Below are 46,488 nucleotides of genomic sequence, written 5' to 3' on the forward strand. Positions count from 1 at the left end.
GAAGAAATGGGCAGGCCGCTCTCCTGTAAGCTGCCGTTCTCCTCTCCTTGGCGCGTCATTGTGGCGACAGACGATTTGAACGAATTGGTTAATACCACAATAAACTATAATTTGAATCCGCCATCTGTAATGGAAGATACAAGCTGGATCAAGCCGGGTCGTTGCTTGTGGGGCTGGTGGGAATATATGAATAGCGCACAGCTCTACACCGAGCAGAAACGATTTGTGGATTTTGCGGCAGGGGTCGGATTTGAAGGGCTGACCGTGGATGCGGACTGGGATATTACGTGGCTGAAAGAGCTGTGCGATTATGCCCATTCGAAGGGGATTGTCGTATGGCTGTGGAGCGCCATGCAGTATATTGACACCCCTGAGAAAGCACAAGAGAAAATTCCGTTATGGGCAAGCTGCGGGGTAGATGGACTCAAGGTCGATTTCTTCCAGAATGATTCTCAGCACACGATGTGGCAATATGAAATGATTGCAAATTTAATGACGGAACATCGGTTGATGATTAATTTCCATGGCGCGACCAAATGCATGGGCGAAGGACGCACTTGGCCGAATTTCATGACGGCAGAAGGGATTCTGGGACTTGAACATTATATGTGGAGCGGCTTGCCGGACGCAGCGCATAATTGTACCGTTCCGTTTACACGCAATGTGATCGGTCCGATGGATTATACGCCGACCGGGTTTTCGAACAAAAACCGAAACACGACGCTAGGGCATCAAATGGCGCTTTCAGTCGTTTATGAATCAGGCGCAGCGCATATTGCAGCATCCATTTATTATTTGGAGGCATGGAAAGGGACCGATTTTTTACGCCGCATGAAGCCTGTGTACGATGAGGTAAAGGTGCTGTCTGGTTTTCCAGGTCATCATGCAGCCATTATGCGCCGTTCACAAGGGGATTGGCTGATTGGCTGCATTACAGACGAAGCAATGATTTTGCGTCTGAAAATGGACTTCCTGCCTGAAGGTGAGTTTGAGGCTGATATTTATGAGGATGATTCCAGCGGCGAATTGATGAAAGTTAAGCGCATCAAAGTGACTTCTGCTGATGTCATAGAGCTTCCGCTTCTGAAAAGCGGCGGTGCCGGAATGTATATCACAAAAGAAATCTCGGAGCTGCCAAAAGGGATTTGTTCCGGTTACATGAGTGAAGCAAGAACAGAGTACTTAGCAGTAGCGGGACAAACGCTGCAAGGCAGCGAGCCTGTTGTTTATGAAAATGAACAGGAAGCCGTTTTACTGAATGGCAGTATTGTGTTTTCAGTGAAAACGGCGGACACGCCTCAGACAATAAGACTGTTCTATGCAGCACAAGAGCCTTGGACACTGCGTGTAAGCGACGGAATCAATAAAGTGGAAATGGAAATGCCGCAAAGCGGCTCTAATAAAATATTCCTTACTAAAGATGTGGTATTTCCTTTCGCTGGCGGCGAGAGCGCGTTGTTCTTCGAGCGTATTGCAGGAGCTGTGCCTGCTTTGGAAAGATTCCATATTATTGATAACAAACCGCAGAAGGAATTGTATGTTTCGGTTGGAAAAGGCAGCCTGAGTGGTGGCGCAGAGTTTGTTCTGGATGCAGCAGGCGCGGAGAAGGCTACTGGTCTTGGTAATGGCGGCGAGCTTAAGTTTGACCGTATTAGGGTGCCTAAGGATGGCTACTATTTAATGCGCTTTGACTACTGTGCAGGGGAAAGCAGAGACCTTAGCATAGAGCTTAACGGGGGAGCGCACACGTACAGAACAAATTTACACAACACAGCCGGTTGGGGATTCCCACGCTGGGATATAAAAGATCAGCGTGAAATTCGCATCTGGATGCAGGCGGGCAACAATACATTCCGTTTATACAATGATGAAGGCCGGGCAGCTCATATTTATGGTTTTGCCATTATTGCAGATGAGTAAGAAGGGATGCAGATGCTGACCAAGGGGAAGAACTTGGCGCAGTATTGGCATTGCTGAACACAATAGTGTTAGTGTTTCATAGAAACCATAGTCCTCAAGAAAAGAAGTGCGAAGTCTGTAGAGACTTCGTACTTCTTTTCTGAGATAGAATGATTTTGAATTGAAATTTTATTTGGAAAACTGAATGGATCCGATCAATTCATTCAATTCCGACTCTAATTGCAGATGGAGTTTCTCAACAACCGAAAAATCTGTCGCCGCAACATAATAGGCCTTGATCTGAGAATCGATAGCTTCGGCTTCCGCCAAATGGGAGGTGGCCTCCTTCATCTTTGCCGAATAGCGTGCTTTGATACCAGCTATTTCGGCAGCATAAGCTTCATCTGTTCCAGGAGCTATAGCCCGTTCATACATATCTAGTATCTCATCCCCGTCCCGGTCTGGAAAGTATTCATGCGGGGCGGTACTGTCGAAGATAGCTGTCCCTAGCTTCGGGAATATTAGCATATCAAGACTGTTCGGATCAAAGCCGCAATGAAACACTTGAACTTCGATACCGTTCTGTTCAGCAGCCGAGGCAAGCTTTTTCAGTAGAGTCGATTTGCCAGATCCCGCCCTCCCTTTGATGAAAATCCGTCTTTCCAGCTCAGCGGTCAAGCTTTGAATAAAATCATATGCCCCCCTCGGAGTTGCAGCTCCGAAAAACAGGTGACGGGGAGTTGCTGGGGTATCGCTTTCGTGACCAGCGTATACTTCTTCAATTAAATCCTGTGCAATCTGGTCGGCCTTTGAGAAATCCATGTTCTCGATATAGTATTTTTCCCACTCGTCATGAATTTGCAATGCAGTTGCGAACGTCTCGTACGTTTTGGAATAGGCGCTCTCGAGCTTACCTTTAAGATCTTCTATTGTGATGATATGTTCCGGTCGAAGATGACTGTTATTCAACGCTCCCTTGAAATCGATATAGACGATTTCCCCGGCTCCGCTATCCGAAATCCCCGTACAGACCCGCCCGTCGACAATACCAACCTTCAATTCTGTTAAAATGATCCCATCCAGTTCGTCGGAACGGAGAGGGGAGTGGAAGTGTTGTACATGCAAGCCTTTATCCAGCAGGCTATCGGCCAAGCTTTGAATGACCGTCGATTTCCCCGTACCTTGGGGCCCCGTAAGGACAAATATCTTGTTCAATCCGTCAAATGCGGAACCATACAAGAAATGGGCTCCACGCGCAGTGTTGCCCTGAGCAAAATAGTGAGATGATTTTGCTGCCAATCCGATACACTCCTTTGTGCTTATTCTTCTGAATATCAACAGAACAAGCATGATTGGGATAGATGCCTATTTATTTGTATATTCCGCATTGTAACAAGTGGTGTTCGTCCTCTCCCATGTTTTTTGCGTAGTTCATCCGCCGACCTCTCCCGTCATTGCTGCATGTAACACCGTTCCTTTTATGTCACATGACATTATGACACTGGCGGATTTGACATCAAGCTCAGTAGAATACGTCTACTACTTGAAAAGGATGTGGGCTCTTTGATGGTCAGAACCGTCGTCAGTTTTGTTCAAAACGGCTATTTCCTGCTGCTTACTTTCGTCACCGGATTGTTCTACTTCAGCTTTTATCTGGTCGCTCTTACATTGGGCTTGAGCCTGTCGTTTACCGTAGCGGGCGTTCCTCTGCTGACTCACGTATTGCGGACGACGACAGCCTTCCTGCAATTTGAACGCGTACAGACCAAGATCTATACGGACATTACGACCGAGCCTTGCGTAAAGCCCGTCAACTCCGATGTATCCAACTGGCTGCAGGCGAAAAAGGAGCTGATGAACCTGCGCCGCTGGATCGCAATTGGCTGGCTGCTGTTGAAGTTTCCGGTAGGGATTTTAAGTCTGATGATTGCGGTCTTGCTCTACGCAGTGCCGCTTGTATTGATTGCGGTTCCGTTCCTCTATCCGTTCCTCAACCTTTCCTTTATGGGGGCATCGGTAGATACAGTTGCCCAAGCCATGACACTTTCGGCCACAGGGGTCGTATTGCTGATGGTGAGCTGCAGGCTGGCGGACCGCTTGGCTCGCTTAATGGGCGGCTACACGCGCCTGATGATCAAGCATGTGAACCGGTAGACGTCATGCCGGCTTCACCTCGCAGCTATTAGCGGATGCGGTTTACACTGTAGTTGTTTACTCGATAGCCGTTTACTCTATACTAGTTACGTAATGTCATACTGAAGGTTTTTTAGGAGTTGATGGTTTTGTTCGATATGGTCAAGCGATGGTACTGGTACGACTGGTTCATGTTCATAATCCGTTTGGTCTGCAGCATTTCTCTCGTGTTTACGACGATAGAGCTGCAGCAATATTTCACGCTGCCGATTGCGGTTCTTGTATTGTGGCAGCTGATTGCTTTTTCCGTTCCATGGCTGTGCTTGCAGCTCGATTATAAATATTACCTGATTACTGAAATCGTAATCTCGGGCGGGTTGTGCTTGTATTTGGCTTCATTTTTCCCGCAAGCCTACTTCTCATTCCTGTTGTATGCTTTTTTAATTGCGGCCCACAGTGCAAAGAGGACCTATCTCTGGTCAGGGCCTGTATCCATATTGCTCCTGCCTGCCATCATCAAGCTAATTGCAGAGCAAAGTGAATACTGGGTTATGGCCGTTCACATCGGACTGGCATATGTTTTCGGCTTCTCGTTTCATTTACTCGCGCTCAATCATCGTCAAGGCGAAACGATCCGCGAGCAGAATGCGGTGTTGGAGCAGTACCTGTCCCAAATCGAGCGCATCACGCTTGCCGAAGAGCGGAACCGGCTGTCCAAAGAGCTTCATGACACGGTCGGCAATGCCTATACTTCACTCATTATGGGATTGGAAACGCTGCGTCCTGAACTGTCAACGAATACAGGAGTGGAAAGACTCGATTCCCTATTGGACCTGGCCCGCCAAAATATGGAGGAGGTCAGAGGCTACGTCCATCAAATCGAATCACCGCATGAAGCACTCCCGCTGCTTCAGTCTTTGAGGAAGCTGGCGGAGGAATTTCAGGAGCATGCCAAGGTGACGGTTCGTTTCCATGCCTACGGGGTAGAATACCCTTTAACAAAGCAGGCGAAGACAGCGCTCTACCGCTGCCTGCAAGAGTCTTTGACGAATGCCGTGCGTCATGGACACTCGACAGAGATTAAGGTGTCCGTGCAATTCGAGCCCCAGCAGACGAGACTGGAAGTTCAAGATAATGGCCGCGGGATAGAGCATGGCAGGGAGGGCTTCGGCTTAAGCGCCATGAAGGAGCGGGCAATGAATTTGCAAGGCCATGTGGCCGTCTATACGGAGCCAGGAGAAGGAACTCTCGTTACTTGTACGCTGCCCAGACAAACAGAGCTCAAGGATGAAGCCATTCGCCTGTTGGTCGTTGATGACCAGCCCTTTTTCCGTGAAAGCCTGCGGACTCTGCTGGAGGAGCAGCAGGATTTGCAGGTTGTCGGGATGGCAGAGGATGGCGAGCAAGCGATCGAGCTGTGCGGGCAGCTTCAGCCGCAGCTGGTGCTTATGGATTTGGAAATGCCGAATGTGGATGGGATCTCCGCATCCCGTACGATAAAAGAGACGTGGCCCCACATCCGCATTCTGATTCTCACCACCTTCGAGGATACCAAGCAGGCTCTGGAGGCGATGCGAAGCGGGGTGGATGGATACTTGTTGAAGTCGATGCAGCCGTTAGAGCTGGCCGAAACGATACGCACCGTCTACCGTGGCGGCACGCTGATTGATCAGGGCATGTCGCATAAAATGTTTGCCCAACTGGAAGCAGAAAATAGCGGGGATGATTCTTCGCTAAACAAAGCGCTATCGGCTTATGAATTAACACCAAGGGAGCTTGAAATTTTACAGTTCGTGTCGAAAGGGCTGCGATATAAAAGCATCGCTTCCAAATTGTATTTATCCGATGGCACAGTTCGAAATTATGCGTCATCGGCTTATATGAAGCTGGGGGTCCGCAACCGGGAGGAAGCGGTGCAAAAAGCCAGGGAAGCTGGGCTTCTGGAATAACCACAAGTTATTTATCATAGTGGCGGATGTCGACCTGCGAAGTGATTCTGCTTCGTAGGATCGAACATCCGCCTTTTGGATTTATTTGCCGATTGGCAAGGTGTAGTAATCAAATGCGAGGTCCAGTAGGGCGCTCGCTTCCTGCCGCTTCAGCGGCTGCTTGGAACGGAAGTTGATGGAGCCGTCGGAATTGATCTCAGTTCCCGGGTCCATGATGCCTTGAGATACAAGGGTTGTAATGGCTTCAACTGCCCAGGCATCCGTTTCGCCACTCAATGTAACCTTGGCTCCAGGCTCAGCTTGCCTCAGATTTTGGATCATAACGGCCGCCATCTGTCTGGTGACAGGAGAATGAGGCTGATAATCAGGCAATCCGGACATCATCTGCTTTTTGTTGGGTTCAACCGTATAAGGCATGGTATCCCAGCCATGGGCACGCAGCAGCAGCTCTGCGAACTCACCCTGCGTCATCATTCCATCCGGATCGAAGAGGGTGGCCGACTTTCCGTCCATGACCTGCAAAGCATGAAGATTTTGAATATAAGGTGCATACTTGCTGTCCGCCGGTACATCAGTGAATGGCGCATCCCTATTTACTTTTTGTGCATAACCCACGTAGTGCGGAAGTGTCATGTAATAGAAATAGGTGATTTGGCCGTCCCCATTTTTTTGAAATGCCACTTTATTGCCGGATTCATCCTCGAAGAGTAAAGGGTGAATCATTCGCAGCGTACTCTTGCCCAGATATCCTGTCTCCATAACTAATTTTCCGTCTGAATAGGAAACGTTGGTTCTAATGGATCCAAGACGCGTATTTTTGTACAATCCCGTGTAATCCTTAGCCTGCTTCTCACTGATTGCCGAGTAGGATGGCTGTGGAGCCTCACCTTTTCTCGGATAATAATGATTCATAAATGCCTCATACACGTCGAGACTCATCATGGAATCGTTATTGTAGGACATGTAGAACGCTGTGTTTTCCTCCGGCAAAATAACAATCAAGGAAGAATGACCGGTTACATTTCCCCCTTTAATAACGACATGATGACCATTCATCTTCTCTTTGAAGTAGCCTTCGAATCCGATGGTTGTGACAGGGAACTCTTTGTCAGGGAACACCTGATAGGTGTGCATTTGCTCGATGCTTTTGGAGCTTAAGATTTGTTTGCCTTCATACGTTCCTTTGTTCAGATGCATCAAGAGATACTTCACCATGTCATCTGCGTTGGATACCATGCCGCCGCTAGGCCGGTCGGTTGGCTTGAATCCCTCCAAGGGGATCAGCTCGCCTTTGGGTCCATAATGGGCAGCCATTCTGCTCAGCAGCTCGGGCGTAAACCGCACATTTGTCGAGCTCATGCCCAGCGGCTTGAAAATATTTTCCTCCATATACTGCGCGAATGACAGGCCCGATACTTCCCCTACCGCGTACCCCGCCAGTGTGAATCCAAAATTATCGTAGGTATACGCTTCCCCTGGCGGTCTTACGACAGTCGGCATATTCGCTTCGAGAGACTCCTTCATCGGGAAAAATTGATTCACATACTCCGGTTCCGATCCCGAGAGGACATCCGGTTTGTCAAAGCCGCTGGTATACGTAAGCAGATCGTACATCGTCAGTTTTTTCCCTGTTGTATTGGGTACCTTCATTCCTCCCAGATATTCCTGGATATCGTGATGCAAATCAATCTTTCCTTTATCGACCAGCTGCATAGCTGCCAATGCTGTGAACTGCTTCGTCACAGAACCAATTTGGAATACGGTGCTGCTGTCTACCGGAATTTTATTTTCCCTGTCGGCATAACCGTAGCCTTTGCTTAGCAGCACTTTCCCATTTGATACGACTGCAAAATTAGAACCAACCGTATTATACTTCTTCATCGCGTCCGCAAAAGTGCCGTCTGCAAAGTCCTCCAGTTCCTTGGCATCCCGCGGCCCCTCCAGGCTGGCCTTCTCAGATGCAGCTGTCTGTGGAGCCCGCGGGGTATCTGGTGCGTTGGCTGATCCCATACATGCGGTAATGATCGTTGTAGTTAATAGCAGAACAGTTAGTAGCAGCACTGCGCGATTCATTTTCGTGCGAATCCATTTCTTCATATTGATGTCTCCTTGTCCATTCGATTTGCCTCTTAACAATCGGCTGAGCCCAGTATGGCAAAGGAGTTGTCACACCAACAAGTTGCATTTCGTCATTCATGATATCCAGCCGCTTTGAAAGCGTCATGTGACAATTCGGCACTAGGTTTATTGACAAGGGGAGCAGTAAGATTCCTGAAAGGGCGGTGAATCATTGAAGCAGCCCAAAGCTATTAGAACGGGAGTGTGGACATCATCGCTTTCCTACAAGATATCGTGATCCAATACGGTTATATGGCTATATTCCTATGTCTTACGCTCGGCATTATTGGTTTGCCTGTGCCTGACGAGGTGCTGATGATGATTGTTGGCTATCTTTCTTCGATTGGGCTGCTGTATTTCCCAGTATCCCTTGTAATCAGCGTCCTTGGAGCTATGAGCGGCATGCTGTGCAGTTACGCGCTTGGGCGGAAGTTTGGCAAGCCGCTGCTGTGGAAGTATGGGAAATGGGTTAGGCTCACGACCAAAAGGATAGAGAAAACAGAGAACTGGTTCGAGCGTTATGGCCCCTGGGCGATATGCATTGGCTACTATATTCCAGGGTTTCGCCATCTGACCTGCTATCTGGCAGGGATGAGCGCGATGAATCCGCGGAAATATATTTTCTTCTCAGGCCTGGGAGCCCTATGCTGGTGTTTGATTTTTATTTCAATTGGGTATTTTCTAGGCGGACATATTGATTTTTCGGATTATCATGGTTCTATTTGGGGTTTGTTTTCCTCTTGAGAATAGAAGGTTGCTTTTGCGTGCGGGAATCATTTTATAATAATGAATAAAAGAAAAGAGGGAGCGTGTCTGCCATGTTGACGGAATCAAGCAAAGAGAGAAAACTTTCGTTCGATATACGAAGAACGATCATCCTGGGTGCTTTTATCAAAGAATGGTCGATGCCAGAATACCGGGTGATCTTGAGCCAACCCGAGAAAGCAATCCACATAGAAATCTATTATTTTCCGGCAGTAAGCGAGGACGATGTGGCTAGATTTGCGACTGTGGGGTTATCCGGTACTCTCCGTTCCAATGGACAACCAATTGATACGGAATGGATGATGGCTCTGTCATCTGATTTAGGCGGAGAGTCCGCCGATCGAGTATTTTCATATGTATGTGATCTCATCGCGCATCATATTGAAACATCCCGTGATTCCCAGATACCAAGAGTGATGGAGGAAAGCGGCCTTGCACCGGCAAACTGGTCGACGAAAGCCTTTCTCCTTGATGAACTGAGGGGAGAAAGCGAAGATCTGGAGGAGATTCAGATAGGCAACGAGGTTGTTGGAGTCATATGGGCGTTGCCTGTCACTGCGCAAGAAGCCAGTCTGATTTTGCGGGAAGGTGTGGAAGCCTTCGATTCCTACATGGCAGATACCGAACATTCCATTATCGATCCCCGTCGGCCGTAGGCAATTGCGTGAAAAAATAAAGCCCACCCGGGTAAAGGAGGAGGATGTAAATGAAAATACGGATACCCCAAAGGGATACCCGTATTTTCGGAATAATTTAATTAAGCTATATTAACAGCAACCTACTTGGTACCAGTACACGCCATTATCGTCGGATCTAAAGTATGCCCTGGATGCGGGGCACGCTCCAAAAGAACATTTAAACATATGCTTCACCTCTTTTTATAAAGTCGATGAATCCCATTAACAGCAACCGACTTGATACCAGTACGCGCCGCCATTATCCGATTTGTACGCTGCTCTCGACAATGGGCAAGAACCGAACGAACATTTATACATATGTTTCACCTCTTTTCATAAGGTCGATGAATCCATTAACAGCAACCGACTTGATACCAGTATGCGCCGCCATTATCCGATTTGAAAAATGCTCTTGACGCTGGACACGCTCCAAAAGAACATTTGTACACTGTGCTTCACCTCCTTTCATAAGGATGATGATTATTGGTACCATTCCGCTTGGGTGCGGAACATGTTTGCATATTCCCCATCTAATTTCATTAATTCCTCATGGCTTCCCTGCTCAGCCAGTTGGCCATCCTTTAAGACGAGAATCCGGTCAGCTGCCCGGCAAATGCCTAATCGATGCGAAATGAAGAAAGTGGTTTTACCCTGGGTTAGCTGAGCAATATGTTCGAACAACTGTGCTTCCGCCATCGGATCCAAAGCCGAGGTGGGCTCGTCCAGCATAATAATCTCAGAATCGCGGAAGAAGGCTCTGCTAATCGCTACCTTCTGCCATTGACCATAGGACAACTCATGCCCGCCATAAAATTTATGTCCTAGCTCGGTATCAAATCCCTCAGACAGCTCATTGAAAAATTCGTCTACACCTGATTTCGCAGCAGCCATCTGCAGCCGGCTCTCCTCTTGCATCCATTCCACATGGCCTAACCCGATATTTTCCCGCAACGTAAGCTGATATTGCGCAAAATCTTGAAAAATAGCGGTAACGTGCTCCCGGAATTCATTCGTATCCATTTGATCCAGCGGAATTCCGTTGTAGGATACCGTGCCTGCGGTTGGCTGGTAGAGTCCGAGCAGACATTTGGCAAGGGTGCTTTTTCCGGCACCATTCTCACCTACGATCGCGATTTTCTCTCCAACACGCACGTCAAACGAAATATCGCTTAAGATTGTCCTTCCATTGTTCGGATAACCAAATCCGAGATTTTTTACCGAAATGCCTTGCTCCAAAGAGGCGGGGAAAGGTAATTTTGGCGTATCGTCGGTTTCTTCCTCTTTCATCGCAAGGAATTGGAACAAATCATTTGTATATAAAGCTTGCTCATAGATTCCAGCGATGTAGCTGGCCATAAATTTTAAATTGGACTGAATGGAGAATATGGTTTGGATCAATGCAACAAAACTGGCAATGGTCATCGTTCCTAAAGCAGCCAATTTGAGCAGGAATCCGCTTATCAGCGTCACCATAACCAATAGGAGCCCATTAATGGCAACTTTGAAAATGGACATTTTCCGCTCCAAATCGATTTGCTCTTGGCCATTCTGCTGGGTATACTTCCGCCACTGCTTAATGAAATAATCGGATAAGCCAAAAATACGAATCTCCTTGGCCCATTGCCGTTCGGTTAGCAGCGTATTGAAATAGATGGATCTTCTTCGGCCTGGCGTTTGTCTCACGAACTGCGATACCTTAAAGCCGCTCTCTTTGATATCGATGTACAAGGATGGAATAATCAACAGCAGAATCCCGAATGCCAACAGCCAGTGAAATCCCAGCAAAACAACGACGAAGCCGATAATGGTAATCAGATTTTTAGCAATTTGCAGAAAGGACTGGAAAAATTGCAGCCCCCGGTGCTCCAAGCCCGTTGAAACTCGCTGCAGCAGATCGAAAAATTCATGGTTTTCGAAGTGAAGCAGGGAGAGCCGGGCAGATTTCTCCGTAACCTCTTGGCCAAAATGCAGCAATACGACCAGTTTGATTTTGCTAACTATAAAATCAACATACACTTCCAGCACTAATTGCAATACAAACAGGAGCAGCTGGTACAGCAAAATGACGAAAGCAGGTACTAATTGCGATGACCCTTCTTGAATCACCCGTTCTGTACGATGCACCAATTCGATCGTTACATAGACTTGCAGCACGGGAATGATGGCGGTACTAATCTGGGCAATGCTTAAACAGGTCATGTTGAATGGAGTCAGTTTGAACATGATACGAATCATACGGACCATCATCTGCAAGGATAGTCGTGTTTGCTGTACAACATTTTTCAAGGATGCAGACATAAGAGGACTTACCATGCTTTTGCTAAGCGGCTTTCCTGTTCCACAATTGCTGAAGCCATAAGGTTAAGATCATCTTCTTGATCCAGATTGCTTTTAGAAGCAACGAGCCCTTCTTGGTCAACTGCGTAACCGAACGGGAAAAAGTGAGTTTGGAAAAATTCAGTATCTTGGGGCGTGCAAGCAATGACAGGCAGCTTAAGCTGATATTTCTCGACCGTTTGCGTAATTTGTTCTTCCTGATCTGCGAACATTAAGATATAGATCGGAATGTGCGGATGTTGTTGACGGAATCGGTGCAATTTCGGATACAGAGCTTCACAGGTCCCGCATAAGGTCATGGAGAGTATAACAAGTGAACTATTAAAATGAGGTACAGCTCCATCTAAGGTTAACCTGCCGTCATTCGGAAAGGGAATTCCCTTTGGCAAGCCCATGCCTTCCAAACCATTCTGTACAGGTGTTTCTTGTTTCGGACTGGCCGGTTTTCTTTTTAAAAGATAAACGCAAGCTGCAGTTAAGAGGATTACCAGCATCCACAATATTACATACGATACATAAAATATAGCTGACAAGATAAAGCCTCCTTTAATCCGTTTGTGGGTTTGAAATAGCACTAACAATGAATTGCGCGACCATATATAGGCCTAATATGCCAGCCCAGGAAAGGATGTACAGAACTAAATCCTCCCCGTGTATAGAAGCAAATGAAGCGGGATGATTGGCAATCGTAATGTAGCTGTTCATGACAAGCAGCATGACAACCCTCAGAATCGTACCCCACCCGAGATACTCGTCCCGCAGCTTCCCGAAGCAGTTGCATTTGATTTGCTCTTTCTTGAATAGGGCTATGAAAATAGCATATATAAAGCCTCCAATTAAGCCGAATGCGAGTATTTCTCCAATCCAAACGGTTGCACTCCATAACAAGCAAATAGCTGTCAGAATTTCGGCCAATGGAACCAGCCAGGCTCCAGCAGAGCTGAGCGGCTTGGGTATACCGATGGCGATAAGTGTGCTTTTCATAGAAGACGGGGAGTACAGCTTCAGTATGCCTGTTAGTCCGAAAATAATAGCCAGTCCCATTTGAATAAAGCTTGGAACGCTCATCTCAACCTCCCTGAGTTGCTGTAATGAATGGCTTTAAGCTTGACGAGAAGGCATGGAGCCTGTCCAACGTTCATCAGCTCCTTAGCTCGCTGGCAGTTGTCTTGTTCATATTGTAATTATTGGAACATAATCCGCACAATGTCATTCGCTACTCTAGTTATGTGCAAAATTACTATAGAATGTATTTTCAAAGTTTTGCTTTCTAATGGCTTATGTGATGTTTGTTTGGGGAGATGAAATAGATATTTTTTGTGTTGAGATTATGCGACAAAATCACCGTAGGTTCGACGAATTTTGCCTTGCCCAACTACCTGTTAGCCATAGCCGCCGTACCCCGTGTCCGACAGATAAACGTACTTTTTTTCTCTTGTCCACATTTATACCTTACCAAAACGAATCTATTGCATTTAATGAACTATATCAGAAATAAGGAGGTTTTGAGGATGGGAAATAGAGGACCTGGCGCATATGACCCCGTTCGAATTACTAACTCTACACCGTATAACGCGTTTGGAAAAGTGGAATATGCATCCATCTTTTGCAGTGACGACAATTATAGTGTTCAGCGTGACGAGACTTGGGTAGCTTCTAGCCGTGGAGTCTGTTTAGTGACTAAAATCACTGCAACGGTTAAAACGCCGAGCGGGAATGTTGAAGCGGAACCGTATACTTCTTCCGGCACTTCCTTCAGCAGATTTGCCATTATACAAGTAGGGGTAAATAAGTTCCAGGTGACGCGCATTGTAAGTGCCAAAAAACGCCGGTAAATCCTAAGCAGCATTAATAGGTACCCACATAAAAAGACGACAGGCGAATAATAGGCCGGTCGTCTTTTTATTGCTTTAATGCTTCTTATACCATAATATTCTGCGATGTATTGAGGAATCCTTTAAGCGCCGAAAGGGGCGCAAGTCCGGCCTATAATTGCCTTCGATAATCCAAACCCGGCGTTTCCTGTCGATACCTATATCGAAGCCCACTTGTCTAAGCTTGGGGTAACGCTCTCCCAGTTGTTTGGCCGCTAATAGAGCGACTCGTTCTGCTTTGACAAGCAAGCTCCGATTGCCGATTTTAGCTAGTTTTAACGCCTTAAGCAATGGAATAGGCCGGCCCGTCACATTCGTGACTAGATAGCCTCGCGCCGCAACTTTAGCATAGGAGCCCGTCACATTCCAAGCGGATGAAGCCCCTTTTTTCCGCTGAGTCATGATCCGCATGTCGAACGGCTTATGCCTAATTTGAGCAAGCTGCAGGCGCCTTTGGACAATATATCTGTGGCCTTTACTTTTTTTGCGGAGCCATTTGAGTACCTTATCGGTACCTCTCATGGTGACCGCGTTATTTTCGTTTTGAACCCGATAGGTATTTGCACCCTTTCGTTTAATGAACACGATGTTCCTTCCGTAGCTCCCGTCACGAGGCTTCAATACGACGCTGTGATACCGGCCCAGCATCTTCGCTAAAGTGTTCTTATTGAGTAACTGTGTTTTCGGCAACCGTCTGGCAAGAGAGGACCTGCTGCGCAGGATGCGATACTGCAACCATTTGTCTCTTTTGATCAACATTGGAATCACAGCCCTTTTCCATATTCTACGGTAATTTTAAGTCATATTAGTGTTCAGCATAAGTGACTATTCGTCTAAATTTAACCCCTCGACAGGGGTCTGCTGCTGGGTCACGAATATGTTTAGTAGTAACACAAAAAAAGGAAATTATTTTCGTAGAAATTATGTAGAATACGGCAAGGAGGGGATACATTCATGCAGCTAGTCGTACATATTGACGAACCGTGGCAAAAAGAGTCTGTGGAACAGATTACGCGCCGTTTCGAAGCATCGAATCCTGGGGTGAAAATATTAGTTAAGGTTGTTCCGAGCGGCGAAATTCGTACAGCCCTTTTCAATGGAGAGTCCGATGCGGATCTTGTACAGCTGTTTAATGGAGACATCGTCGATTGCAGCAGGAATGAACTATTGCTTGATCTGAATATATGGTTGAGGCAGAACCAAGAGTTGAAAAGTTTGTTTCATCCTTCAATCTTCCGCTTAGCAGAAACTGAAGGACGAGTTGCCGTGCTTCCGTTAAGCGCCAGCATGAAAGGTATTTTTTATAACAAGCAATGGTTTGACAAAGCGGGGATTCCTTACCCCTTAGAAGGTTGGACTTGGAATGACTTTGAGGAGATAGCAGTTCGTCTGCAGCGTGTGAATGTGCGTGAAGGAGATGGACGTTTTGCGGCCCGAATCTCGTTTCATCATGAGTATATGGGTCTGCTGCTGCTCACCGCTGGCACAGATTGGCTGTCTCCTGATAGAAAGAGAGCCTCTGGGTATACAAACAGTGTAAAATCTGTGCAAGCTGTGACTTGGGCTGCTGATCTTGTCCGTAAGCACCAAGTTGCAGGGGCAACCCAAGCGTATTTCTTAAACAGCGATTTACTTCGGAACGAATCGGGGATGATTCTTGATTACTATAATATGCTGCATGAATTCCAACCTCATTTGAAGGATGATCTCGGTGTAGCGGGACTGCCGTTTTTTGACGAGGGAAACAGGGTGAACGAGCCGTGGGTTTGCGGTTTCGGCATTTCGTCCAAAACGGGTAACTCCGAACTGGCGTGGTCTCTTCTTTGTGAATTGACCTGTACCAGCAATGAGTTGACCCGGCTTGTGACAGAAGGATCAATCGCACCTCTCCGCTCCGTATATTCGGAGGCAGGGCATGACAGAGACCCGTTGCGCAACACTATACTGGCGGAACTTGCGAATAGTGCACAGCTTCCGGTCTCAGCAGGAAATATTGCCTTGTATGCATTGTTGGATCAATATGTGAATCCTGCGTTGGCCCGTATTGTGTTCGAAGGTGCAGACGTTAAAGAGACGCTAGACGATTTAGCCATCGTGCTGGACGGTAAACTTCAGGATTAATTATCAGCACCTCGACCACTGTGCATCAGTAACGGAGAAGGAGATGCGTATGAATACAAAAGTTAGCGAATTTATTATTTGGGCTGCTGAAAATGGTTGGGATATAACCGGAAAATCTGAGCCTCAATTAACTCTGGATAGCAGCATTACTTCTAGATATAAAACGATTCCAGATGAATATTTAGAGTTTTTAAGCATGGTTAAAAAGTGCATTACACCCAGTGAGATGACTTGGTTTATTTGTGAGGACGAGTTCAATAATAGCTCCGATAGTGAATTTAAATGGAATGAATATGAATTACTTAGCTTAGAAGCAGCAGTAGATGATGATCGTTGGAAGTCGGAAATTACTGCGTGGTGGAGTAACTATTTGCCAATAGTGATGTCCGTTGATGGCGGGTATTCCTTCTTTGCGATTGATTTGAAAAATGATAAAGGAGCTATTGTACACGGATCTGAGCCGGAATTCGAGGAGGCAGAGAAAGCAGCAAATTCTCTTGAACAATTTTTTGAGTTAATTATGTCTAATTCCATCGAGTTATAGAAAAGTTAAATGGACTTGTTATTAACGGCAATTGGAGACCCTCTGCCTTGACTGATAATCGCATATTGAACAGCAACTATTATCAGTAGAATCTGGGACATGGAGTCTTGAATTGAACATCAATATAAATTAACGGGCGCGCCGAAATTTGGCACCCGTTTTTTTTATAAAACTTGCCGTTACATAAAATGGTGATGCGATGCGTATCGCATATACGGGTAAATCGTGGGGATCAAGATGGGATTTCATCATCAGAAGATATAAACAAAGTAGTAAATTTCTTTATTTTTCTAATTAATGAAACACTTTCTTATATTTCACCGTGTTAGGTACGAAGGGGGAGAGGCCATTGGGAAGTAATGATACAGATAACAATGAAAACTTAGCTATGTTGGTAAATAAGTATTCAGATATGGTGTTACGCTTAGCTCTAAGCCACCTTGGAAATCTTGCAGATGCACAAGATGTATGCCAAGAGGTATTTATTAAACTTTTCAAGCATCAGATTCCTTTTAATGACTCCGAACATGAGAAAGCATGGATTATTAGAGTAACAATAAATACATGTATAGATGTCAGCAGAAGTCCATGGAAGAGATGGTTCTCCCCCCTTGAGAAAGTACCTTTGCCTAATACAAATAAAGAGAGCATGGAAGTAGTCACTTTTGTACTTAAACTTCCAAGGAAGTATCGATTGGTTATTCATCTCTATTATTATGAGGGTTACAAAACAGCCGAGATCGCTGAGCTTCTAAAATTAAAAGAGAGCACCGTACGAACACAACTTAAGCGAGCAAAAGGTCTTCTTAAGGAAGAGATAATAGGAGGGTTTGACGATGACCTTTAGAACGAAATATGTTAGTGAAATGAATGAAATAAGGGCAGATCATTCCCTCAAACAAGCAATCATTAACAAATGTGAAACAACAGCCTCTACCTCACAAAACACAAAACAAGTAATCTACAGCAGGTTTATTATGGCTGGAGTTTCCTGCTTGGTTTTATTCCTTCTTTTAATAGGAGGAAGACTTATTTTTCAGAATGGGGATAAAGATAATCCAACTGCTTTATTCAGCGGGTTCATAGTTACTGCTTATGCGGCAGATGGAGCCTCGTTAGTGGTAGAACCTAATATAGACTTCCCGCTTGGTCAATACTCTTTGCTTATGAGCAGTGTACCAGGTTTCCCTATAACAATTGCATCGAAAAATGCAGACAGAATTAAAGTGCAATCCTCAGAAGGCCAACTAATACTGTGGAATCCCGCGGATTCCAAGGTGATACATTTGGGGGAGCAAGCGGCCGTAAAATCCAATGATACGATTTACTGGTCCCCACTCGTAGAAGGTGATCAGTTACGTTCAGTAGCAACCTCGGGTATACTTCAGATTACTGCGTACAAGGGCGATACAAAGCTGGGTAGTAGTACAATAGAGATCACATCGGATAAACAAGGTAAATACACAGGAAAGCTATCCAACTAATGAAACTAGCGGAGCTAATAGTGCAGGGAAAACAAAGGCAAGGCGGCAAATCGTTCAATCGCAACGGTTTGCCGCCATTTAATTTAATGAAGAAATCTCTTTCAATCATTAATTTTTAGAGCTAAGCATTAATCTAAAGAGCTTTTTGCCAATACCTATTCACGGTATAATTAAGCTGGACTGTCATTTTATAGTCTAAAATTGGATCGCGGTCAGGAGATGGAGGGCATTTGACGAGGTTTAGCCAAAATTTCAAAAACTCCCTGTTCGTCAAAATCTTTATAGCTGTGATCGTTATACAAACCTTGATTATATTGATTTTCGGGCAGCTCAATATTGCTCGGGTTACGCAGTTTATTGAGGACCGGGAATACGAGATCGCCCGTAAAGATATGCTCGACCTGAAAGACGGCTACAATGCCAAATTGAAGCAAATCCGCTCGAACGTATTCTCTCTCTTTATCGAGACCAACCAGAGCGAATCGGTGCTGGAGAAAATTAATCAATACGAAGGCACAGCGATGGCTGTTGACCTAAGGCGGAAGGCAGAAATTCAGCAGTTTCTGCAATCGATGGCTTATACCGATGAGAATATACACTCAGTGTTGTTTATTCGGGAGCGCGACGGGGAGAAGTTTGCGTTTATCCGCTATTTCGATCCAAGTATGCTGCCGAACTTCCAGTCGATTATTACTTTTCAGCCAGAGGAATTTGTTCGTATATTCCCGCTGGAGGTTCCCGGCTTGGAAGCGGGCACTAAGAACAACTATTTGACCTTCGCCCTTAAAGTGAATGATCCAAACTCCTATGATCTGAAGCAGCAGGCCGGCACTTTGGTCGTGAGCGTTAGCACAGCATTTTTGCAAAAAGAAGGGGATCATCTTCGCGCGGACTCGATCTTCGAATTGAAGAACGGGAACGGAACGGTATCGATGTCCGGCAACTCCATTAGCATTCCGAGTCGTTCGGTCGATATCGAGGCGGCCAAAAAAGATACGCGTAATTTTTTCGTCTCACAGGTCTCCAATTCCGCCGACGACATGAGTTTTACGCTGCTCATATCGAAAAATCAATTAAACGAAAATATCCTCGCTATGAAAAAGAATCAATGGCTGACGCTTATGGCGATAATCGTCTTGAATGTGGTAATTGCTTTCTATGTTTCTAGAGGGTTGTCTAAAAGAGTCATTACACTAACCCGAAATATGCGGAAGTACACGCCTGGTGAGTTCGTGCAGCCAATTCCGATCCAGCAAAACGATGAGTTCACCGTATTGGAGGAAACCTATAATACACTCATTCAGAAGCTGTCGGAGTTTATTCAGAAGGAGTATGTGTTGGAGCTTAAATCGAAGGACGCCGAATTGCAAATGCTGCAGTCGCAGGTAAATCCGCATTTTTTGTCCAATATGCTGGAGATTTTGCGCATGCAGGCTATTAAAGAAAACAATATGAGTTTATCGGATACGATTTATCAGCTAAGTGAAATTTTCAGATGGAATATTCGGAATAAGGAAACGCTTGTCACACTTTACGAGGAGCTCTATTACGTGGAATATTATTTGAAGCTCCAGCAATTCCGCTATCCGAGACTGCAATTTAAGATTGATTTTCCGCTGGCGCTGCAAAATCATCGAATTGCTAAGTTTACGGTGCAACCGATCGTGGAGAACATCTTTAAGCATGCGATGAACAAAGGAAAAGAAATTGATATTCAAATCGTGGTAGTAGACGTCCAAGATGGTATTCAGTTAACGGTCAAGGATAACGGCAAAGGAATCAAGCTGGAAACACTTTATCAGATTAAGGCCAAGCTTCGCATGCCCTTGTCCCATTCCAGCGAGTCGCCGTCTGTTGGACTGATGAACGTTCATTCGAGATTGCAGCTTATCTTTGGTGAAATGTACGGATTAGACATTGAAAGCCAGGCGGGTGAAGGAACAGCAGTTACAATTCAATTTCCGAAGCTTGAGAGGTGAGCGTATGAATACTTTTATGAGAAAAGCCATCATCGTAGACGACGAGCCGATTATTCGCGAAGGGCTGCTGGCCATGATGGACTGGGAGAGTCTCGGCTTTGAAGTCGTCGGATTGTTTGAAGACGGAGAGGATGCCTGGGCATATCTCCAATCACATCCGCAAATCGATCTCGTCATTACCGATATCCAAATGGATGTCTGCACGGGGCTGGAATTGCTGCGAAAAATAAGGGATGACGATTACCGGTCAAGGGTGCTGATTATTAGCGGATATGATGAATTCCATTACTTGCGTGATGCCATGATGATGGGGATCGACAATTACTTGCTAAAGCCGATTAATAAGGAAGAGATGGAAAGTGCGCTTGGGCAAATTCAGGAAAGCCTGATGCTGGAGTATCGCAAATCCCGGGAATTGTTCGAAGGAACGCAGCTGATCAAAAACAATATTTTGAATCAAATCGTGATGAATAATTACTCCATCCGTGATGTAAGCGAGAAATGCGAAATGCTGAGCATCGACCTTCATACGGGAGGGTTTCAGGTCGTTGTCCTGGACACCATTACAAGACAGAACCCTGTTCCTCTATTGGAGGAAAGGCAGTTATGCGAATTTGCCATTCGGAACGTTGTGCAGGATGCAATTGGCAAGGAGGAGAAGGTGTACGCCTTCGGGAATCAGAACGGACAAACCGTCCTTCTGTTCGCCGCGGTTGCTTCTGACAACGAGGGCTGGATCGTGGAGACGATGAACAGGATTTCCGGCCTGATTGCCCGCGTGCTGAAGATTCAGGTGGTCGCTTTCATAGGCCGGCCATGCACCTTTTGGAGGGAAATCCATCATTCTTATGAAAGTGCTCTAGAGCTGTACGATTATAGATATTTCGTCGATACTTCTACGGTTATTGATTATACGATGAAGGACCCGGGTACGAAACGGGACGCGTTCGCGAAGGAAATCGGCTTATATCCGCTATATGAGCAGCTGGAACAGCAGAATTATGAATCGGTTGGGCTGCAATTGAATGCGGTAGGCGCTTCGCTGGAAGATATTCGCGTTCCGGAGCTGCATTTGCTCCGATCGGTGTTTATCGACTTTGTTCTCTTGTGCATGAGCAAGCTCCGGCAGCAGGAGATCGAGATTTCCGAGCATAACAATAGTTTTCCGGATTTCGTAGAGGCTCTTTTCTTTGCCGATACGAAGGAAAAGCTGTTTGAGCAGTTCCAAGCCTTATCGCATACGATGCTGCAATTGCTGCAGAAGCTGAAGATGAACCGGAATACGAATCTCTTGGAGAAGGTAATCAAATACATCGATAACTATTACATGGAAGGGTTAAGCCTGCAGCAGCTCTCGCAGCAATTTCATATTTCCGCGCCGTATTTGGGCAAGCGGCTCAAGGTTGAATTAGGCCAGCCGTTTAATGAATATTTGCACCAAGTACGAATCAACAACGCCAAGCATCTCTTATTATTTTCTGAATACAATACGAAGGAAATTGCCGAGAAAGTCGGCTATACCGAGCCCAACTATTTCTACATGCAGTTCAAGCGCTTGACCGGCAAATCGCCGCTGAATTTCAAAAAGGGCATATAATTCATGAAAAAGGGAGATCGCCGATTAATCGTCGATCTTCCTTTTTCTCATCTTGGGGAGAACATTTTTTGTTATCCATATTGCACTATTATTTAGAGCTAACCATTAATTCACATACTATAAAGCCCGATTGGGCCCTTGCTATAATTTAGATATAAATTCAATTCAATCATACAGGGGGCATTGAAATGAAGAAAGTCATGGTGTTTGGCCTGACGCTTATGCTTTTAATTGCTATTGTAGGTTGCGGCAATGCAGCACAGAAGAACGAAGCGCCGCCGGCGGCAACGGATGCCGTGTCTGGAGCGCCAGAAGCAGCTCCGGCAGAGCTTAACGTACTCGTCTTCGAAACGCCGAACTTAACAGCACAATACTGGGATGCGGCAATTAAGCGATTCACAGATAAGCACCCCAATATCAAAATCAATAAAATCGTATCGCCTGACCTTGACCGTACCAAATATGCCAAGCAATTACTTGCAACAGGTCAATTTCCAGATGTATTAATGTCGGTGAATGTCACGGATTTCTTGGCCTCCAATTCCTTGCTGGCTTTCGATGAGCAATATTTGGACAAGGTACCGGGCTCAAGAAGCTTGGCGGTTGACGGAAAGGTGTACCAGCTCCCATGGGGCGGGCAAACGATTCCATACATTTACTACAACAAAAAAATGTTTGAAGAAGCCGGCATCACTGCCGAGCCAAAAACCTGGGCTGAGTTTCTGGATGTAGTGGCTAAGCTGAAAGCGGCTGGGAAGACGCCTCTGCTGCACGGAGGCGCTAAAGATCCATGGACAACGACGCTAATGCTGGACGCGATCATCAGCACAGATGTTTACAGCAAGGAACCGGATTGGATAAGCAAACGGAAGAAAGGCGAAGCCAAATTTTCCGATCCTCTGTTTAAAGACGCTGTCTTGAAGTGGAAGGGCCTGCATGATTCCAAATCGTTTAACTCTGACGGATTGAGCATTGGCTATTCCCAATTGCAGGATGCGTTCTTGAAAGGAAAAGGCGCCATGTACCCGATGGGCTCCTGGTTCGTAGCGGCTGCTGATGCACAAAAAGACATTGAAGTCGGCGTATTCCCTGTGCCGACCGATGACGGGTCGATCATTATTCCTTATGTCGTAGGCGGACCTGCATCTGTCAGCGCATCGACGAAGTATCCGGAAGCGGCGCAACTGTTTGCATCCGAGTTTGTAACGGATCAAGAGACCATTCTTGAGGTTGTGAAGTCCGACGCACTGATTCCATTGGAAGGCCAGAATATCGAATTCACTTTCTCACCATTGTTCCAGAAGGTGCTTGATATTACGAATCAAGGGACGAAAGTGAACGGCTTTAGCTGGGAGAGCGGAGATGCAGCAATGATCGCGGGTATGACGGACGAAATCAACCGCTCTGCGCAAAACATCATTATGGGCAAGTCGGTAGATGAGGAATTGGCGGCACTGGATAAGAAGTGGGACGATATCTCCAAGCGTTTGGTTCAATAATCCAATAAGATCATTCAAAGCCGGGGGAGGCAGGGTAAATCTTCTCTTCTCCCGGCTGCTGTTGAATTGGAGAGGAGTAAAGGGAATTGAAAAGCAAAACCGGAAATTTCATGCTCTTTGTATCTCATGGACTGCTTATCTACATCGTTTTCGTTATTTTGCCTATTATCCTTTGCCTCTTTTACAGCTTCACGAACTATAATCCGCTTTATCCTGAGTTTTCCGGCGTAGGCTTCCGCAATTATATCGATTTGTTAAACGACCGGGATTTCGGTCATTCCCTCGTCGTGACCTGTATGATCGCTTTTATCGTCACGATTGCTTCGAATATTCTGGGTGTGCTGTCAGCGCTTTTGGTCAATTTCAAAGGCTGGATGTATAAGCTTTCGCGAACGGTTTTTTTTACGCCGCAAATTTTGAGCCCGGTCATCGTCGGCTTTATCTGGTCGATTATTCTTACCGATGAGGGCGTGCTTAATAAGCTGTTGAATGTGGTTGGATTAAGCGGTGCGAGCTGGCTTTCCAACACGCAGATAGTCCTCTATTCCATTATCGCGGTTATTGTATGGCAGTCGATGGGCTTTTGTACGGTCGTGTTTCTGGCGACGCTGCAGAGCATTCCGAGTGACCTGTATGAAGCGGGCAAAATCGACGGCTGCAGCCGGCTGCAAAGCTTCCGGCACATTACGCTGCCACTTCTTGCTCCGGGCATCACGATCAATACGGTTATGCTGCTGATTTCCAGCTTTAAAGTGTATGACCACGTCGTTGTTCTGACGAATGGGGGGCCGGGCACGACTACGGAAACGATCTCCTTAAAAATTATTAACACCGGGTTTGTGCAAAATCAGATGGGCTATGCATCAAGCATGGCTATTGTTTTGTTCCTGCTGATCGGTGTGATCTCCGTGTTCACGGTCACATTCCTGAAGCGCAGAGAGGTGGAGCATTAAGATGACATCGAAACTATCTGCCAAAGCCCATATTCTTCTCACTTTAGTGATTACGCTGCTGTTCTTTCTTCCTTTATATTTGGTGCTGGTCAATATTTTCAAACCAAGTGACACCATCATTGCAAATCCGCTTAGCTTACCGCTTCAATTCACGCTTGATAACTTGACGGCCGTTCTGACAAGGCCCGATCATCTCCTTTACTCGAGCATGTGGAACAGCATCATCATTACCGGTCTCAGTCTTATTGTCGTCATCCTGTCTTCATCGATGGTCGCCTATTATATCGTACGCAACGACAGCAAAAAGACGAGATTGCTGCTGCTCTTCTTCCTGTTCGGGTTAATGGTGCCGACAACGATTATTCTAATCCCGGTCGTGAAAGTTTTGGTAGCGCTTCACCTGATGAGCACGAAGGCGGGACTCATTATATTTTATATGGGCTATTACATTCCGTTCGGTATTTTCATGTATACAGGCTTTATCCGGACGATTCCGCGGGAGCTGGACGAAGCGGCGGCGATTGACGGGTCCAGCGCCTTCCGCACCTTCTGGCGGATCATCTTCCCGCTGCTGGGGCCATGTACGTCAAGCGTCATTATTTTTATCGGATTATGGGTATGGAATGATTTCCTGAACCCTCTGATCATTATCGGACCTGTTAAAGGGACGACCATAACGGCAGGCATCTATCGCGTTATCGGCCAGTACTCAGTGGACTGGGGGCAAATGTTTGCGATGATGTTCTTGGCCTCCTTGCCCATCATCATCCTGTACTTGGCGCTGCAGAAGCAGTTTGTTGAAGGCATCACTTCCGGTTCGCTAAAAGGTTAATTGAAGGAGAGAAAACACCTATGTCCAAAATTAAAGAAGTTCTCGTCTTGCATCACAGTCATTTGGACGTTGGCTATACTCACGCTCAGCCCGTTCTATTAGAAATGCAAAAACAATACATCGATCAAGCCTTGGAGCTGTGCGCGAAAACAGAGGACCGCGGGGCGGTCAATCAATTCCGCTGGACGTGTGAAGCCAGCTATCCTGTCTTGCGCTGGCTGGAGACGGCGGAGCCAAGCCAGATTGAGCAGTTTAAGCACTTCCTTCATAACGGCCAGCTTAGTCTTTCGGCCTCGTATCTGCACATGACGCCGCTCGTATCGGCTGAGCAAATGGCGGGGACGCTCTATCCGGCCCAGCAATTGCGCAACCGGTTCGGCATCGAGATCAAAACGGCTATTCACCACGATGTGAACGGCCAGCCCTGGTCATACAGTCAAATGCTGCTGGATGCGGGCGTGGAATTTTTCATCATGGGCATTAACATTCATATGGGCGCCATTCCATTTGCGAGACCAAGCGCATTCCATTGGGAAACGCCGGATCGCAGGAAGCTGCTGTCTTTCAACGGGGAGCATTATTCGCTATTCAGCCAGATCTGCAACGTCAATGCGAAGAATACAGATTTGATGGCTGAAGGCCTTAACCAATATTTGCAGAAAATCGAAGACAACCCCGATTATCCGTTTGACTTCGTCTACCTGACTGCGACCAACTTGCCGCTTTATGACAATAACCCGCCGGATCAGGATTTGGCCGATCTGATTGCGGAATGGAACAGCGAATCTCGCGAGCAGGTCATTTCGTTCGTAACGCCGGAGCAGCTGCTGGCGCGGGTTCGCAAGCATGAGCGGGAGCTGCCGACATACGCCGGCGACTGGACGGATTACTGGAACTTCGGTTCGGGCAGCTCCGCCAAGGAAACGAAGCTGAATCGCCGCACGAAGCAGGGGATGAAGGCGGCAGCTTTGCTGGAGGCTTTTCAAGGCGGAATAGACGAATCCTATCATGCGCTGAAAAAGCAGGCTTGGGAGCAAATCAACTTATACGACGAGCATACGTGGGGAGCGTTCAACTCTGTTGCTGACCCTGATCATCTGAGTGTTGATATCCAATGGGCGCATAAAGCCCATTATGCTTATCAAGGCAACAGTCTGACCGGTTATCTGCTTGGCAGTCAAATGGAGAAGCTGGCGGGCAATCCGCTCCAATCGGATGATCCTGAAGGATTGATGCTCGTCAATTATTCTTCTGTGCCGGTATTGCATGATCTCCGGGTTCCAGCGAGCTTTCGGACGCCGGGGAGACATCTGAGCGCAGACCGTATGCGGCAGGTGCTGATGAATAACGAGCGCCATTCATCTGGCGACAGCTATGGAATCATTGAGCTTCCGCCATTCAGCTGGCATAAAATACCGTTCGATAAGCTGCGTAAAGCGGAAGAGGCGGCAGACATCGAAGCTTTCCCAGGCGCAACCGAAAATCTCTATGAGCCGTTTAGTGCTGCAAATCGGATTATTGCTGATATTAAGGTGATGGACGGCAGAATCGAATCCCCCTACCATCGTCTTGTATTTGACCCTGTATTCGGAAAGATCTCGAGTCTGTACGACAAGCAAAATGATTGGGAAGTAATTGATGCTTCCAGCCCTTGGTCACTGTTTCAATATGTGCAGGAAACGATCGATACATCCTGCGCCCACGCCACCAGAAAGACGATATTCCCGCGGGATGTTGAGAAGGGCAATAACAGCATTAGCTGCTGGAATCATGACTGGCCTGCGGCCAGACAGTCTTACTCGCGGTTGCTGAGCTGCCGCGTCGAACGGGGCACGAACGATGCAACCTTGGTGTTGCATTGGGACGGGCCTGGAGTAGAGGACTTGGAGCAACGATTTACGCTGTTCAGTTACCGCCCGGAGATCGAGATCAAAGTTTCCTACAAGAAGCAAGATATCACGACGCCGGAGGGCACCTACTTCGCAACTCCGTTGAACTTGGGGAAATGGCAGTGTGTTTATGATACCGCCGGACAACTGGTAGAGCTGGACAAGGATCAGCTTCCCGGGGTATGCAGAGACTTTGTGACCGTGGACAAAAGCGTATCTGTATTCGATGGCGAGCACGGCGTTACGTTAGTTTGCCAAGACGCGCCATTGGTTCAGGTCGGCGATTTCAACTTCGGCAGAGAGCATAAGGAGATCGACAGATCCGCTAATCCTTTATTGCTGGCTTGGCCGATGAACAATTACTGGGAAACGAATTTCAGAGCACGCCAGCCGGGATTCCATTCCTTTACCTATCAGCTGTCAACCTTCCGTTCATTCGAACCGGCTGACGTTGCGCTGGCTTCCACCCGAGCCGTATCGCAAATTTATGCGACGCCAGTTATCGATTGCAAGCAAGAGCAAAGCGGACAATTTATTCAATTCGAAGGCGATGGCGTACAGATTTTCGATGTGAAACCGGCTGAGGAAGGCAGCGGAATTGTCGTTCGGCTCAGTAGTGTAAAAGATGAAGAAACGGCAACGCGGTTGGTTTTCCCGGGCAGAAGGATTGCGGAGGCATATGAGTCCAACGTTGTGGAGGAGCGTCTGAGCCGGTTGGCGGCTACGGAGCAAGCAGCACTAATTATCAACCTTGAGGCAAGAAGTATGAAGCATCTATTGATCGTGTTCGAGGATGAACAGAAAGAGACATAAAAGAGACGGGAGCTGGAGAAAACGATGAGCAAACTGTACAACAAACACCCCTATACTTCGATTCTGAACATGGACAATGAGGCATTCGCAGGCTATGCGGCAATCGGCGAGACGATTCAAGCAGCGCTTGCCGGAGCGGGTAAGCGGAAAGCTGTTGTAGTTGTTGAATGTTATCCGGGCGTCCGGCAGGAGGAAATCCTCGCCGGGTTGGCCGGTGTGCTGGGCTCCGGTCTGGTAATCCGTTCGGAGGATGCAGCGCTGGAGCCGTCAGAGGTAGACCGCATCGTGGATCGTTACATGACTGACGACCGGGTATTCGGTTATATGGCGCCGTTTAGAATCAGCGAATTTTATGATGCGGAACGCATCGCGGCGCTGCGGCGCCAATTAGATGAGGCAGGAGAAGGTACGGCAATCGTGATCGGCTTCGGCGCTTCGTTGATTGCCGAGGGCGATGTCGTCGTCTTTGCGGACTTGGCCCGCTGGGAAATTCAGCAGCGTTACCGTGCAAAGGAGGTCGGCAACTGGCGAACGAACCGGGTCGAAACCGATATTTTACGGCTGTATAAGCGAGGCTTTTTCTTCGAGTGGCGAATGGCGGACAGGCTGAAAAAATCGCTGCTGGGCCGTATCAACTTCTACTTGGACACGAACGCCAAAGACGATCCGAAGATGATTACGCGGCAGGCGCTGTTCGCCGGGTTTGCCCAGGCAGCAAGCGGGCCGTTCCGGCTTGTCCCTTATTTCGATCCCGGCGTATGGGGCGGAAAGTGGCTGGAGGCGAACATTGATTTGCCTGAGCGGGAGCATCCGTATGCATGGGGCTTCGACGGCGTACCGGAGGAGAACAGCCTCTATTTCCAATATGGCAATGTCCGGGTAGAGCTTCCTGCCATTAATCTCGTCTTTTTCGAGTCTGTTAAGCTGCTGGGAGAACGGGTCTATGCCCGGTTTGGCGCGGAATTTCCGATTCGCTTCGACTTTCTCGATACGATCGGCGGGCAGAACCTCAGCTTGCAGGTTCATCCAACGACCGAATATATCCGCGAGCAGTTTGGCATGGCGTATACGCAGGACGAGAGCTATTACATTCTCGACGTGGAGCCGGGGGCGGAGGTCTACCTCGGACTGAAGGACAACGTGGTGCCGGAAGCCATGCTGGCTGATTTGCGCAAAGCGGAGGCGGGAGGCTTCACATTTCCGGCAGAACAATACGTGAACGTGTATCCGGCAAATAAGCACGACCATTTCCTCATCCCGGCCGGAACGGTTCATTGCTCCGCAACGGGCTGCATGGTGCTGGAGATTAGCGCGACCCCTTATATCTTTACCTTTAAGCTGTGGGATTGGGACCGGCTTGGCCTCGATGGCAGACCTCGTCCGGTACATGTGGAGCACGGAAGCAAGGTTATTGATTGGAGCCGGAGAACGGATTGGACAAACTCGGAGCTAATAAATCGCGTGAGAACGCTGGCGGAAGGCGAAGGCTGGCAGGAAGAGGTTACCGGATTGCATGAGCTGCAATTCATCGAAACCCGCCGTTACTGGTTCTCAGAGTCGGTATTGCATGAAGCGAACGACAGCGTGCATATGCTTAACCTGGTTGAAGGCCAAGAAGCGACCGTGGAAAGTCCGACAGGCGCTTTCGAGCCTTTCGTCGTCCGTTATGCCGAGACATTCATCGTACCTGCATCAGTTAGCGGTTATACGATTCGGCCAAGCGGGCCGAGCGAGGGCAAGAAGGTTGGAATTATTAAAGCTTTCGTAAGAGTGTAAGGAAGGGGAGCAGCCGATGGACCGCAATCTTATCCTCGCCTTCGATGTTGGCGGAACACAAATTAAAGCCGCGGCGGTCGTCGGCGGTTCGATTATTGAAGAGACGATCTCGCATTACGACTCCCTCGCAGGCTTAAGCGCCGAGGCTATCATCGCGCACTTCGCGGAGTGCGCCGCTGACATTGTTCGTCGTGCAGGAGGCGAACCGCTGCCAATCGGGGGAATCGGAATGGCTTTTCCCGGCCCCTTCGATTACGAGAACGGCATTAGCCGCATTCAGGGACTTGGCAAGTTTGAGTCCTTGTATGGACTTCCGGTTGGGGAATTGCTGTTGGAAGCATTTCGGGGACATGAAGCGCTGGCGGGCCGGCTTGCCTCTTCATTTGCTATCAAGTTCGAAAATGATGCTGCGCTGTTTGGTCTCGGGGAAGCGGGGTATGGCGAAGCCCGCGGGTTCGGGAGAGTCACTTGTCTGACGATCGGCACAGGGCTTGGCTCCTGCTTCCTAGCAGATGGCAGATTGATCAAGAACGGCCCTGACATTCCAGCTCATGGCTGGCTGTACAACTTGCCGTATCAAGGCAAGATCGCCGATGATTGGATTTCCAAGCGGGGCATTCTGCAATTAGCTGCGGAGATGGGCGTCCAGCCGGAGGGGCTCGACGTTCGTGACTATTCGATGATGGCGCTGTCTGGAGACCAGCTTGCAGCAGAGCTGTTCGAGGCGTTTGGAAGAAGGATGGCCGCCGTTCTTATCCCTTCACTTCAGTTATTTGCTCCCGAACGGATCGTAATCGGCGGTCAGATTTCCAAAAGCGGAAGCTTGTTCGTGCCCGCATTTACAGAGGAGCTGACAAATGCAGGCGTCCTTGCAGACGTTAGGCTGAGCAGCAATACACTCTACAGCACGTTTAAAGGCATTTATGATTTCGTAGAAAACTAACTATTGAAACGTTTATCGCCCTCTGCATGGCCATCTTGGTCAAGCAGAGGGTGATTGTTTTTATATGGAAGCGATTTTAAAGGCCATCCGCGAAGGATGGCCTTTAAACGCTGCAGCCATTTTTCTATATATAGATTCTTGGAAAGGAATTTTGGCAACAGGTCACGAATAAGTATTCCAAAAGTTAATTAAAAAGGTTTTAACTGTAAACATGGCGCGGCCATTCGAAGGGAGAATACAATGACTGCAACGCTGGAAGAAAAGTTATCCGATTTGAATGCAAGCATCGCGAACTACGTAACCGAAACAAGTGATGGATTGTCTTTGTACAAGGAGCATCATCTTGATAAAACATATGTGCTTACTCCCAGAGCCTACAGGGTTCCGGTAAAAATTGAAGCTGTTGCCCGGACAGATTCCAGCAACATTAGGCTCAAGTATGGCAAAGGGCAAATCATTTTTAACTGGGAACGCAATCATGACTCGTTGCGCTGCGGCGAGCCGTCAAAAGGCCGGGCGTTCAACAATATGAATGGGCGTATTCCCGTTAATGAATGGAATCATTTTGTGTGGGAAATTGAGCCGGATTTTATGAGAGTGACGGTAAATGGAACAGAGCGGCTGCTTTTAGAAGGGAAGTTTTCGAATATAAAGGGTCAGGCCGGTATTGGATCGGCGTTTCGCTCGAGAGTGGACGTGAAGTCGTTCCGTGTTTCGGGTGAGGAGACTGATCCGCCGCCTGCGCCGCTCAAACCGCTGATGTTCGAATACGATGAAACGCATATCTCTGTTCCTGAGGGCTCTCTGGAGCAAGCGATACAATGGTATACCCGTCATCTTGGTCTTGAGCCAAAGCCGGGCTTTGGCCCTTGCACGCTTCATCCTTCGATGAAAGGAATCCTTATGCAGTTTCCGAATGGTCAAGGTTCTCTGCACTTGGTAACCGTGTCGGAGGATCAGGAGCATTTCCGGGTGAATCGGGAACATGGGGATCATTTTCACCTGCAGCTCAAGGCGAAGGATGTCCGCGCTGCATTTGCCTATGCCCAAGAAAACAGTATCCGCACAAGCAGCCTGATCGAGGAGCATGGAGAAGTAAGGTTTCAACTATATGACCCTTATGGTAACCGGCTGACTGTGACGCAGGGCAAAGACTCCGCTGTTGAGCCAACAGGTTCGGGAATTTACGGCTGTGATATTCCAGTCGTCGGTGTCAGCGACCTTGAGAAATCTGTAGAATGGTACACCAAAGTGCTGGGTTTGAAAAAATCCGCTCGCGGCTCTGGCGACGGGTATGCGCTGCTGCGCGGGATTTATCGCCATAACGGAGCAAAAGTGAACCATCTGCAGCTTGTACATGACCCGAACTGCACCAATCCTACTGCTGGCAGGCCAGGTGTACGCCAATACTTTTTTGTGGAGCGGCATAACCTCAAGAAAGCTTACCAGAAAGCGCAAAAATGGTGCACTTTGATTTCTCCGCTTGAGGATAAAGCGTTCCACTTCTATGACCCGGATGGCAATCGGATTAATGTATATTCATAGAATAAAAGAATAGCGTTGCTTAAATTAGGCAGGTACCGGTGAAACGGTGTCTGCCGTTTTGTATGTGTTCATAGCAGGCAAGCTATGGTTCATGAGGCTTCTCTATACTGTTTAAGCAGTCATGGCAGCATATGGATCAACCTTCTATTGTAGGTTACAATCGGAATATAGGTGTAATAACCCGATGTTGGATGATAGGAGGCTGGATACGTATGAGCGTATTGCAAATACAAAGTGAAGCCGGGAAAAGGGATGCTGTATCGTCACCAGTGGAACTGGAGCTGATGACAGGACAGTGTGCGGTGGTACAGTGTAATGATGAGCATGGCCGCCAGTTCCTTCGCTCCGTTCTGGGCGAGTCGTCTTTGCTTGGAATTCAAGCGTTGTACCGTGGGGAGCCTCTGCGGTTAAACCGTTCTGAAATCGTGGAGCGTGTCGGCTGCTGCTTTTTGGATGACGGATTATATAATCGAATGAAGGCCGCCGATTATTTGACCTTTTGGGGACGGCTATATACGACACGAGTGTCCGTGAGCGAACTGTTGACACTGGTGGGACTTGAGGGCCATGCTAATGTGTTAATCTCCAGACTCAGTTATTCGGAGAAAAGGCTGCTTAACTTGGCGCGAAGTCTCATCCACAATCCGGAGCTTGTCATCTGGGAGAACCCGGAGCAGAATCTCGATCTTGAGAGCTGTATTATCCTCAGAAAAATGATCACTTCTCTCGTTGATCGAGGCAAAGTAATCCTGGTTACTTGTTCGACAATGGAGCAGGCCATATTCCTTTCCGAGCATATTTACCGATTAACGGAGGGCGGGCTATACCCGGTTGTGACGCATGAAGAACCGGAAGCCTCTGAGCAGACGATGCAAGAAACAGGGGAACTTGATTCGGATACTGATCAAAATGTTCCACGTGTAACGGCAGCCAAGCTGGAGAAATTGATGATTAAAGCGGACGACAAGTTTGTTTTCGTGGATCCGTCGGACATTTATTATGTGGAAAGCAACGACGGGCTGTCCCATATCCATACCAAGACAGGCGACTTCACGACGGCTTGGACATTGACAGAACTGGAGGAGAAGCTTGCCCCGTATCAGTTCTACCGCTGCCATCGTTCTTACCTCGTAAACCTTAATCATGCATCTGAACTGATTACTTGGACACGCAGCAGCTACAGCTTGGTTATTCGTGATGACAAGAAGTCAATGATCCCGATGTCCAAGACCCGATTCGAAGAAATCAAGGATATTGTGGGGCTGTAACGTCTGATTTTTCAACCTGAATATGACTCCGTTCATCCCCCTGACTGCGCTTTTCATGGGGGATTTATTGCTCTGTGGCCTTATTCGCGATAGTCTGGCGGTGAGCTTGAAAGGGCTACTATGCAATAGTGGGTGAACGTCATGGAAAGCATCATTGAGGTAGATAACCTTGCGAAAATGTACCAAAAGAAGCAGGCGCTGAACAATCTTAGCTTCCAGGTGCAGAAGGGAGAAATATTCGGATTTCTTGGTCCCAGCGGCTCAGGGAAAACAACGACGGTGAAAATACTGACTTCTCAGCTGCGCTTTACATCTGGCAGGGTAACCGTATTCGGAATAGCTCCAGACCGCAGCCGCAAAGCAAGCTTTCTCAGCCGAATCGGAGTTCTGACCGACAATAGCGGCCTGTATGATCGTTTAAGCGTTTATGACAATCTGGCTTTGTTTTGCCGGCTGTACGGGGTTCCTGAAAGTTCGCTGGATGGGGTGCTCGATGCTGTTAATCTCTCGGCTGACCAGAATACGCTGGTGCAGCAGTTGTCCAAGGGAATGAAGCAGAGGGTCACGCTGGCCAGAGCCATTCTCCATCGTCCAGAGATTCTGTTTCTTGACGAGCCGACATCTGCGCTGGACCCAGTCAATGTTCTGCAGATTCATGAGACTCTGCGGCAGCTGAACCGGGACGGGACGACGATTTTCCTGACCACGCACAATATGCAGGAGGCAGAAGCGCTGTGCGATCGAGTTGCTTTCTTGAACAATGGCGAAATTTCCGCATTGGATACTCCGCTGCAGTTAAGACTGCAGCACGGGGATCAGACCATTACGCTCACGACACCGAAAGGAACAGAAATTGTTGGACAGAATGCAGCAGGGGCAAAGCGTATTGACGAGCTGATTCGCTGTGGACAATTGCTGGCGATCCATTCTAATGAGCCGACGCTGGGTGATATTTTCGTGAAATTGACAGGGAGGGGCCTGGAATGACGTTCTCATTAAACCGACTGCTCGCGATCGCCGGGAAGGAGTGGAAGGATTCCGTTAAGAACCCGCAAATTTTGCTTATGGCAGGCATGCCTATCGTTTTCTCCATCTTAATGAAGGGGCAGAGTTCACTGTCCGAAGGCAATACCCTCGATCGCTTCACCGTGCCTGTCATGATTGCGATCGCGGTTGTTGGAGCTTTTGTTCAGGCTCTTATGATCTCGGAGGAAAAGGAAAAGAACACGTTGCGTGCGCTCATGCTGTCTCCGGCCTCGCCGGTGGAGGTGTTGCTGGGCAAAAGTGCAATGACGACCGTGTATACGATTGCCGTCATGATTGTTTGTATGCTGATTACCGGGATTCCGGCGATAAATATAGGGTATCTGGTTTTATTCATTTTGCTCCTGCTGGTGATTTTTATGGCTTTGGGCACATCAATTGGCCTAATCTCCCGAACGGCATCCGAGACGTCCATTGTGGGGCTTCCTATATTGCTGTTTTTTGTCTTTGGCCCGATTTTCGCGCCTGGGCTGAAGGTCTCCTTCGTGATGGATGTGATCGGCTTCATTCCTTCGTATCATTTCATGGAGGGACTGTCGTCCATTGCTCAAGACGAGGGGATGGGGGAGCTCTGGCTGAGCCTCGGCAACTTGCTCGTATGGGTGGTTCTTTCCACTTTGTTAGTCCTCTTCATTTACCGCGGTAAACGTTTCGACAAGTAGCCTCGTTGTTGGACTATGGAAGGAGAGGAGGCATCATATGAACAAGGGGACGAAAAATATAATCTTGGGCGTCGTCGTACTGGCCGTCGTATTGCTAGTTAGATGGCTTTGGCTGCCGGACGGGATTATTGGCTTTTTGACGGGGTAACGGGGTAAAGACCGACGAGAACAGGCAAGAAAGACCGCCCGTTTTAGCGGTCTTTTTTCATTAAGTTTGTTGTGATGCTTGGGTTAATTGTAAGTTACACTTATAGTAAACTTAAGATTTGAAGCATCAGCTTATAGGATAAGCTTGGCGGGGATATCTGATTGACTGTGCCGCACAGATACACGTCCTTCTTAGGCGAATAGTAGGCAAAGGCGCCGGATAGACCGGAGTGTCCGATTAACTCAGGAGGCGAATGAAACGGTGAGAAAATCCGCGGGAGTTGGAATTTAGCGATTCCTTTGCCGTACTGGAGCGGGAAAAAGATTTTATTCCATGCGTATAGCTCTTCCAGGTATGGTTGAGGGAAAAATGTTCCGTCAAAAAAAGCACGCAGAAACCGCATCAACTCTTCCGCCGTTGAAACAAGGCCTCCATCAGGGCCAAAGGATACCATAGCATGCGGGATATGTATAGGGGATTCCTTATAGTATAAGGGGCTGGGCGTATCGTCTTGGGTATTCGTATACAGATATGTATGGGACAAAGACAAAGGCTCGTAAATATACTGGATAAATGTATCTTCTAAGGTTTGACTCGTTACCGTCTCAATTATTTTGCCAAGAAGCTGAAAGTTGGTATCGGAATATAAAGCTTTACCCCTAGTACCCGGAGCAAATCGCGGCTTCATTTGTTTCACTTCTTCCATTACATGTTCCACCGTCCATGCTTGATCATGCCCAGCCATAATCTCGTCAGCCAGACTCTTGCCGTTTATTCTTTTTTGCTGAAAATAATCCGGCAGGCCCGACGTATGTGCCATAAGCTGCTCGATTGTAATTTCGGCTGAGTATTCAGCGCCCCGAAAGTGATGAATGTTAGAGATCATTCCCTTGTCCAAATAAAGGATAATTTTATCGGTTAATTTGATTTTGTTGAGTGCTCTAAGCTTTAATAAGGCTGCAGTAACATAGAGCTTAGTTGTACTTGCTATAAAAAATCGGCTCGCGGAGTTCATATTACCAGCCGCACCGTTCCATGACAGTTGCCGGTCGCCCGATTCCACATGAAGAACCGCCCCGAAAATACGTTTGCGATCTATCGTAGAGTGAAGAATACGATCAAAATTTTGAATGCTTGGCTGCATGATAAATCTCCTCTCATCCTATTTTATAGGCCTATGCAATGCTGATATGTATTCCATGGTTATTACATACATACCAATGTATATCTATAATCCTTTAATTAAGTTCCCGAAGTTCAGAATAGCTAGTAGGGCTGGTAAATCCGGTGTTACAGTATAGATGGGGAGGTGTCTGGAACGATGGGAAACCGGACTTTTTTAAGTGTGAATGCTGAGGCGGCAGAGGGGCAGTATGAGGATGTTGCCTTTGAGACGAACAATTTCCTTGCCCCTTTTTGGTTTAGCTTGGCTAGTCAGGAGCAGTATCAAGGCTATCACGAGCGGCTTCTAACAGCTTGGAATGCAGTAGAACCCCATCTGGAAGATGAGGAACTTGAGGAAAGACCGGAGTGGGAGGCATTTGCCCGGGCTTTAAGCTGGCATATTCCATGGGGCGAGGCTGTCCAGCAATTGCGGCAATGTTTGCCTGTTGTCTTAGCACGTTTCCCGGCGCTGGCTCCTCACCTGTCAGAATGGCTGGAAACGTTATTTACACATATAAAGGCGCATCGATTTCCCGTTGTTCATTTGGAACTGGCTCAGTATTTTCATTTCTATATGGATCCCCAGCAATACTTGGAGGAGATCGAGCGCTTCCTTCACCTCTGGTGGTATCCAGATGAAATGGGCTTCGCAGGCTGGGAAGATAAAATGAATCCGTATCTAATGGGCGGTGAGCATTTACCGAAAGAAGAACAGGATGCTGCGGGCCGGAATAAAGACGAAGCGATGATGACAGCAAAAATAGCAGAAACTGAAGTTCATCATTCAGTGCCTTCAAAAAAGCAATCCTCGAAACGGCTGGAGAAGCTTTATATCTGGCTCCTGTCTATTTTGTCCGGGGCGCTCTTCTTAGGTGCTTTGCTGTTGACTGCAAACATGTGGCTAGCCGTGCTGGCCTTTCTGCTTCCTGCTATCTGCATTTTTGTGTGGGAGCTGCTTATTCGTCCTAGGAAAAATCGATCTGTTCAGAATGAGAGTCTGGCTCCGCCCATTGTGATAGATAAAATCGCTTATTACGAGGGAGCATCGCCTATTAATTTTGAAGGCGTCGAAGTCGTTAATGCGGATACAACCGGCTCTGTGACTGTGCCATGGCACCATGTTATGCAGGCTCAAATCAGCTTGCCAAATCAAATTATCCTTATACTCCATACTGAATTTGAAAGCTTGTATCCGTCGCCTGTGGTAGTTAATATTGATGACAATTTGTCGGCAGACTACATTGCCTCTGCTATAAATTCGATAGCCGGCCTTTCGCGGCATTAAAGGTTTAAAATTAGGTCAACAAGAGTTTCTGGTTGGCCCATTTCATTCAAACAACAATACGGGTAAAATTACCATTATATTTCAGTTTGTCATGGTACATTTCATGACACTGATCATTACTCATTAATGATATAATTTAATAGTCTACTTGATAAAACTTATTAGAGTTATTTGAGGTGCAGCAATGAAAAGGTTTCCGGATTGGACATACGCAAGCGGATTTGCATTTGTACTAGTTGCAATTATTTTTATCTTACAGGGCCGTGTCGGAATTAACTTGGCTGATGAAGGGTATCTCTGGTACGGTGCCGTTCATACATCAATTGGAGAAGTGCCTTTTTTAGATTTTCAGTCCTATGATCCTGGGAGATATTATTGGTCAGCCTTTTGGTTCAAGTTATTCGGGAACACGGATATGCTCACGCTTCGAATTGCTGTCCTATTATTTCTATGGGTGGGACTGACCTGTGCTTTGCTTGCTGTAAGGCGTGTGACGAAGTCCGGGGGGTATTTACTGCTAACAGGAATCCTTCTGATACTATGGGCATACCCGAGGCACAAAATGTTCGATATCAGCATTAGTATGATTGCGGTGTATGTAGTTATTCTTTTGCTGGAAAACCCTAAGCCTGCACGATACATACTAAGTGGAGCGGCTATAGGTCTTGCTGCTTTTTTTGGCAGTAATCATGGCTTATATCTAGGCTTTGCCGTCGCTCTTGCGTTTCTATACATCTTCTTCAAACTAGACAGAACGAACTTCTTGAAGAAAATGCTCAACATTGCAATTGGCATCTTGATCGGTTATTCTCCGATGCTTCTTATGTTTGCGTTTATCCCCGGATTTTTTAAGAGCTTCGTGAATATGATCCAGTGGCTCATCCGACTAGGCAACACTAACATTCCTCTTCCGATTCCGTGGCCATGGAAAGTCGACTTTACGCATTTGCATGCGATGGATATCGTCAGCGGGCTCATTGTGGGCTTCTTGTTTCTTCTCATACTCCTCATCCCTGCAGGAGGGGCTATTTATAGCTTTGCTTCTCAAAAAACAAACGTATATATTGCCGCCTCGGCATTTGTAGGCATCCCGTATGCCTATGTAGCCTTTTCACGTGCGGATTTAGGTCACTTAGCTCAAGGGATTCCTCCGCTGCTAATCGGGGCTTGTTTTTGGACATTACAATATTTCAAACACAGCAGGATCAAAATTATCGGATCGATAACGATCATGCTGGTCGCCTCATTCTTGTCTGTTGGCAGGGCGCAGCCGTTGTACCAACAATTGCAGGCTCCATCGAATACATTTGTGAAGCTAACAGTAATGAATGATCAATTGTTGATTGATGCACCCAGTGCAGGTTTTATTCGAACGATACAGGAGATCAAGGATCAGTATCTTAAGCAGGGTGAGAGTCTTTTTATAGCACCTCATACACCAACTTTGTATTCCTTGTTGGACCTGAAGTCGCCAATCTGGGATATTTATTTACTGTTCCCTGAGACAGAAGACAGACAGCGCGAGCAAATCGAAGAATTAAAGCAGAAAAATGTTTCTTTAGTTATTCTTGGCGACATTGCGTTAGATGGAAAAGACGAACTGCGTTTCCGAAATACGCATCCCATCCTGTGGGAATATTTAAACAGCAGTTACAGGGAAATAAGGGTAGAAGCGCTGCCTTCGAATTATACCGTATTGTGGCGGTCAGACAACTAATGAAAAAAGTTTAGAACCACAGAAACAAGCACAATTGGAAAGCAAACTGAAGGAGCCAAGCAATGAAGAAGATAGATGCCTTTTGGGAGCAGCGGAATTTTAACAAAAAGGTTCTGGAAGTCGAATTGGATGATGACGATTCCAACGATAGTCTGAATGATCTTGCGGATGATTATTCTAGCTATGATTATATAGTGGCAAAAGTGCCTAAGTGTAGAATGGATCTTGTACATGGTCTTGAGGAATCAGGATTTAGATTTATGGAGACGCAGTTGGAAATGACGATGAATCTACTAAAAATTGAAGAAACATCGCGATTTACGAAAGCAATTTCAGAACAAATCCAATTTCAAACCATAGAAACAATAGAATGTTTGGAAGAGCTGTTGTCTAATATTGATAAGGATCTCTTTGTAACTGACCGGGTGTCGCTTGATCCTGTATTGGGTACTGACTTGGCGCACATGCGATATCACAATTGGATTAGAGATGGGTTTCTCAGCGGAAATGCTTTAATCATTGAGGCGACTTTTAAGTCGCAAAAGATTGGCTTTTTTTATTTTTTGAAACGCAAAGACAAGACGCTAGATGCGGTTCTTGTTAGTGTATATAAAAAGGTTAGAAGAAAAGCTATTGGGTTAAGTTTTTTGGAGGAAATTCGCAGTTGGTTAGCTAATGAGGGGTATACAAGAGTGAACACAAAGGTTTCAACAAATAATCTTGAGGCGCTAAGAGCTAATTTATTTGTTAGTTTTGAAATAAGGGAGATCTATTACATCTTAAGAAAAGTGACGCGATAGCGCATGGGAAAAGGATTGAAAGTGGAACATATTCAATTATCTATCGTGATACCTGTATACAATTCGCAGGACACGATAGGACTCGTGGTAGAATCTCTGATTCGCTTATATCATCATTTATTTTCACTGGAAATTATCTTAGTTAATGATGACAGTAAGGATAACAGCCGTCTAGTATGTGAAAATTTAAGGAAGCGTTATGCTGAGAATATTATAGTCATTCATCACGAGACGAATGGCGGCCAGCATCGCGCATTAATGACCGGGCTCAGACATAGCCAGGGCAACCTTGTTGTTCTCATGGATGACGATATGCAGAACCCGCCTAAAGAGGTCATTAAACTTATCAATAAAATTAACGAAGGCTATGACGTTGTTATCGGCAAAAGGACGGTCTATAACCAATCCTGGATTAGGAAGCTTTTATCTGACTTCAATCAAGTAGTTGTATTCATAAGTACAAAGCAGAGAGTCTCGTTCAGCAACTTCCTAATTATGAGAAGAGAAGTCGTGACTAAGATTATAGAGGATCAATCGTCTGATCCTGTCATACAGGGACTAATTTTACAAAGTACGGCGAATATGACAAACGTATTAACTGTACATAACCCAAGGAAACATGGCAGATCCAACTATACGGTTGCAAAACTATTCAAGCATGGGCTGAATGTCTCCTCCTACATATCCCCATCTGTGAAGTATTCACTTTTTCTGTTGATTATAATGATGATAGTAGGGCTGGCTGCCGGAGCTTATTATTTACTGCGTCTGTGTTTAAAATAAGAAATCAAAAGCCTTTGAGATCTTCGCGCATAATGTTGATTTTAATAATGTAACGCACTCAGGCAATCGTTCAAAAAGCATCGAAGCTGGCGGGAACGATTCGGGGCTCGTTTTTTGTCATTAAATTAAAGGCAGCTAGCATGCATTTAGAAAATACCCCGTGAACTTCTCTCGTAAGCGTAATGAGAAAAGTTCACGGGGTATTTTTTGACTACAGACTTAAGGTTCATCTCAGTCCTCTTTTCGAATGATATAATGGAAAAAAAGGATGGTATCTGGTAATTGTGAGCGGATACAGATAGAGAGGATGAAATCGATGTACGAGCGTCTTTCCGAAAAACTAAAGACAACCTCAGCTTTAAAATGGTTTCCCAATCATGGTGCTGAAGAGAGCTGGATCGCCGAAGTGGAAGAGGAACTCGGGTTCAGCTTGCCCCCGTCTTATCGCTGGTGGCTGGCGCATTACGGCAATGCCAGGTTGAATGGCGGGGAGATTCTAGCCGTCTGTTCGCCGGAGCATAGAGAGTATGACGATAGTGACATTCTTTATATACATCGGCTGAATTTAGCGGAGGACTGGTGGGTAAGCCGCTTTCCGAGCCGATTAGACTTGTTCGTTCCGGATAGTGACGAGCTTTATTTCTTCGATACCTCATCCAGAAATGAGCAGGGCGAGTTTCCGATTATGTGTTACGATCTTATGAATGATATGATCGACATCTATGCTTCGACGTTTGCAGAGTTCTTAGAACGGCTGATTGATCAGCATTCATAACTTTTATTTTGCAGTTTACCGTCATTTTACCTCCCATTCTTATCATGTACCTTGTGCGTTCCGCGGGAACGAAATTTTTGAGCGAAAGGTAGATTATGAATGGCGAAGACAGTATCCCTAAGAGAGGCTTTTCCTGGCAGCGTTCTGGCTGCGAAGGTGATAACACCTGCGGGCATGGTCCTTCTTCCAGCTGGCGTGAGACTAACAAGAGAGCATCTGGAGAAAATAAGAAAATTCGGAGTTCATAGAATAGCAGTAGAGTAACTGAGCAGCATGCAAAGCAAGAGCGAGCGGTATCCCTTTCATAACAAGGGATGCCGCTTTTTTTTAATGTTATTATTTGCTGGGATTTTACCGTCATTTTACCCGAGACATTTATTGTATCAACTACCAAGTAAAGATGGAGGTTTTTTTGAAATGAGGATATCTATATATCGCGTTCTGCTGGTTCAGTTAATTGGGGTCATGCTTATAGCAGCTGTCCCGCTGCATCCGGCACAGGCAGCTTCGGGTTTTGCAGGTGGCGATGGTTCACCTGGCTCCCCGTATCTAATCGAAAACGCGAGCCAATTCAACGAAATTCGTAATGATACTAATGCTTCTTATAGGCTGACGCAGGACATTGATTTATCAGCTTATGCCTCATTAGATGGCGGGAAGGGCTGGAGGCCGATTGAAGGCTACTTTGCAGGTCAACTGGATGGAGACGGTCATCGGATTACGGGCTTGTCTATTCATCGGGGAAATGAAAGTAATGTCGGTTTATTCCGGTCCATCCGGGGTAAAATCAATCGTTTGAGTATTGTGCAGGCCGAGGTTACAGGCAATGACTCTACCGGTATTTTGAGCGGTACTATGTATATGGGTACTGTGGAAGGCGTACATGTCTCTGGACAGGTTGAGGGTGGATCCCAGGTTGGGGGCTTAATTGGGGGAATGCAGGATACGCAAGTGCAAGGAACGGGTGCTTCCGTTTCTGTTAAAGGCAATGGCAGCCATGTAGGCGGGTTAATTGGGGCTAGTTTAAATTCGCCTAACGCGGCTTTCGCTGTTACGGACAGTTATGCGGAAGGCGATGTCCAGGGACTAGACATTTATGTAGGCGGGCTTATTGGGTTCATGTTCATGGGAGTAGTGGAACGCAGTTATGCCTCGGGTAATGTTGCGGGGGCTACTGAAACGGGCGGACTCATTGGGACAGCATATGCAGGAAGCATCGTCCGGGACAGCTATGCGCTTGGCAAGGTGAGTGGAGACGGGACAGTCGGCGGGTTTATAGGTCATATCTATGAATCAGATATTAGCAGATCTTACTCTATGGGCACCGTAACGGGCAATAACAACGTAGGCGGGTTTGCCGGGTACACCTACAATTGGACATCCAGTCAATTGTATTGGAACTCTGATGCTTATGGGAGTGCTTTTGGCTTTAGCTCGAGGAGTATTACTGGCATTTCGGGCAACAGCTTACTCAAAGCCGCGAGCTATGGGGGCTTCGACTTCAGCAGCAAGTGGGCAATTGCTGAAGGCAAGAGTTATCCATATTTGCGCGACAATGCTCCTTTATGGCTGAATAATGTAACCCTAACGCCAAACGCCGGCACGGCGGGCAATATTGCACCTGCTTGGCAGCCTTTTATCAAACAATATGATTTGAGCGTCACCAGCAGCGTAACTTCACTGACAGCTGTTCCGGCTGTTGCGAATGCCGAGGCTATCGTAGAGGTCTCTGGAATGGATGGACTTACTGCTGGAGCCAATACGGCGACAGTTACGATAAAGGATTCTAAGGGAGTAAGGGCCCCGAATGTTTACGTCATCCATGTTCATAAATTGACTTCGTCCAATCTGTCTTCTGACGCCAGTTTGTCGGACTTGCGAATTAACGGCGTTTCGATTGCCGGATTTAGCGGAAGCACGCTCAATTACAGTGCGGTCGTTCCGAACTCGTCTACAGCCGTGACGATAACGGCAACTCCAAATCATTCTGATGCTGTGTATACCATTACAGGCGGGACTGCACTCAATCTGGGAGACAACACGGTAACAGTCAAAGTAACCGCATCTGACGGGACGACCCGAACTTACACGCTAACGATTAATCGAAACCGCTTTGCGGGAGGGAACGGGACGGAGGCGTCTCCTTATCTCATCGAGAATGCAAGTCAGTTTAATGAAATCCGTAATGATTATCAGAAGGTTTACCGGCTCATTGCCGATATCGACCTGTCCGCTTATGCATCGGCAAATGGCGGTCAGGGATGGGAACCGATTTATTTTGAAGGGATTCTGCAAGGCGACGGACATGTCATTAAGGGTCTTAAGATTAATCGGCCGGGCGAAGATGTAATAGGCTTGTTTCAATATATTTATCTTGGAAGCGTGTCTGATCTGAATATTGTGCAGGCTAACGTAGTTGGGGGAAATGATGTCGGTATACTTGCTGGCCTGCATAATGCTAACACTATTACAAATGTACGGACATCTGGCATGGTTACCGGTAACAGTAATGTAGGGGGGCTTGTCGGCAGCTTACATAACGGAGCGATTAAGGCAAGCGGTTCTACAGCAATAGTGAACGGCACTGGTGATGCAATCGGCGGGTTAGTCGGACAAGGCTATTCGACGATCCAAACAAGCTACGCGGAGGGGAATGTACACGGCTCAAATAAGGTGGGCGGTTTGATTGGTGAAGCGATTGGCTCAACGATTTCGAATAGCTTTGCTACAGGGGAAGTAAAAGCGGATACGGCTTCGACGGGCGGATTAATCGGCCGAAGCAATCAAGGGACCTATACGAATTTATACGCTGCGGGGAAAGTACAAGGAGGAAGCGCTGTTGGCGGTCTTGTAGGTACTCGGACAAGCTCAACCTTCACAAGAGGTTATTGGAATATGTCGACGACGGGTCAAACCTTGGGAGCGGGTTCGGGAACGGCTACCGGATTGACAGGCTATACGACAGCGCAGATGAAATCCAGCAGCAGCTTTAGCGGCTGGGATTTCAGCAGCATCTGGAGCATTGCATCAACCACGACGCCTTATTTGCGCAGTGCGCCGCTGCCGTTGTGGCTGACTGGTTTGACGGTTACGGGCGATACAGGTACTGCTGTAAACGTATCTGCATTTGATAATTTAACGCGATCCCTCACGGTAGGTGTGGCAGCCGATGTACACAACGTCACCATTACGGGAACCGCAATTGATCCTTTGGCAGTTGTAACCGCGAGCGGGGGCACCAATTTGTCCTCCGGCTCTAACCCGGTTGTCGTCACGGTCAAGGGCGCTGACGGCTACAATAGCCTCGAATACAAGTTAAACGTGATGCGAGCCGATCCGTCTGTGGCCGGACTAAGTGATATAACGTTATCTTCGGGTACGCTGAGTCCCGCCTTCGCAGAAGCCACGACAAGCTATTCGGTCAGCGTTCCCTATGCAACGTCTACACTGGCCGTTACCCCGTATGTAAGCAATGCAGGCTCCACCGTTAAAATAAACGGTACTGCCGCTGCTAGTGGTCAACCTAGCGGAAATATTGCACTTACGGCTGGTACAAGCACGGTCATTACGATAGAGGTTACTTCCCAGGATGGAACAACTACGAAAACTTATACACTGACGGTGACAAGAGCAGCAGGCAGTGCGAATGCAAATCTGAGTGCATTAACGACTACGGGGGGAGCGCTAAGTCCGACATTCTCCGCTGCTACGACATCCTATACCGCCGCAGGTGTGGGAAATACGACTACCAGCGTTACGGTACGCCCGACAACAGCGGATTCTACGGCGACAGTGACCGTTAGCGTTAATGGAGGAACGGCTGTATCTGTAACAAGCGGTCAAAACAGCTCGGCGCTTGCCTTGAACGTCGGAGTTAATACAATTGAGATTACGGTTACGGCTCAGGATGGCACGATAAAACGATATTCGATTTCTGTAACGCGTGCCGCAAGCACGGTTACAACATTAAGCGGACTGACTGTATCTTCAGGAGCTCTTAGTCCTGGCTTTAATTCTACCCGCACAACTTACACAACAACGGCAGCGGGCAGTTACTCCAGCGTGACGGTGAAACCTACGGCAACTTTCGCAGGTGCGACGATTACAGTGTCGGTCAACGGGGGTGATCCGGTTGCCGTGACAAGCGGAACAGATAGCGCGGCTTTGCCTATAATTACCGGCTCCAATACAATTGAGATTAAAGTGCTTGCTCAAGATGGTGTTTCCACGCGAACGTATACGATTACGTTGACGCGAAGCGCAAGTGCGGAGAGCGAATTGACTTCGTTCAGCTTCGAGGGCTTGTCGCCCGCAGTGAACGGGATAATTAGTGGAACGAATGTTTCGCTGACCGTGCCGTACGGGACGAATGTGAGTCAGTTGGCGGCGACCTTCGCAAACTCGGCTGCAGCTACGGTAACAGTCGGAGGCTTGGCTCAGACTAGCGGCGTGACGACTAATGATTTCTCTTCTCCTGCTTCGTACTTGGTTACCGCAGAGAACGGGACGACATTTAAAACCTACACGGTGACGGTTGCGATAGCGGCGAGTACAGAGAAGGATTTAATGACGTTCAGCTTTGCTGGATTGACTCCTGTGGTGACGGGAGCGATCAGTGGAACGAATGTTGAGTTGACCGTGCCGTACGGAACAGATGTAACTGCCTTGGCAGCAACATTCAGCAGCTCGGCAGGCTCGTCTGTTAAGGTAGGAACTGTCGCTCAAGTGAGTGGAGTGACGCCGAATGACTATACGTCCCCGGTTATCTATACGGTGACAGCCCAAAATGGCAGCACGAAGGATTACACGGTGACGGTCTCTGTTGCGTCGAACACGGAGAAAGAACTAAATACGTTCAGCTTTGCTGGATTGACACCTGTGGTGACGGGAGCGATCAGTGGAACGAATGTGGAGTTGACCGTGCCGTATGGAACAGATGTAACTGCCTTGGCAGCAACATTCAGCAACTCGGCAGGCTCGACAGTTATGGTTGGAAACGTTGCTCAAGTGAGTGGAGTGACGCCAAATGACTACACGTCTCCGGTCATCTACACGGTGACGGCACAAGACGGCAGTACGCAAGACTACACAGTAACCGTCACGGTAGCGTCGAAC

At 47.2% G+C, this 46,488-nt stretch carries 36 protein-coding genes (1 of these 36 running past the window's edge); 29 read left to right on the forward strand and 7 right to left on the reverse strand.

The features are described 5' to 3' along the window. Positions 1 to 1,920 carry the 3' portion of a glycoside hydrolase family 97 N-terminal domain-containing protein gene (locus ACFVVF_RS16755; protein WP_387811793.1) on the forward strand. The gene continues 633 nt to the left of window position 1, outside the view, so the window shows 1,920 of its 2,553 coding nt (coding positions 634-2,553); the start codon falls outside the window, past its left edge; its stop codon occupies positions 1,918 to 1,920. 168 nt (positions 1,921 to 2,088) lie between these two features. On the opposite strand, the gene ACFVVF_RS16760 is transcribed toward ACFVVF_RS16755, so the two are convergent. Then, the gene (locus ACFVVF_RS16760; protein WP_387811795.1) at positions 2,089 to 3,198 is read right to left on the reverse strand and encodes a PRK06851 family protein; all 1,110 of its coding nucleotides are present in this window, start codon (positions 3,196 to 3,198) and stop codon (positions 2,089 to 2,091) included. Between the two features lie 267 nt (positions 3,199 to 3,465). On the opposite strand from ACFVVF_RS16760, the gene ACFVVF_RS16765 reads away from it, so the two are divergent. Together ACFVVF_RS16765 and ACFVVF_RS16770 are read left to right on the forward strand one after the other, a co-directional pair. Beyond that, entirely contained in the window at positions 3,466 to 4,053 is a 588-nt protein-coding gene (locus tag ACFVVF_RS16765) for a sensor domain-containing protein (protein WP_387813105.1), read from the forward strand. 128 nt (positions 4,054 to 4,181) lie between these two features. After that, positions 4,182 to 5,981 carry a response regulator gene (locus tag ACFVVF_RS16770; protein WP_387811798.1) on the forward strand — a complete coding sequence of 600 codons (1,800 nt, stop codon included), beginning with the start codon at positions 4,182 to 4,184 and terminating at the stop codon, positions 5,979 to 5,981. An 81-nt stretch (positions 5,982 to 6,062) separates the two neighbouring features. Here ACFVVF_RS16770 and ACFVVF_RS16775 read toward each other — a convergent pair whose 3' ends face one another. Next, on the reverse strand, positions 6,063 to 8,078 hold the full coding sequence (locus ACFVVF_RS16775; RefSeq protein WP_387811801.1) for a serine hydrolase domain-containing protein: 2,016 nt from the start codon (positions 8,076 to 8,078) through the stop codon (positions 6,063 to 6,065). A 234-nt stretch (positions 8,079 to 8,312) separates the two neighbouring features. On the opposite strand from ACFVVF_RS16775, the gene ACFVVF_RS16780 reads away from it, so the two are divergent. Then, positions 8,313 to 8,843: a DedA family protein gene (locus ACFVVF_RS16780; RefSeq protein ID WP_387813107.1), complete on the forward strand. Its 531-nt coding sequence runs from the start codon at positions 8,313 to 8,315 to the stop codon at positions 8,841 to 8,843. Between the two features lie 74 nt (positions 8,844 to 8,917). Continuing rightward, positions 8,918 to 9,520: a suppressor of fused domain protein gene (locus ACFVVF_RS16785; protein WP_387811804.1), complete on the forward strand. Its 603-nt coding sequence runs from the start codon at positions 8,918 to 8,920 to the stop codon at positions 9,518 to 9,520. 501 nt (positions 9,521 to 10,021) lie between these two features. Here ACFVVF_RS16785 and ACFVVF_RS16790 read toward each other — a convergent pair. From ACFVVF_RS16790 to ACFVVF_RS16800, 3 genes are read right to left on the reverse strand one after another with little or no spacing between them, the layout of a single operon-like run. Continuing rightward, positions 10,022 to 11,839, reverse strand: a complete 1,818-nt coding sequence (locus tag ACFVVF_RS16790; protein ID WP_387811807.1) for an ABC transporter ATP-binding protein — start codon at positions 11,837 to 11,839, stop codon at positions 10,022 to 10,024. Positions 11,840 to 11,847: 8 nt separating this feature from the next. After that, on the reverse strand, positions 11,848 to 12,411 hold the full coding sequence (locus tag ACFVVF_RS16795) for a TlpA family protein disulfide reductase (RefSeq protein WP_387811810.1): 564 nt from the start codon (positions 12,409 to 12,411) through the stop codon (positions 11,848 to 11,850). A gap of 13 nt (positions 12,412 to 12,424) precedes the next feature. Continuing rightward, positions 12,425 to 12,946 (reverse strand): MauE/DoxX family redox-associated membrane protein, encoded by a 522-nt coding sequence (locus tag ACFVVF_RS16800; RefSeq protein WP_387811813.1) that lies wholly within the window; start codon positions 12,944 to 12,946, stop codon positions 12,425 to 12,427. 443 nt (positions 12,947 to 13,389) lie between these two features. On the opposite strand from ACFVVF_RS16800, the gene ACFVVF_RS16805 reads away from it, so the two are divergent. Beyond that, the gene (locus ACFVVF_RS16805) at positions 13,390 to 13,713 is read left to right on the forward strand and encodes a hypothetical protein (protein WP_387811816.1); all 324 of its coding nucleotides are present in this window, start codon (positions 13,390 to 13,392) and stop codon (positions 13,711 to 13,713) included. Positions 13,714 to 13,788: 75 nt separating this feature from the next. On the opposite strand, the gene ACFVVF_RS16810 is transcribed toward ACFVVF_RS16805, so the two are convergent. Next, the gene (locus ACFVVF_RS16810; protein ID WP_387811819.1) at positions 13,789 to 14,511 is read right to left on the reverse strand and encodes a YheC/YheD family protein; all 723 of its coding nucleotides are present in this window, start codon (positions 14,509 to 14,511) and stop codon (positions 13,789 to 13,791) included. A 195-nt stretch (positions 14,512 to 14,706) separates the two neighbouring features. Between ACFVVF_RS16810 and ACFVVF_RS16815 the strand changes: the two genes are divergently transcribed. From ACFVVF_RS16815 to ACFVVF_RS16890, 16 genes are all read left to right on the forward strand, one after another. Then, the gene (locus ACFVVF_RS16815) at positions 14,707 to 15,873 is read left to right on the forward strand and encodes an extracellular solute-binding protein (RefSeq protein ID WP_387811822.1); all 1,167 of its coding nucleotides are present in this window, start codon (positions 14,707 to 14,709) and stop codon (positions 15,871 to 15,873) included. Positions 15,874 to 15,922: 49 nt separating this feature from the next. After that, the gene (locus ACFVVF_RS16820) at positions 15,923 to 16,417 is read left to right on the forward strand and encodes an SMI1/KNR4 family protein (RefSeq protein ID WP_387811825.1); all 495 of its coding nucleotides are present in this window, start codon (positions 15,923 to 15,925) and stop codon (positions 16,415 to 16,417) included. A gap of 349 nt (positions 16,418 to 16,766) precedes the next feature. Continuing rightward, positions 16,767 to 17,264 (forward strand): RNA polymerase sigma factor, encoded by a 498-nt coding sequence (locus ACFVVF_RS16825; protein WP_387811830.1) that lies wholly within the window; start codon positions 16,767 to 16,769, stop codon positions 17,262 to 17,264. Further along, positions 17,254 to 17,901: a hypothetical protein gene (locus tag ACFVVF_RS16830; RefSeq protein WP_387811834.1), complete on the forward strand. Its 648-nt coding sequence runs from the start codon at positions 17,254 to 17,256 to the stop codon at positions 17,899 to 17,901. Before ACFVVF_RS16825 ends, ACFVVF_RS16830 begins: the two co-directional genes overlap by 11 nt. A gap of 230 nt (positions 17,902 to 18,131) precedes the next feature. Then, positions 18,132 to 19,880, forward strand: a complete 1,749-nt coding sequence (locus ACFVVF_RS16835; protein WP_387811837.1) for a sensor histidine kinase — start codon at positions 18,132 to 18,134, stop codon at positions 19,878 to 19,880. Between the two features lie 16 nt (positions 19,881 to 19,896). Continuing rightward, on the forward strand, positions 19,897 to 21,477 hold the full coding sequence (locus ACFVVF_RS16840; RefSeq protein WP_387811840.1) for a response regulator: 1,581 nt from the start codon (positions 19,897 to 19,899) through the stop codon (positions 21,475 to 21,477). A 188-nt stretch (positions 21,478 to 21,665) separates the two neighbouring features. Further along, positions 21,666 to 22,976 (forward strand): ABC transporter substrate-binding protein, encoded by a 1,311-nt coding sequence (locus ACFVVF_RS16845; RefSeq protein ID WP_387811843.1) that lies wholly within the window; start codon positions 21,666 to 21,668, stop codon positions 22,974 to 22,976. Between the two features lie 86 nt (positions 22,977 to 23,062). Next, entirely contained in the window at positions 23,063 to 23,929 is an 867-nt protein-coding gene (locus tag ACFVVF_RS16850) for a carbohydrate ABC transporter permease (RefSeq protein WP_387811846.1), read from the forward strand. A 1-nt stretch (position 23,930) separates the two neighbouring features. Further along, positions 23,931 to 24,761, forward strand: coding sequence for a carbohydrate ABC transporter permease (locus ACFVVF_RS16855; protein WP_387811849.1), 831 nt, complete (start codon positions 23,931 to 23,933; stop codon positions 24,759 to 24,761). Positions 24,762 to 24,781: 20 nt separating this feature from the next. After that, positions 24,782 to 27,463 carry a glycoside hydrolase family 38 N-terminal domain-containing protein gene (locus tag ACFVVF_RS16860; protein WP_387811852.1) on the forward strand — a complete coding sequence of 894 codons (2,682 nt, stop codon included), beginning with the start codon at positions 24,782 to 24,784 and terminating at the stop codon, positions 27,461 to 27,463. 24 nt (positions 27,464 to 27,487) lie between these two features. Further along, complete coding sequence (locus tag ACFVVF_RS16865) at positions 27,488 to 29,239, forward strand: class I mannose-6-phosphate isomerase (RefSeq protein ID WP_387811855.1); 1,752 nt, start codon at positions 27,488 to 27,490, stop codon at positions 29,237 to 29,239. Positions 29,240 to 29,255: 16 nt separating this feature from the next. Beyond that, positions 29,256 to 30,182, forward strand: coding sequence for an ROK family protein (locus ACFVVF_RS16870; RefSeq protein ID WP_387811858.1), 927 nt, complete (start codon positions 29,256 to 29,258; stop codon positions 30,180 to 30,182). Positions 30,183 to 30,422: 240 nt separating this feature from the next. Continuing rightward, the gene (locus tag ACFVVF_RS16875; protein WP_387811861.1) at positions 30,423 to 31,727 is read left to right on the forward strand and encodes a VOC family protein; all 1,305 of its coding nucleotides are present in this window, start codon (positions 30,423 to 30,425) and stop codon (positions 31,725 to 31,727) included. Between the two features lie 212 nt (positions 31,728 to 31,939). After that, positions 31,940 to 32,995 carry a LytTR family transcriptional regulator DNA-binding domain-containing protein gene (locus ACFVVF_RS16880; protein WP_387811864.1) on the forward strand — a complete coding sequence of 352 codons (1,056 nt, stop codon included), beginning with the start codon at positions 31,940 to 31,942 and terminating at the stop codon, positions 32,993 to 32,995. A 141-nt stretch (positions 32,996 to 33,136) separates the two neighbouring features. Continuing rightward, positions 33,137 to 33,982, forward strand: coding sequence for an ABC transporter ATP-binding protein (locus tag ACFVVF_RS16885; RefSeq protein ID WP_387811867.1), 846 nt, complete (start codon positions 33,137 to 33,139; stop codon positions 33,980 to 33,982). Further along, positions 33,979 to 34,701, forward strand: a complete 723-nt coding sequence (locus ACFVVF_RS16890; protein WP_387811870.1) for an ABC transporter permease — start codon at positions 33,979 to 33,981, stop codon at positions 34,699 to 34,701. The genes ACFVVF_RS16885 and ACFVVF_RS16890 overlap by 4 nt, the downstream gene beginning before the upstream one ends. Positions 34,702 to 34,949: 248 nt before the next feature. Here ACFVVF_RS16890 and ACFVVF_RS16895 read toward each other — a convergent pair whose 3' ends face one another. Next, complete coding sequence (locus tag ACFVVF_RS16895) at positions 34,950 to 35,993, reverse strand: serine hydrolase domain-containing protein (protein ID WP_387811873.1); 1,044 nt, start codon at positions 35,991 to 35,993, stop codon at positions 34,950 to 34,952. Positions 35,994 to 36,170: 177 nt separating this feature from the next. Between ACFVVF_RS16895 and ACFVVF_RS16900 the strand changes: the two genes are divergently transcribed. The 7 genes from ACFVVF_RS16900 to ACFVVF_RS16930 all read left to right on the forward strand — a co-directional run. After that, on the forward strand, positions 36,171 to 37,298 hold the full coding sequence (locus tag ACFVVF_RS16900) for a hypothetical protein (protein ID WP_387811876.1): 1,128 nt from the start codon (positions 36,171 to 36,173) through the stop codon (positions 37,296 to 37,298). Positions 37,299 to 37,482: 184 nt separating this feature from the next. Continuing rightward, a complete protein-coding gene (locus ACFVVF_RS16905) occupies positions 37,483 to 39,015 on the forward strand; it encodes a hypothetical protein (RefSeq protein ID WP_387811879.1) in 1,533 nt (510 codons plus the stop codon). Positions 39,016 to 39,077: 62 nt separating this feature from the next. Then, positions 39,078 to 39,815, forward strand: a complete 738-nt coding sequence (locus ACFVVF_RS16910) for a hypothetical protein (protein WP_387811881.1) — start codon at positions 39,078 to 39,080, stop codon at positions 39,813 to 39,815. 3 nt (positions 39,816 to 39,818) lie between these two features. Beyond that, positions 39,819 to 40,598, forward strand: coding sequence for a glycosyltransferase family 2 protein (locus ACFVVF_RS16915; protein WP_387811884.1), 780 nt, complete (start codon positions 39,819 to 39,821; stop codon positions 40,596 to 40,598). 316 nt (positions 40,599 to 40,914) lie between these two features. Beyond that, positions 40,915 to 41,373 (forward strand): SMI1/KNR4 family protein, encoded by a 459-nt coding sequence (locus tag ACFVVF_RS16920; protein ID WP_387811887.1) that lies wholly within the window; start codon positions 40,915 to 40,917, stop codon positions 41,371 to 41,373. A gap of 99 nt (positions 41,374 to 41,472) precedes the next feature. Then, the gene (locus ACFVVF_RS16925; RefSeq protein ID WP_387811890.1) at positions 41,473 to 41,637 is read left to right on the forward strand and encodes a hypothetical protein; all 165 of its coding nucleotides are present in this window, start codon (positions 41,473 to 41,475) and stop codon (positions 41,635 to 41,637) included. A 153-nt stretch (positions 41,638 to 41,790) separates the two neighbouring features. Beyond that, a partial coding sequence (locus tag ACFVVF_RS16930; RefSeq protein WP_387811893.1) for a beta strand repeat-containing protein occupies positions 41,791 to 46,488 on the forward strand: 4,698 nt, incomplete at its 3' end.

The sequence above is a fragment of the Paenibacillus sp. NPDC058174 genome (assembly GCF_042883865.1).
In the GTDB taxonomy this organism is placed as follows: Bacteria; Bacillota; Bacilli; order Paenibacillales; family Paenibacillaceae; genus Pristimantibacillus.

What these genes read in the sequence shown, in the direction of transcription:
- ACFVVF_RS16765 (WP_387813105.1), top strand. Translation starts at nt 3,466, where the DNA reads ATGGTCAGAACCGTCGTCAGTTTTGTTCAAAACGGCTATTTCCTGCTG.
- ACFVVF_RS16775 (WP_387811801.1), bottom strand. Translation starts at nt 8,078, where the DNA reads ATGAAGAAATGGATTCGCACGAAAATGAATCGCGCAGTGCTGCTACTA.
- ACFVVF_RS16785 (WP_387811804.1), top strand. Translation starts at nt 8,918, where the DNA reads ATGTTGACGGAATCAAGCAAAGAGAGAAAACTTTCGTTCGATATACGA.
- ACFVVF_RS16790 (WP_387811807.1), bottom strand. Translation starts at nt 11,839, where the DNA reads ATGTCTGCATCCTTGAAAAATGTTGTACAGCAAACACGACTATCCTTG.
- ACFVVF_RS16800 (WP_387811813.1), bottom strand. Translation starts at nt 12,946, where the DNA reads ATGAGCGTTCCAAGCTTTATTCAAATGGGACTGGCTATTATTTTCGGA.
- ACFVVF_RS16805 (WP_387811816.1), top strand. Translation starts at nt 13,390, where the DNA reads ATGGGAAATAGAGGACCTGGCGCATATGACCCCGTTCGAATTACTAAC.
- ACFVVF_RS16810 (WP_387811819.1), bottom strand. Translation starts at nt 14,511, where the DNA reads ATGTTGATCAAAAGAGACAAATGGTTGCAGTATCGCATCCTGCGCAGC.
- ACFVVF_RS16815 (WP_387811822.1), top strand. Translation starts at nt 14,707, where the DNA reads ATGCAGCTAGTCGTACATATTGACGAACCGTGGCAAAAAGAGTCTGTG.
- ACFVVF_RS16820 (WP_387811825.1), top strand. Translation starts at nt 15,923, where the DNA reads ATGAATACAAAAGTTAGCGAATTTATTATTTGGGCTGCTGAAAATGGT.
- ACFVVF_RS16830 (WP_387811834.1), top strand. Translation starts at nt 17,254, where the DNA reads ATGACCTTTAGAACGAAATATGTTAGTGAAATGAATGAAATAAGGGCA.
- ACFVVF_RS16840 (WP_387811840.1), top strand. Translation starts at nt 19,897, where the DNA reads ATGAGAAAAGCCATCATCGTAGACGACGAGCCGATTATTCGCGAAGGG.
- ACFVVF_RS16845 (WP_387811843.1), top strand. Translation starts at nt 21,666, where the DNA reads ATGAAGAAAGTCATGGTGTTTGGCCTGACGCTTATGCTTTTAATTGCT.
- ACFVVF_RS16855 (WP_387811849.1), top strand. Translation starts at nt 23,931, where the DNA reads ATGACATCGAAACTATCTGCCAAAGCCCATATTCTTCTCACTTTAGTG.
- ACFVVF_RS16860 (WP_387811852.1), top strand. Translation starts at nt 24,782, where the DNA reads ATGTCCAAAATTAAAGAAGTTCTCGTCTTGCATCACAGTCATTTGGAC.
- ACFVVF_RS16865 (WP_387811855.1), top strand. Translation starts at nt 27,488, where the DNA reads ATGAGCAAACTGTACAACAAACACCCCTATACTTCGATTCTGAACATG.
- ACFVVF_RS16870 (WP_387811858.1), top strand. Translation starts at nt 29,256, where the DNA reads ATGGACCGCAATCTTATCCTCGCCTTCGATGTTGGCGGAACACAAATT.
- ACFVVF_RS16875 (WP_387811861.1), top strand. Translation starts at nt 30,423, where the DNA reads ATGACTGCAACGCTGGAAGAAAAGTTATCCGATTTGAATGCAAGCATC.
- ACFVVF_RS16880 (WP_387811864.1), top strand. Translation starts at nt 31,940, where the DNA reads ATGAGCGTATTGCAAATACAAAGTGAAGCCGGGAAAAGGGATGCTGTA.
- ACFVVF_RS16885 (WP_387811867.1), top strand. Translation starts at nt 33,137, where the DNA reads ATGGAAAGCATCATTGAGGTAGATAACCTTGCGAAAATGTACCAAAAG.
- ACFVVF_RS16890 (WP_387811870.1), top strand. Translation starts at nt 33,979, where the DNA reads ATGACGTTCTCATTAAACCGACTGCTCGCGATCGCCGGGAAGGAGTGG.
- ACFVVF_RS16895 (WP_387811873.1), bottom strand. Translation starts at nt 35,993, where the DNA reads ATGCAGCCAAGCATTCAAAATTTTGATCGTATTCTTCACTCTACGATA.
- ACFVVF_RS16900 (WP_387811876.1), top strand. Translation starts at nt 36,171, where the DNA reads ATGGGAAACCGGACTTTTTTAAGTGTGAATGCTGAGGCGGCAGAGGGG.
- ACFVVF_RS16905 (WP_387811879.1), top strand. Translation starts at nt 37,483, where the DNA reads ATGAAAAGGTTTCCGGATTGGACATACGCAAGCGGATTTGCATTTGTA.
- ACFVVF_RS16910 (WP_387811881.1), top strand. Translation starts at nt 39,078, where the DNA reads ATGAAGAAGATAGATGCCTTTTGGGAGCAGCGGAATTTTAACAAAAAG.
- ACFVVF_RS16915 (WP_387811884.1), top strand. Translation starts at nt 39,819, where the DNA reads ATGGGAAAAGGATTGAAAGTGGAACATATTCAATTATCTATCGTGATA.
- ACFVVF_RS16920 (WP_387811887.1), top strand. Translation starts at nt 40,915, where the DNA reads ATGTACGAGCGTCTTTCCGAAAAACTAAAGACAACCTCAGCTTTAAAA.
- ACFVVF_RS16925 (WP_387811890.1), top strand. Translation starts at nt 41,473, where the DNA reads ATGGCGAAGACAGTATCCCTAAGAGAGGCTTTTCCTGGCAGCGTTCTG.